The organism is Pseudolabrys sp. Root1462, assembly GCF_001426945.1.
Classification (GTDB): domain Bacteria; phylum Pseudomonadota; class Alphaproteobacteria; order Rhizobiales; family Xanthobacteraceae; genus Pseudolabrys.
The window spans coordinates 542,145-599,452 of record NZ_LMFS01000003.1 but is presented as its reverse complement, the minus strand read 5'-3'; the positions used below and the strand labels follow the sequence as shown (position 1 = coordinate 599,452).

At 63.6% G+C, this 57,308-nt stretch carries 51 protein-coding genes and 1 tRNA gene (2 of these 52 cut by a window edge); 24 read left to right on the top strand and 28 right to left on the bottom strand.

Features of this window, described 5'->3' with window-relative positions; translation table 11 throughout:
- The 6 genes from ASD45_RS19600 to ccoN form a co-directional block, all read right to left on the bottom strand.
- A protein-coding gene (locus ASD45_RS19600; RefSeq protein WP_056913344.1) for a FixH family protein crosses the window boundary here: on the bottom strand, nt 1-232 show its 5' end (the start). It extends 269 nt beyond the left edge of the window; the window shows 232 of its 501 coding nt (coding positions 1-232); its start codon is at nt 230-232; its stop codon lies off the left edge, out of view.
- A 2-nt stretch (nt 233-234) separates the two neighbouring features.
- Nucleotides 235-1,746, bottom strand: coding sequence for a cytochrome c oxidase accessory protein CcoG (gene ccoG / locus ASD45_RS19595; RefSeq protein ID WP_082541047.1), 1,512 nt, complete (start codon nt 1,744-1,746; stop codon nt 235-237).
- A gap of 218 nt (nt 1,747-1,964) precedes the next feature.
- Nucleotides 1,965-2,837, bottom strand: a complete 873-nt coding sequence (ccoP, locus tag ASD45_RS19590) for a cytochrome-c oxidase, cbb3-type subunit III (protein WP_056913343.1) — start codon at nt 2,835-2,837, stop codon at nt 1,965-1,967.
- Between the two features lie 3 nt (nt 2,838-2,840).
- A complete protein-coding gene (locus tag ASD45_RS19585) occupies nt 2,841-2,996 on the bottom strand; it encodes a cbb3-type cytochrome c oxidase subunit 3 (RefSeq protein WP_056913342.1) in 156 nt (51 codons plus the stop codon).
- A gap of 6 nt (nt 2,997-3,002) precedes the next feature.
- Nucleotides 3,003-3,737: a cytochrome-c oxidase, cbb3-type subunit II gene (gene ccoO, locus ASD45_RS19580; protein ID WP_056913341.1), complete on the bottom strand. Its 735-nt coding sequence runs from the start codon at nt 3,735-3,737 to the stop codon at nt 3,003-3,005.
- A 12-nt stretch (nt 3,738-3,749) separates the two neighbouring features.
- Nucleotides 3,750-5,369 carry a cytochrome-c oxidase, cbb3-type subunit I gene (gene ccoN, locus ASD45_RS19575; protein WP_244485548.1) on the bottom strand — a complete coding sequence of 540 codons (1,620 nt, stop codon included), beginning with the start codon at nt 5,367-5,369 and terminating at the stop codon, nt 3,750-3,752.
- A gap of 389 nt (nt 5,370-5,758) precedes the next feature.
- Between ccoN and ASD45_RS19570 the strand changes: the two genes are divergently transcribed.
- Complete coding sequence (locus tag ASD45_RS19570; RefSeq protein ID WP_056913339.1) at nt 5,759-6,463, top strand: OmpW family protein; 705 nt, start codon at nt 5,759-5,761, stop codon at nt 6,461-6,463.
- Between the two features lie 104 nt (nt 6,464-6,567).
- Here ASD45_RS19570 and ASD45_RS19565 read toward each other — a convergent pair whose 3' ends face one another.
- The 7 genes from ASD45_RS19565 to ASD45_RS19535 form a co-directional block, all read right to left on the bottom strand.
- Nucleotides 6,568-7,080 (bottom strand): Spy/CpxP family protein refolding chaperone, encoded by a 513-nt coding sequence (locus ASD45_RS19565; RefSeq protein ID WP_156380987.1) that lies wholly within the window; start codon nt 7,078-7,080, stop codon nt 6,568-6,570.
- A 60-nt stretch (nt 7,081-7,140) separates the two neighbouring features.
- Nucleotides 7,141-7,989: a 2-oxoacid:ferredoxin oxidoreductase subunit beta gene (locus ASD45_RS19560; RefSeq protein WP_056913337.1), complete on the bottom strand. Its 849-nt coding sequence runs from the start codon at nt 7,987-7,989 to the stop codon at nt 7,141-7,143.
- A gap of 13 nt (nt 7,990-8,002) precedes the next feature.
- A complete protein-coding gene (locus ASD45_RS19555) occupies nt 8,003-9,721 on the bottom strand; it encodes a 2-oxoacid:acceptor oxidoreductase subunit alpha (protein ID WP_056913336.1) in 1,719 nt (572 codons plus the stop codon).
- A gap of 14 nt (nt 9,722-9,735) precedes the next feature.
- On the bottom strand, nt 9,736-11,259 hold the full coding sequence (locus ASD45_RS19550) for a DASS family sodium-coupled anion symporter (protein ID WP_082541046.1): 1,524 nt from the start codon (nt 11,257-11,259) through the stop codon (nt 9,736-9,738).
- Nucleotides 11,260-11,453: 194 nt separating this feature from the next.
- Entirely contained in the window at nt 11,454-11,933 is a 480-nt protein-coding gene (locus ASD45_RS19545) for an Hsp20/alpha crystallin family protein (RefSeq protein WP_056913618.1), read from the bottom strand.
- 106 nt (nt 11,934-12,039) lie between these two features.
- Nucleotides 12,040-12,858, bottom strand: coding sequence for a CBS domain-containing protein (locus ASD45_RS19540; protein WP_244485546.1), 819 nt, complete (start codon nt 12,856-12,858; stop codon nt 12,040-12,042).
- A gap of 71 nt (nt 12,859-12,929) precedes the next feature.
- Nucleotides 12,930-13,610 (bottom strand): helix-turn-helix domain-containing protein, encoded by a 681-nt coding sequence (locus ASD45_RS19535; RefSeq protein ID WP_082541045.1) that lies wholly within the window; start codon nt 13,608-13,610, stop codon nt 12,930-12,932.
- Nucleotides 13,611-13,762: 152 nt separating this feature from the next.
- Between ASD45_RS19535 and ASD45_RS19530 the strand changes: the two genes are divergently transcribed.
- The 7 genes from ASD45_RS19530 to ASD45_RS19500 all read left to right on the top strand — a co-directional run bounded on the left by ASD45_RS19530 (nt 13,763) and on the right by ASD45_RS19500 (nt 22,350).
- The gene (locus ASD45_RS19530) at nt 13,763-15,253 is read left to right on the top strand and encodes a PAS domain S-box protein (RefSeq protein WP_056913335.1); all 1,491 of its coding nucleotides are present in this window, start codon (nt 13,763-13,765) and stop codon (nt 15,251-15,253) included.
- On the top strand, nt 15,246-15,875 hold the full coding sequence (gene fixJ, locus ASD45_RS19525) for a response regulator FixJ (protein WP_056913615.1): 630 nt from the start codon (nt 15,246-15,248) through the stop codon (nt 15,873-15,875). The genes ASD45_RS19530 and fixJ overlap by 8 nt, the downstream gene beginning before the upstream one ends.
- Before the next feature lie 274 nt (nt 15,876-16,149).
- Nucleotides 16,150-17,760, top strand: coding sequence for an ABC transporter substrate-binding protein (locus ASD45_RS19520; protein ID WP_056913334.1), 1,611 nt, complete (start codon nt 16,150-16,152; stop codon nt 17,758-17,760).
- Nucleotides 17,761-17,905: 145 nt separating this feature from the next.
- Entirely contained in the window at nt 17,906-18,919 is a 1,014-nt protein-coding gene (locus ASD45_RS19515) for an ABC transporter permease (protein WP_056913333.1), read from the top strand.
- Nucleotides 18,920-19,005: 86 nt separating this feature from the next.
- Nucleotides 19,006-19,842 (top strand): ABC transporter permease, encoded by an 837-nt coding sequence (locus tag ASD45_RS19510; protein ID WP_244485575.1) that lies wholly within the window; start codon nt 19,006-19,008, stop codon nt 19,840-19,842.
- 64 nt (nt 19,843-19,906) lie between these two features.
- A complete protein-coding gene (locus ASD45_RS19505; protein ID WP_056913332.1) occupies nt 19,907-21,634 on the top strand; it encodes an ABC transporter ATP-binding protein in 1,728 nt (575 codons plus the stop codon).
- Between the two features lie 17 nt (nt 21,635-21,651).
- Nucleotides 21,652-22,350, top strand: a complete 699-nt coding sequence (locus ASD45_RS19500; RefSeq protein WP_056913331.1) for a GntR family transcriptional regulator — start codon at nt 21,652-21,654, stop codon at nt 22,348-22,350.
- 3 nt (nt 22,351-22,353) lie between these two features.
- Here the strand turns inward: ASD45_RS19500 and atzF are convergent, their stop codons facing one another.
- The gene (gene atzF / locus ASD45_RS19495; RefSeq protein WP_056913330.1) at nt 22,354-24,159 is read right to left on the bottom strand and encodes an allophanate hydrolase; all 1,806 of its coding nucleotides are present in this window, start codon (nt 24,157-24,159) and stop codon (nt 22,354-22,356) included.
- Between the two features lie 361 nt (nt 24,160-24,520).
- Between atzF and ASD45_RS19490 the strand changes: the two genes are divergently transcribed.
- From ASD45_RS19490 to ASD45_RS19465, 6 genes are all read left to right on the top strand, one after another.
- Nucleotides 24,521-26,347 carry an IlvD/Edd family dehydratase gene (locus tag ASD45_RS19490; RefSeq protein ID WP_056913329.1) on the top strand — a complete coding sequence of 609 codons (1,827 nt, stop codon included), beginning with the start codon at nt 24,521-24,523 and terminating at the stop codon, nt 26,345-26,347.
- 42 nt (nt 26,348-26,389) lie between these two features.
- On the top strand, nt 26,390-27,148 hold the full coding sequence (locus tag ASD45_RS19485) for a glucose 1-dehydrogenase (RefSeq protein ID WP_056913328.1): 759 nt from the start codon (nt 26,390-26,392) through the stop codon (nt 27,146-27,148).
- A gap of 205 nt (nt 27,149-27,353) precedes the next feature.
- A complete protein-coding gene (ugpC, locus tag ASD45_RS19480; RefSeq protein WP_056913327.1) occupies nt 27,354-28,421 on the top strand; it encodes a sn-glycerol-3-phosphate ABC transporter ATP-binding protein UgpC in 1,068 nt (355 codons plus the stop codon).
- 41 nt (nt 28,422-28,462) lie between these two features.
- Nucleotides 28,463-29,776, top strand: coding sequence for an extracellular solute-binding protein (locus tag ASD45_RS19475; protein WP_056913326.1), 1,314 nt, complete (start codon nt 28,463-28,465; stop codon nt 29,774-29,776).
- Nucleotides 29,777-29,881: 105 nt separating this feature from the next.
- Entirely contained in the window at nt 29,882-30,799 is a 918-nt protein-coding gene (locus tag ASD45_RS19470; protein WP_200949758.1) for a sugar ABC transporter permease, read from the top strand.
- Nucleotides 30,800-30,866: 67 nt separating this feature from the next.
- Complete coding sequence (locus ASD45_RS19465; RefSeq protein WP_244485573.1) at nt 30,867-31,712, top strand: carbohydrate ABC transporter permease; 846 nt, start codon at nt 30,867-30,869, stop codon at nt 31,710-31,712.
- Nucleotides 31,713-31,738: 26 nt separating this feature from the next.
- Here the strand turns inward: ASD45_RS19465 and ASD45_RS19460 are convergent, their stop codons facing one another.
- Together ASD45_RS19460 and ASD45_RS19455 are read right to left on the bottom strand one after the other, a co-directional pair.
- Nucleotides 31,739-32,632 carry a 3-keto-5-aminohexanoate cleavage protein gene (locus tag ASD45_RS19460; protein ID WP_056913323.1) on the bottom strand — a complete coding sequence of 298 codons (894 nt, stop codon included), beginning with the start codon at nt 32,630-32,632 and terminating at the stop codon, nt 31,739-31,741.
- Between the two features lie 84 nt (nt 32,633-32,716).
- Nucleotides 32,717-33,682 carry a tripartite tricarboxylate transporter substrate binding protein gene (locus ASD45_RS19455; RefSeq protein WP_056913322.1) on the bottom strand — a complete coding sequence of 322 codons (966 nt, stop codon included), beginning with the start codon at nt 33,680-33,682 and terminating at the stop codon, nt 32,717-32,719.
- Nucleotides 33,683-33,812: 130 nt separating this feature from the next.
- Here ASD45_RS19455 and ASD45_RS19450 point away from each other — a divergent pair, with 130 nt between their 5' ends.
- On the top strand, nt 33,813-34,592 hold the full coding sequence (locus tag ASD45_RS19450) for a DNA-binding transcriptional regulator (RefSeq protein ID WP_056913321.1): 780 nt from the start codon (nt 33,813-33,815) through the stop codon (nt 34,590-34,592).
- A 17-nt stretch (nt 34,593-34,609) separates the two neighbouring features.
- Here the strand turns inward: ASD45_RS19450 and ASD45_RS19445 are convergent, their stop codons facing one another.
- From ASD45_RS19445 to ASD45_RS19435, 3 genes are all read right to left on the bottom strand, one after another.
- The gene (locus ASD45_RS19445; protein WP_056913320.1) at nt 34,610-35,488 is read right to left on the bottom strand and encodes an isocitrate lyase/PEP mutase family protein; all 879 of its coding nucleotides are present in this window, start codon (nt 35,486-35,488) and stop codon (nt 34,610-34,612) included.
- 40 nt (nt 35,489-35,528) lie between these two features.
- Complete coding sequence (locus ASD45_RS19440; RefSeq protein ID WP_082541042.1) at nt 35,529-37,484, bottom strand: TRAP transporter fused permease subunit; 1,956 nt, start codon at nt 37,482-37,484, stop codon at nt 35,529-35,531.
- Nucleotides 37,485-37,571: 87 nt separating this feature from the next.
- Nucleotides 37,572-38,600: a TAXI family TRAP transporter solute-binding subunit gene (locus tag ASD45_RS19435; protein WP_056913318.1), complete on the bottom strand. Its 1,029-nt coding sequence runs from the start codon at nt 38,598-38,600 to the stop codon at nt 37,572-37,574.
- A 186-nt stretch (nt 38,601-38,786) separates the two neighbouring features.
- Between ASD45_RS19435 and ASD45_RS19430 the strand changes: the two genes are divergently transcribed.
- Entirely contained in the window at nt 38,787-39,572 is a 786-nt protein-coding gene (locus tag ASD45_RS19430; protein ID WP_056913317.1) for an SDR family oxidoreductase, read from the top strand.
- A 20-nt stretch (nt 39,573-39,592) separates the two neighbouring features.
- On the opposite strand, the gene ASD45_RS19425 is transcribed toward ASD45_RS19430, so the two are convergent.
- A complete protein-coding gene (locus ASD45_RS19425) occupies nt 39,593-40,576 on the bottom strand; it encodes a DUF808 domain-containing protein (RefSeq protein WP_056913316.1) in 984 nt (327 codons plus the stop codon).
- Between the two features lie 96 nt (nt 40,577-40,672).
- A tRNA-Ser gene (locus ASD45_RS19420) sits at nt 40,673-40,762 on the bottom strand.
- Between the two features lie 231 nt (nt 40,763-40,993).
- On the opposite strand from ASD45_RS19420, the gene mobA reads away from it, so the two are divergent.
- On the top strand, nt 40,994-41,632 hold the full coding sequence (mobA, locus tag ASD45_RS19415; RefSeq protein WP_056913315.1) for a molybdenum cofactor guanylyltransferase MobA: 639 nt from the start codon (nt 40,994-40,996) through the stop codon (nt 41,630-41,632).
- On the opposite strand, the gene ASD45_RS19410 is transcribed toward mobA, so the two are convergent.
- From ASD45_RS19410 to ASD45_RS19395, 4 genes are read right to left on the bottom strand one after another with little or no spacing between them, the layout of a single operon-like run.
- Nucleotides 41,629-42,579 carry an MBL fold metallo-hydrolase gene (locus ASD45_RS19410; protein WP_056913314.1) on the bottom strand — a complete coding sequence of 317 codons (951 nt, stop codon included), beginning with the start codon at nt 42,577-42,579 and terminating at the stop codon, nt 41,629-41,631. The two genes, mobA and ASD45_RS19410, sit on opposite strands and share 4 nt — an antisense overlap.
- Nucleotides 42,576-43,865 carry a gephyrin-like molybdotransferase Glp gene (gene glp / locus ASD45_RS19405; RefSeq protein ID WP_056913313.1) on the bottom strand — a complete coding sequence of 430 codons (1,290 nt, stop codon included), beginning with the start codon at nt 43,863-43,865 and terminating at the stop codon, nt 42,576-42,578. The genes ASD45_RS19410 and glp overlap by 4 nt, the downstream gene beginning before the upstream one ends.
- Nucleotides 43,866-43,870: 5 nt before the next feature.
- Entirely contained in the window at nt 43,871-44,653 is a 783-nt protein-coding gene (gene mobB, locus ASD45_RS19400; RefSeq protein ID WP_082541041.1) for a molybdopterin-guanine dinucleotide biosynthesis protein B, read from the bottom strand.
- A 30-nt stretch (nt 44,654-44,683) separates the two neighbouring features.
- A complete protein-coding gene (locus ASD45_RS19395) occupies nt 44,684-45,781 on the bottom strand; it encodes a hypothetical protein (RefSeq protein ID WP_056913312.1) in 1,098 nt (365 codons plus the stop codon).
- Between the two features lie 102 nt (nt 45,782-45,883).
- Here ASD45_RS19395 and ASD45_RS19390 point away from each other — a divergent pair, with 102 nt between their 5' ends.
- A complete protein-coding gene (locus tag ASD45_RS19390) occupies nt 45,884-46,108 on the top strand; it encodes a sulfurtransferase TusA family protein (RefSeq protein WP_244485544.1) in 225 nt (74 codons plus the stop codon).
- A gap of 123 nt (nt 46,109-46,231) precedes the next feature.
- A complete protein-coding gene (locus ASD45_RS19385) occupies nt 46,232-48,049 on the top strand; it encodes an ATP-binding cassette domain-containing protein (RefSeq protein ID WP_056913310.1) in 1,818 nt (605 codons plus the stop codon).
- Nucleotides 48,050-48,086: 37 nt separating this feature from the next.
- On the opposite strand, the gene ASD45_RS19380 is transcribed toward ASD45_RS19385, so the two are convergent.
- On the bottom strand, nt 48,087-49,313 hold the full coding sequence (locus ASD45_RS19380) for an FAD-dependent oxidoreductase (protein ID WP_056913309.1): 1,227 nt from the start codon (nt 49,311-49,313) through the stop codon (nt 48,087-48,089).
- Nucleotides 49,314-49,439: 126 nt separating this feature from the next.
- On the opposite strand from ASD45_RS19380, the gene ASD45_RS19375 reads away from it, so the two are divergent.
- The 4 genes from ASD45_RS19375 (at nt 49,440) to ASD45_RS19360 (ending at nt 55,570) form a co-directional block, all read left to right on the top strand.
- On the top strand, nt 49,440-50,393 hold the full coding sequence (locus tag ASD45_RS19375) for a LysR family transcriptional regulator (RefSeq protein ID WP_056913308.1): 954 nt from the start codon (nt 49,440-49,442) through the stop codon (nt 50,391-50,393).
- Complete coding sequence (locus ASD45_RS19370) at nt 50,390-51,712, top strand: aspartate aminotransferase family protein (RefSeq protein WP_056913307.1); 1,323 nt, start codon at nt 50,390-50,392, stop codon at nt 51,710-51,712. The genes ASD45_RS19375 and ASD45_RS19370 overlap by 4 nt, the downstream gene beginning before the upstream one ends.
- 118 nt (nt 51,713-51,830) lie before the next feature.
- Nucleotides 51,831-52,793, top strand: a complete 963-nt coding sequence (locus ASD45_RS19365) for a TAXI family TRAP transporter solute-binding subunit (protein WP_280136412.1) — start codon at nt 51,831-51,833, stop codon at nt 52,791-52,793.
- 188 nt (nt 52,794-52,981) lie between these two features.
- On the top strand, nt 52,982-55,570 hold the full coding sequence (locus tag ASD45_RS19360; protein WP_056913305.1) for a TRAP transporter permease: 2,589 nt from the start codon (nt 52,982-52,984) through the stop codon (nt 55,568-55,570).
- Nucleotides 55,571-55,614: 44 nt separating this feature from the next.
- Here ASD45_RS19360 and ASD45_RS19355 read toward each other — a convergent pair whose 3' ends face one another.
- A complete protein-coding gene (locus ASD45_RS19355; RefSeq protein WP_056913304.1) occupies nt 55,615-55,959 on the bottom strand; it encodes a hypothetical protein in 345 nt (114 codons plus the stop codon).
- A 202-nt stretch (nt 55,960-56,161) separates the two neighbouring features.
- Between ASD45_RS19355 and ASD45_RS19350 the strand changes: the two genes are divergently transcribed.
- The gene (locus ASD45_RS19350; protein WP_156380986.1) at nt 56,162-56,500 is read left to right on the top strand and encodes a hypothetical protein; all 339 of its coding nucleotides are present in this window, start codon (nt 56,162-56,164) and stop codon (nt 56,498-56,500) included.
- 10 nt (nt 56,501-56,510) lie between these two features.
- On the opposite strand, the gene phnE is transcribed toward ASD45_RS19350, so the two are convergent.
- Nucleotides 56,511-57,308, bottom strand: partial view of a phosphonate ABC transporter, permease protein PhnE gene (gene phnE / locus ASD45_RS19345; protein ID WP_056913302.1) — the 3' portion only. The gene runs 27 nt beyond the window's last position; only the last 798 of its 825 coding nucleotides appear in the window; its start codon lies beyond the right edge, outside the window — the gene reads right to left on this strand; the stop codon is at nt 56,511-56,513.

Sequence of the window (57,308 nt, the reverse complement as noted above, 5' to 3'; positions counted from 1 at the left end):
TGCCGTCGACGCGCCAGTGCAGCTCGGCCTGCTTCTGGGCCGCTACTTCCGCCTGCTTGAACATCAGGCCGGCTTTGTATGAGCTCGCCGTTTCGACGCCGCCGAAGGTCGAGGTCGCGGCCTTCACCATCACCGCATTGACAGCGAACACAAAGCCGAAGAAGCCGACCAGCCACATCAGCACGGCAAAGCCCGTCAGTTCGCGCGGCTTTTTCGCGGACGATTGAGCCATGACTATCTCCTCTCGGAACCGAAGAAGTGATCGCGCACCTGCGCGACCGCGCCGCTGTCGGCGTCGATCAGGCTGAACAACACCGTGGTCGAGGCCGCCGGCGGCACGTCGCTGTAGTCGGTGACCAGGACGCGGACTTCCTTGGTCTGGTCTGGACCGACCGACACCAGTTGGCGGCCGTCGGCGCGCGGCGGCAAGCCGACGAAATCCACCAGCGACGACGGCAGGCCGTCCACCGCGACGATGAAGTCACGCGACTTGAGCTGCTTGTTGACGATGCGGATGGTGTAACCGTTGCGCAAGGAGCCGTCGGACAAGCGCACGAACATCGGATTGCGATCGTGGATGACGCTGATGCCTTCCGAGTCGCGCGTCGCCAGCGTGTACAGCATGACGCCGCCGGCGATGGCGATGATCGCCGCGTACAACAATGTGCGCGGGCGGATGAGATTGTAGGACGGCTGACGGCCTTCCTGACGCGCCTTGATGTTCAGATCGGTGTCGTAGGCGATCAGGTCGCGCGGCCGGCCGAGCTTGGCCATGATGTTGTTGCAGGCGTCGATGCACAGCCCACACTGGATGCAGCCGAGCTGCGAACCCTGGCGGATGTCGATGCCGGTCGGGCAGACATGCACGCATTGCAGGCAATCGACGCAATCGCCGACATGCTGGCCTTGCGCTTTGAGTTGTTCGGCCTTCTTCGCCGACATGCGCGGCTCGCCGCGGTCATAGCGGTAGGTGACGTTGAGGGCGTATTCGTCGGTGAGCGCCGCCTGGATACGCGGCCACGGACACATATAGAGGCAGACCTGCTCGCGCAGGTGACCGGCCAGCGCATAGGTGGTGACGGTGAGAATGCCGATCCACGCGTAGGCGACGAAGGGCGCTTCGCCGGTCGCGAGCTCCTTCACCAGGGTCGGCGCATCGGCGAAATACAGCACCCAGGCGCCGCCGGTCCACCACGCAACCATCAGCCACAGGAAGTGCTTGGCGCCTTTGCGGGCATAAGTCTCGAGCGTCCATTTGGCGGCTTCGCGCTTCATATGCTCGCGACGATCGCCCTCGGTGAAGCGCTCGATCGCCATATAGAGATCGGTCCACACCGTCTGCGGGCAGAGATAGCCGCACCAGACCCGGCCGGCGAGCGCGTTCATCAGGAACAGACCGATCGCCGCCAGCACCAGCAGCCCGGTGAGGTAATAGATTTCCTGCGGCCACAGCTCGATGAAGAAGAAATAGAAGCGCCGGTTCGGGAAGTCGATCAGCACCGCCTGCGACGGCGCGTTCGGGCCGCGATCCCAACGCACGAACGGCAGGAAATAGTAGATGCCGAGCGTGATCAGCAGCACCGCCCATTTGATGCGCCGGAAGGTGCCATGAACGCTTTGCGGATAGATCTTGCGCCGCGCGGCGTAGAGCGGAATGTCGTCGATGTCATCGTCCGGCGGTGGCGGCGATGGCGGCGTCGCCGGCTTCACCTCGGATTGCCGCACCAGTTCTTCAAGTTGGGTCATTGGATGTCCGCCGGAATTACCGGGGTAGTCTAGAGACGGGGAGATCCGGGGTATTGATCTGGCTCAAGGGATGAGCCGTGATCCCGAGGGGCGAGCCGCCATAAGCGCGTCCCCGCGCGTCCTCGGCGCACTTTGGCGGCAAGCCTCGAAGGACGAACGGCCCGCCATCCTTCGGTGGCCGCCGCCATGGACGGCCACCTGAGGATGACGGGACCGCGCTACTTTTCGCCGCCGCCGAAGCTGTAGACGTAGACGGCCAGCGACTTGATGACCGGCTCGCTGAGACGGCCGTCCCAGGTCGGCATGACGCCGCCATGGCCCTTCTCGATGCCGTCGACGATGGCCTCCTTGTCGGAACCGTAGAGCCAGATGCGGTCGGTCAGGTTGGCCGAGCCGAGCTCGCGGTTGCCCTTGGCGTTGTCGCCGTGACAGACGGCGCAGTTGTCGGCGAACACCTTCTTGCCGGCGGCCAGATCGGCCCCGGCCTCGGTCGACAATCCCGACAGCGACCGCACATAGTCGGCAACGTTCGAGATTTCCGCCGGCTTCAGGACGCCGGTGAACGGCGGCATGTTGCCCTGACGGCCCTGGTCGTTGCCGGCGCGGGCGCCGAAACGGATGGTCTGCTCGATGTCGGCGATCTTGCCACCCCACAGCCAGTCGTCGTCGTTGAGGTTGGGGTAGCCCTTGGTGCCGCCGCCGCCGGCGCCGTGGCACGGCGCACAGTTGTCGGCGAAGGCGACGCGGCCCTGCGCCCGGGCAAAGTCCAGAAGTTGCGGATCGGCGAGGATTTCGGCGGTGGTCGCGGAGCCGAGCTTGGCCATCATCGGACCGCGTTGCGCGTGCAGCGCATCGAGATCCTCGACCACGGCATCGCGCGAGTGATAGCCGAACAGGCCCTGCGTCGAATTGTGGATCAGCGGCCACGCCGGATAGACGATCCAGTAGCCGATCGCCCAGACGATGGTGAGGTAGAACAGCCAGAGCCACCAGCGCGGCAGCGGCGTATTGAGTTCGCGCAGGCCGTCCCACTCATGGCCGGTGGTCGCGGTGCCGGTGATGGGATCAATTTGTTTGTGTTCTTCAGCCACGACTTAGTCCTCCTGGAGCGGAATGCGCGCGGCTTCGTCGAACTGCTTCTGGCGCGACGGCCAAAGCGCGTAGACCAGAACCACCGCGAAAATCGCGACGAAGTAGATGAGTCCCCATCGCTGGGCGAACTCGGCAACGGCTTGATAGGTCGGATCCATGTCAAATCACCGGATATTGGCTTTGTCGTCGTACATCTTGAAGTCGACTTCGGTGCCGAGCATCTGCAGATAGGCGATCAGCGCATCGGCTTCCGTGACGCGGGCGGGGTTGCCGTCGAAATCACGCGCGATCGCTTTCGGATAGCGCTTGGTCAGGTCGGCGGCGTCGGGATTGTCGGTTGACGCCTGGACCTGAACGTCCTTGGCGGCATCCTCGATCATCTCGGGCGTGTACGGCGTGCCGAGCAGCGCCTGCACCTTCATGTCGGCAGCGATGTGCTTGTAGTCGAGATCCGTCTTGGCGAGGAAGCCGTAGTCCGGCATCACCGAACCCGGCACCACCGAGCGCGGATCGCGCAGGTGATCGCGGTGCCACGCGTCGGAATACTTGCCGCCGACGCGAGCGAGATCCGGACCGGTTCGCTTCGAGCCCCACTGGAACGGATGATCGTACATGCTCTCGGCCGCCAGCGAGTAGTGGCCGTAGCGTTCGACCTCGTCGCGCAGCGGACGAATCATCTGCGAGTGGCACAGGTAGCAGCCTTCGCGGACGTAGATATTGCGGCCGGCGAGCTCGAGCGGCGTATAGGGCCGCACGCCGTCGACCTTCTCGATCGTGTTCTTCAGGTAGAACAGCGGCACGATCTCGACCAGACCGCCGACGGCGATCACCAGCAGAATGCCGATCACGAGAATGATCGAATTCTTCTCAAGAATGGCGTGTTTTTGCCAGACAGACATTGTCGTCCTCGTTTATTCGGCGGGCTGGAGCTGGAGTTCGGCTTCGCCGGCGACGGCTTCCGAATTCACCGTCTTCCAGAGATTGAAGACCATGATCAGCGCGCCGCAGAGGAACAGGAAGCCACCGAGAGCGCGGATCACATAGAAGGGATGCATAGCCTCGACGGTTTCGACGAAGGAGTATTCGAGGAAGCCGAGCGAAGTGTAGGCGCGCCACATCAAGCCCTGCAGGATGCCCGACACCCACATCGCGGTGATGTAGAGCACGATGCCGATGGTCGAGATCCAGAAGTGCCAGTTGACGAGCTTGAGCGAGTACAGCCGGCGATTCCACAGCCACGGCACCAGGCAGTAGATGGCGCCGAAGGAGATGTATGCGACCCAGCCGAGCGCGCCGGAGTGGACGTGGCCGATGGTCCAGTCGGTGTAGTGCGACAGCGAGTTGACGATCTTCACCGACATCATCGGACCTTCGAAGGTCGACATGCCGTAGAACGCCACCGACACCACCATCATGCGCAGCACCGGATCGGTGCGCAGTTTGTCCCACGCGCCGGACAGCGTCATGATGCCGTTGATCATGCCGCCCCAGGACGGCATCCACAGCATGATCGAGAAGGTCATGCCGAGCGTCTGCGCCCAATCGGGCAACGCCGTGTAGTGCAGATGATGCGGACCGGCCCAGATGTAGAGGAAGATCAGCGCCCAGAAGTGGATGATCGACAGGCGATAGCTGTAGACCGGACGATCGGCCCGCTTCGGGATGAAGTAGTACATGATGGCGAGGAAGCCGGCGGTGAGGAAGAAGCCGACCGCGTTGTGGCCGTACCACCACTGCACCATGGCATCCTGCACGCCGGACCAGACGATGTAGGACTTCGGCGAGAAGATCGACACCGGCACCGTGGCGTTATTGCCGAGGTGCAGCACCGCGATGGTGACGATGAAGGCGAGATAGAACCAGTTGGCGACATAGATGTGCGGCTCGGTGCGCCGCATGATGGTTCCGAGGAAGACCAGGAAATAGGTGACCCACACGATGGTCAGCCACAGGTCGGAGTACCATTCCGGCTCGGCATATTCCTTCGACTGCGTGATGCCCAGCAGATAGCCGGTGCCGGCGATCAGGATGAAGAAGTTGTAGCCGAGCACGACGAACCACGGCGCCAGGTCACCGGCGAGGCGGGCGCGGCAGGTGCGCTGCACGACATAGAAGGATGTGGCGATCAGCACGTTGCCGCCGAAAGCGAAGATCACCGCCGACGTATGCAGCGGGCGCAGACGGCCGAAGTTGAACCACTGCGCGAAGTTGAGGCCCGGAAAAGCCAGCTCCAGCGCGATGTAAAGCCCGACGGCGAAACCGGCGATGCCCCAGAACACCGCCGCGATGGTCGCGAACTTGACCGGCCCCATATTGTAGTTGGGACGCCCGTCGGCGTTGACCAGCGCCGGCCGTTCCGCCGGCCGCTCGAAGTAGCGATTGATGACGGCGAAGACCGCGGCGATGCTCGCGGCGGCAAAGAGATAGGCGTGGAAGGCGTATTCGGGTGTGTAGGCCTTGGCGGCTATCACGATCGACAGGATCGCCAGGCCGACGAGCGCCAGCGACAGACCGCCTTCGCCGATTGTCATGTTTTTTTGAGGAGCAAGCGCGTTCGCCATGAGGGTGCTTCCGTTGAAGAAATCGCTGCGGGCAGAAAACCGCAGGGCAATATCTTCGAGCGGACGCTGAGCAACCTTGATTCAAGTCAAGCGAATGACCGCGGCCCACAACTGCGAGGCCGCAATGTCTTGCATTTTCTTGCGGTATCTCATGCGACTGGCGCTGAATAAAAACTATTCATTCGCATGACTGTGGATGCCCGGTAACTGGCTGCTGAAATCTGTGACATAACTGCAGCATGCGTGCGCGAAACTTTCACGCTTGATCTAAGTCAACTTTACACACCCACCCTGCCTGTTGAATTTCTTGCGATGCGTAGTTCCGCATCCGCAATTCAACGGGGTATCAGGGGATAATCATGAAGTTACGTAAAATCGCGCCGGCACTCGTCGCCGCGTTTGTCGGTCTGGCCGCCGCGCCGGCCGTCGCCGCCGATCTGCCGGCGAAGTCGGTGTACAAGGCGCCGGTCGTCGACATGTTCAATCCGTGGATGATTCGCCTGCGCGCGCTCGGCGTCATCACCCGCAATTCCGGTGTGGTCGATCAGGTGCCGGGCTCCGGCCTGACCACCAACGACGCTGTCGTGCCCGAGCTCGACATCACCTACTTCTTCACCCGCAACTTCGCCGCCGAACTCATCCTTGGCGTGACCAAGCATCACGTCACGGGCACCGGCGTTGCCGCCACCAACGGTCTCGACGTCGGCAAGGCCTGGCTGCTGCCGCCGACGCTGACCTTCCAGTATCACTTCACCGATTTCGGCGCCTTCAAGCCGTATGTCGGCGCCGGCGTGAACTACACCATGTTCTTCAGCCAGTCCGCCGGCAACACTGCCAACGGCGCCGGCGTGATCATCACCCGCAGCCATCTGCATAACGCGTGGGCCCCGGCCCTGCAGGTCGGCTTCGATTACATGATCGACCGCCACTGGGGCTTCAACGTCGACGTCAAGAAGCTGTGGCTGCGGCCGAGCTGGGATGGCGACAGCAATGTCGGTCCGCTGACCGGCAAGGTGAACCTCGACCCGTGGCTGATCGGCGCCGGCGTCACCTACAAGTTCTGATCGGCAAGTTCTGATCTGCAAACGATAAGGAATCGTGCGGGGGTTCCTCCCCACCCGATGCCAACTGAAGCCCCGGCAATCGCCGGGGCTTTTTTTGTTGGCGTTCAGTTGCGCCAGCCGTGCCAGCCCCAGCCGCGCGGGCCGGACGAATTGATGCGCGCCTTCTGCTCGTCGGTGAGCGTGGCGTAGAACGCATCGAAAGCCGGCCGCACCGTCTTCACGGCGGACAGCATGGCCTCCATACGCTTTTCCATCAGCTCGAGCCGTGCCTGCGCGCTCGCCGGAAATTCGCGCGGGCAGGCATCGGTGACGATCTGCGCCGCCTTGCTCGAAGCGGCTTGCAGATCGTCGAGCGCCTTGCGCTGCGTTTCGGTGGGCTTCACCAGCCGTTCGATGCGTTCCTTGCGCCATTCGGCGAGGCCGGCACTTTGCGGGCTGCACATCCAGCCCATGCCGCGACCGCCGCGGCCCATCATGCCAGGACCCATCATCATGCCGGGTCCCCAACCGGGACCCGCACCGGGACCGGCACCGCCGGGACCGGGCTGAGCTTGTGCGGATCCGGCGGCGAGGCTTGCGACCAGCAAGACAGCCGCTATCGCGAGACGTGATTTCATTTTGCTATCCTCCATTAGAGCGCGGCACGCCGCTGACCGCGACCGTCAGTAAGAGTCGAGCTACGGCGCAAATTCCCGCTCGACGTCGCCCGTGGTAATCTCGGGTATCAAGGCCGGCGCGATCGACGCGCGATCGCCGCGGTAAAGCACCCCGAGGCTGAAGCCGTCGTCGGCGAGGACGAGTGCGGTCGCCGCCGCGCGGTCCTGTTCGACGGACATGGCCGAGGGCCGCACCATCTTCTTCCATTCACGTTGTTCGGGCCGGAAGGTGACGCAGGGGCTGAGCACTTCGATGAAGGCGAAGCCCGGCCATTTGAGGCCATCGACGATGAGATCGGCGAGACCGCTCGGATCGCCGGAAAAGCCCCGCGCCACGTAATTGGCGCCGGACGCGATCGCAACCGCGAGCGGATTGAACGGCCGCAGACCGATGCCACCGGGCGCAATGTCGCTGTCCCAGTCCGGCTCCGTGGTCGGCGACGGCTGCCCCTTGGTCATGCCATAAACGCGGTTGTCCATGACGACATAGAGCATGTCGGGATTGCGCCGGCAGGCATGAATGAAATGATTGCCGCCGATCGAGTAGCCGTCGCCATCGCCGCCGACGACGATCACCTCGAGATCCGGCCGTGCGAGCTTGAGGCCGGAACCAGCGGCGAGCGCTCGGCCGTGCACGCCGTGGAAGCCATAAGTGCTCATGTAACCAGGCAGCCGCGACGAACAGCCGATGCCGGAGACCAGCACGACCTCATGCGGCGGCCGGCCATACTTGGCGAGCGCGCGCTCAAGCGCGGCGAGCACGCCGAAGTCGCCGCAGCCGGGGCACCAGACTGGATGCGCGCCGGAGGAGAAGTCCTTGGCGTCATAGACGCAGGACGGTGGAGCGGCGGCGGTCAGAGTGTCGGTCATGGCACGGTTCTCCTCACGCCACGTAGTTCACGATCTCGGACGGGCGAAACGGCAGCGGGCCCGGCCGCGCCACGCTCTCGGCGTCCACCGGCACGGCCTTGTGGCCGAGCAGGTGGCGATAGAGCTGGCCCGTGTCGTTCTGCTCGATGACGACAACACGACGCACGCCGGTCAGCGCCTGAGCGAGCTGCTTTGCCGGCAGCGGCGCCAGCAGCCGCAGCGCAATGACACGGACGTTGCGGCCGGCTTCGGCCAGACGCCGCGCCGCTTCACGCGCCGGACCGACGGTCGAGCCGAAAGCGAGAATCGCGGTATCGCCTTCGCCCGTCACTTCGCCCCAGCGGTCGCCGGCATCAAATTCGCGAATCTTGCGCGCCCGCTTGTGGATCTGTGCGGCATGCATCGCCGCGCCGCTTGCCGGCAGGCCGGCTTCGTTATGCGTCAGCCCTTCGGCAACCCATTCGCGGCCCGGCGTTCCGGGCAAGGGCATCGGCGTCACCGCATCGCCGCCGGTGGCGTATCGCTTGAACGGCTGGCCGGCGGCGGCACCGTTTGTCTTGCGCGACTGTGGCGGCGGGCGGTCCGACACCGGATCGATCACCGCGGTTGCCTGGCCGAGCATCTGGTCGGACAGCACGATGACCGGCACCTGCAAGGCTTCAGCGACATAAACGGCATATTCGGCAGTGCCGGCACAGTCGCCCACCGACAGTGGCGCCAGCACGACACGCGGCGCATCGCCATGGGCGCCATAGATCGCCAGATTGACGTCGCTCTGCTCGGTCTTCGAGGCGATGCCGGTGGACGGTCCGGCGCGCATCACGTCGATCACGACCAGCGGGATTTCCGCGGCGACTGCCAGCCCCAGACTCTCGACCATCAGCGAGAAGCCGGGACCCGACGTCACCGTCATCGCCGGCACGCCGCCATAGGAGGCGCCGAGCGCCAGATTGACCGAGGCGAGTTCGTCTTCGCCCAGCACGAGGCGGCCGCCGAGCTTGAGAAGATGCGGCGCCAGCCATTCGACCAAGTCGGTCGCCGGCGTGATCGGATAGCAGCCGACGAAACGTACGCCGCCGCGCAGCGCGCCGAGCGCGACCGCCTGATTGCCGCTGATCAGCCAACGCCGGTCATGGGTCGGTGGCGCCAGCTTCAGATCGAGGGCCAGCGCGGGGGCCGCCTGCACGCCGGCCAGCGCTCGCGCCCGGTTGGCGCCGACAACGTCGCCGCCTTTCTCGCCGAAAATCGATTCGACCGCGCCGCCGATGTCGTCGGCCGGCAAACCGCACAGCGCGGCCAGACATCCGGCCGCAAACATGTTGACGCGCTTGCCGTGCAGGGCGCGATCGATCTTGCTCTCGCCGGGATCGCTCATCGTCAACGCGACCACCCTGCCCTTCGATTTGGCGATGCCGGCCGGCACCGCACCGGCCGACGGGTCGGCGAAGATCAGGCTCGTCTCATCGAGCGGAATTTCGGCAGCGAACTGTTCGACCTTGTCCCAATCGAGCGCGACGAAGGCGTCGAAGCGGTCGGGCTGCGCCTCGATCGGTTCGACGCCGATCTGCACCAGCGCCGCCGACTCGCCGCCGCGCACCTGCGCGCCGAACAATTGCGTCATCATGCCGAAATAGCCGGCGCGCGCCGCCGCGCGCAGGAACACGGCGCCGGCCGACATTGCGCCGGAACCACCGCTTCCGGCAAACACGACGGCGATGGAATGGCGCGGCATCGTACGGCTCCTGTTCAGACGTAGCCGAGCCAGCGCCAGTAAGTGGCGCCGAGCAGCATCACCAGCCCCAGGGCGACGACCGTCAGCACCAGGCCGGTGCGAACGAAATCGCGCGCCGTGAACGTATCGGTGCCGTAGGCCACCATGTTCTGCGGCGCATTCACCACCAGGATGAAGCCGAACGAGACGACGAACTGCAGCAGCATCGTCATGCCGATGACGTTGATGCCGGGCGTCGCCACGCCCTTGAGAACGGCGATGACGATCGGGATCATGGCCGAGGCAAGCGCGGTGGCGCTGGCAAAGCCAAGGTGGATGATCACCAGGAACAGGCTCATGGTGCCGAGAATGAACAGCGCCGTGGCGTTCTTCAGGCCGAATTCAAGGACCACGATGTCGGCGAGCCAGGTCGCCGCCTTGGTCTGCAGCAGCGCCGTGCCGAGCGAGATGCCGACGCCGAATAGGATCACCGTGCCCCACGGAATCTTCGGCTGCGCCTCCTTCCAGGTCATGATGCCGATGCCGGGCATGAACATCAGGGCGACGGCCGTGATCGTCGTGGTGCTGGTATCGAATTTGTGCAGCACGCCTTCGGTCGCCCAGAAGGCGATCAAAGTCAGCGAAATGGCGAGCAGCTTCTTTTCCGAGGTCTTCATCGGCCCAAGATCGGCGAGCGATTTCTTGATGCCCTCCGCGCCGCCGGGGACGGAGGTGACTTCCGGCTTCATCATGCGTGTCATGACGAAATAGAGCGCGATCGACATGGCGATACCGAACGGCGCCGCCGCAATCAGCCATTCCAGCCAGGTGATCGTCTGATTGAAGGCTTTCTCGATGAAGCCGATGGCGATCATGTTCTGCGCGGCCGCGGTCTTGATGCCGACGTTCCAGATGCTGGCAGTCTGAACCGTCACCATCATCAGCATGGCGGCGAAGGTGCTGGTGCGGCTGACGCCGAAGGCGGCGATCATGCCGAGCGTGATCGGCACAAGGCAGGCGACGCGCGCGGTCGTTGAAGGGACCATGAAGGCAATGACGATGCCGACGAGGATGGTGCCGATAACGACGTTGCGGGTTTCGGTGCCGACGCGGGCGAGAATGTTCAGTGCGATGCGCTTGTCGAGCCCGGTCTGTGTCATCGCCGCGGCCAGGAACAGCGCCGCCGCGACCAGAACGAGACCCGTCGAGGTGAAGCCGCTGAAGGCGAGCGTCAGCGCCGCGCTGGTGCCCATCAGGACTTTTGGATTGGCGACACTCGGCGCCAGGCCGAGCAGGAATGCCATCAGCGCCGCGATGACAATCGCCGAGACGGCGTAGTCGATCGCCTCTGTCATCCAGATGATGACGGCGAAGGCGAGAATCGCGAGCATCCGATGCCCCGCGACAGGCAGGTTCGCCGGCGTCGGCAGCAGGAGCACGACAACCAGCGCAGCGATGGCGGCCAGAAGGCCCCAATTCGCCGCGAACCAAGTGCGTTCGGACTTCGATGAATTCGTCGCGGGCGTTGCGACCACTTGCAGAGCGGGCTGGGTCGACATGATATCCCTCTGGGTCAGGTTTCTTCCCGCCCTGAATATTCGGCCTAACGTCGGAACTAGCCATTGAGGAAAGTCAAAAGATGCCGCTTACTTCCACGGTTCTGCTGAGGCCCTTGCGCGGCATGTATCGGGCAAAAAAAGACGCGCCCGGAGCCTTCCGACTCCGCCGGCGCGCCTGTGTTGAGAACTCGAATTCAGCTCGCGACTTTAACCTCGACCTTCTTGGCCTGCGCGGGCGTCGGTTTGGGTACCGTCACCTTGAGCACGCCCTTGGACAGGCTGGCCTTGATGGCGTCGGCATCGACGCCGCTCGGCAATTCGAGCGTCCGCTCGAACGACCCGTAGCTGCGCTCGACCAGACGATAATTCTTGTCCTTCTGTTCCTTCTCGGCGCTCTTCTCGCCGCGGATGGTGAGGACGTTGTCGGCGACGTTGATTTGCACGTCCTTTTCCTCGAGGCCCGGCAGCTCGGCCGTGATCTCGATTTCCTTATCGGTTTCGCTGACATCGACGCTCGGCGTCAGGGAGCCGCCGTTGCCGCCGGTGAACGGGGCGAGCGTTGGGAAGCCACGCGTGAAATCCTCGAACAGGCGGTCGATTTCGCGCTGGAGCGAGACGAACGGATTGGCGACCGAACGATCGCGACTAACGGGGAGAAGCGAGCGAAGCGTCATGAATGCCTCCATCGGGTATGCGGGACCGTCGCAGATCGACGGTTTAATTATTCTCGATCACGACCTGCGCGGTGCATTGACGAGAATCAAAGCACCGCGGCCTTGCTCAATGACGGGCCGTCTCGCCCGCGGTGTCCGGCGCGTCGAACGTCATTCCGGTCGACGGATCGATCCAGGCCATGTGATCCTTCACCGACTTCACGCCGGCAACGTTCTCGCAGGCGACATGCAGGGCCTCGCGCTGGCGCTCGTCGGTGATGACGCCGAACAGTTCCACGACGCCATCGCGCACCACGACGTCCATCGCGGCGATCGGCGCCCAGTTCAGCTTCTCGAGGTCGGCGAGCAGTTGCGCGCGGATGGCGCCGTCGCTTTGCGGCGACTGCGGCGCAGGCGTGACCCGCGCCATACTCACCATGGCGCGCATCAGGTTGGAGCGCGTGACGATGCCGACCAGCGCCGAACCCGACATCACGGGCACGCGCTTGATCCGGAACTTCTCCATCATTTCGATGATGTCTTCGAGCGAAGCATTTTCATCGACGGTCTGGACGTCGACCGTCATCACTTCGCTGACGCGGCTGCCGTGGGTGTGGGCGTATTCTTCCGCGACCTTGCCCGGGCCCATGATGAATTCGAGCCAGCGCGAGCGGCGCTTTTCGGTCTGGGTTTCGCGGCGGCGCAGGAAGTCGCCTTCCGACACGACGCCGACCAGATTGTGATCCTTGTCGACCACCGGCAGACCGCTGATGCGGTGTTGCAGCATCAACCGCGCCGCCTGGAGAACCGTGGCCTCGGGTTCGATCGTGACCACGTCGCGGGTCATGACATCGCTGGCGTTCATCGCTGCCTCCTTCAGGTTGGTGCCGCATTCCAACACCGCGGTCGGCGTTGCATGTTGATCGAAGTCAATCGTAACGCTCAAAGAAAAGCCCCGGCGGAATGGCCGGGGCAGTACGGGGGAGGAAACGTAATCGGCTCGAAGCCGGGCTGACGTCAGCCGTTCAGCCGGTTGAGCGCAGCCTGGTTGCGCAGCACGATGCGGCGCGAGGTCGGCACCGCGATGGCGGCCGAGTTCTCGAGTTGCGTCAGAGTCCGCGACACGGTCTCGATGGTGAGTCCGAGATAGTCGGCGATGTCCTGGCGCGACATCGGCAATTCGACGGCGTCGCCGCAGCGCGCACGGTTGGCCATTTCGAGCAGGAAGCCGGCGACGCGCTCCTGTGCGGTCTTGATCAGCAGCATGGTGTGATCCTGGGCGCGCTGCAGTTCGGTTGCCGCCATGGTCCAGAGCTGACGGGAGACGTCGGGGCTGCGCGTCGCCAGCGACACCAGCGACGAGCGCTTGATCAGCATGACCTTGCAATCGGTGATCGCTTCTGCCGAGAACGAGTGCACGTCGCCGACTTCGAGGCCGAACACGTCGCCGGGCAGGCAGAAGGCGCCGATCTGGCGGCGGCCGTCATTGAGGACCCGGTAGGTGCGGACCGCGCCGCTGACGATCTTGTAGAGATATTCGGCCGGCTCGTTCTCGCCGTAGATTTCGGCGTTGCGCGCGAACGGCATCACAGCGCCCATGAATTCGATGGCTTCGCCGGTGCCGTGAGTGACGGACGGCGGAACGGGCGCGGCGGCCAGAGGCTGCGACTTCCGGACGCTCATTGTCTGGGTGTGCATGGCTTCAATCCTCGCTCAGGGGCACCATCGGCCCGGTTGAATGGTCATTGTGGTACCGCTGGCGCGCGCGCCCCGAAATTCAGATAATCTCCATAGGGGATTTACCGGAGGCGCCCGCCGCGCGGCCGGTGCGCTCCGTTCTGGTGACATAAGTGGTTGATATAAAAAGTCTTTATCGCGAGAAGCCGATCGGCCTGTGGCGCTATGGCGTCGCCCTGATCGCGGTTGTGCTGGCGCTGGCAGGACGCACGCTGCTCACGCCGGATTTGCACACCGAAGCGCTGTTTCTCTATTTCATTCCGCCGGTATTGGTGGCGTCCGCCTTTGGCGGGTTGGTACCGGGCCTGCTGGCGACGGTACTGAGCCTCGGCATTGCGATTGTTCTGCTCGAAGATGCGAGCGGTCTGTCGAGTTCAGACATCTTCAGCGCCCTGGCCTTCGCAGTGATCGGCGGAGCGACTGCCTGGGGCGGCGAATTGCTACGCCGCGGCCGCCGGCGCGCCAACGTCATGACCCGCGACGCGCTGGCGCGCGAAGCGCATCTGCAGTCGATCCTCGATACCGTGCCGGAAGCCATGATCGTCATCGACGAGCGCGGCGTCATGCAATCGTTTTCCAGCGCGGCCGAGCGGTTGTTCGGCTACCGCTCCGCGGAGGTGATCGGGAAAAACGTCAAGATCCTGATGCCCCAGCCCTATCGCGACAACCACGATTCATATCTGCACCGCTACCGCGACACGGGCGAGCGCCGCATCATCGGCATCGGCCGCGTCGTCGTCGGCCAGCGGGTGGACGGCTCGACCTTTCCGATGGAGTTGGCGGTCGGCGAAATGAAATCCGGCGATCGGCGTTTCTTCACCGGCTTCATCCGCGACCTGACCGAACGGCAGCAAACCGAGCAGCGACTGCAGGAGTTGCAATCCGAACTCGTCCACATCTCGCGCCTGACGGCGATGGGCGAGATGGCCTCGACGCTCGCGCACGAACTCAACCAGCCGCTCGCCGCCATTTCCAACTATCTCAAGGGCTCGCAGCGGTTGATCGAGAACGACGGCGCCGAAAAGCTGCCGATGCTGCGTGACGCCCTGGGCAAGGCGTCCGAGCAAGCGGACCGCGCCGGCAAGATCATTCGCCGCCTGCGCGATTTCGTGGCGCGCGGCGAGAGCGAACGGCGCGTGGAGAACATCACCAAGCTGGTTGAGGAGGCCAGCGCGCTGGCGCTGGTCGGCGTCAAGGACCGTGGCATTCGGGTGCAATTCAAGTTCGATCCGCAGGTCGATCTCGTGCTGGCCGACCGCGTGCAGGTCCAGCAAGTGCTGCTCAATCTGATTCGCAATGCCATGGACGCCATGGAAGACGCGCCGACGCGCGACCTGACGATTTCCATCACCGTCGACGGCCCCGCTCAGGTGCGCATCAGCGTCGCCGACACCGGTTCGGGTATCGCGCCGGAAATCGCGGAGCACCTGTTCCAGCCGTTCATGACGACCAAGCGGCAAGGCATGGGCGTCGGACTTTCCATCTCGCGGACCATCATCGAAGCCCATGGCGGCCGGATCTGGGCCGAGCCTAATCCGCGCGGGGGAACGGCTTTTCATTTCACGCTTGCGGCGATAGAGGAAGGCGATGTCGACGATGCCTGAACCCATCATCTATGTGGTCGATGACGACGACGCCGTGCGGCAGTCGCTGGAATTCCTGCTGTCCACCGCCGGGTTCAAAGCACGCGGATTCGACTCGGCGAAGGCCCTCTTCAGTGTCCTGCCGGAAATCGATTCCGGCTGCATCATCACCGACGTTCGCATGCCCGAGATCACCGGCATCGACCTGCTCAAGAAGGTCAAGGAGGTGAAGCCCGGCCTGCCCGTGATCGTCATCACCGGCCACGGCGATGTCGCGCTTGCGGTCGAGGCGATGAAGATCGGCGCCATCGACTTTCTCGAGAAGCCGTTCGACGACGACGGCCTGATCGCCGCGGTCAAGGCGGCGCTGAGCAACGCCGCCGACAGCGGCAAACGCCAGGCCGAATTGGACGCAATCAGGGAGAAGCTGGCGGCGCTGTCGAATCGCGAGCGTCAGGTCCTCAATGGTCTGGTCGCCGGCCAGCCCAACAAGACCATCGCCTTCGATCTCGGCATCTCACCGCGCACGGTCGAGATCTATCGCGCCAACCTCATGACCAAGATGGGCGCCAACAGCCTGTCGGATCTGGTGCGCATGGCGATGCTTGCCGACATCGTGCCGGACAACGGCAAGACCGGCTGAATCCGTTCGCCATTCACTAAACCCGGCATCTGCGGACCGCCCTCACGCGTGGGCGGTCGCCTGCCGGATTTCGCTGTCCGGGATGGCGCGCCTACTAATTAATCAGTTTTGGACCTATTGTATGCAATACGCGGAACGCGATACCGGGCGCCCACGAGGTGCGAGCGCGTTAAAAACCCAGTTACCCCAATACTTTAGCTAATTGTATGCAGGCCACCTGAATCTGGCACAGCCCTTGCGGAGAGGGTTCCAGTATCATTCGGGAGGCTGTCACATGAAGCGTCGTGAATTTTTGAAGTCGGCCACCGCCCTCGCGGCCGGCACTGCCATTTCCGCTCCGACGATTTTTTCCGCCGAAGCCCAGTCGCGCAAGGAAACGCTGCTCCTTGTCAGCGAAAACGGCCCCAACAATCTCGACATCCACGGCGTCGGCACCAACCGCCCCGGCTATGAAGCGTCGTGGAATTGCTACGATCGGCTGATTACCCACGCGACCAAGACGCTGCCGGACGGCTCGCTGTCTTACGATCGTGACAAGTTCGTGCCGGAGCTCGCCGAAGACATGAACGTCGGCGACATGTCCGTCACCTTCAAACTGAAGAAGGGCGCGAAATTCCAGGACGGCACGCCCGTCACCGCCAAAGACGTCAAGTGGTCGTTCGATCGCTCGGTCACAGTCGGCGGCTTCCCGGTGGTCCAGATGAAGGCCGGCTCGCTGGAAAAGCCGGAGCAATTCGTCGCCGTTGACGACACCACGTTCCGCGTCGATTTTCTGAAGAAGAACCGCCTCACCATTCCCGATCTCGCGGTCATCGTGCCGAGTATCTTCAACTCGGGCCTGCTCAAGGCGAAGGCCACCGAGAAGGATCCGTGGGCGCTCGAATACACCAAATCCAACACCGCAGGCTCCGGCGCCTACAAGGTGACGAGCTGGAAGCCCGGCGTCGAAGTCGTCTATGAGCGCAACGACGCCTGGATCGGCGGCAAGCTACCCGAACTCAAGAAGGTGATCTGGCGCACCATCCCATCAGGCGGCAATCGCCGCGCGCTGATGGAACGCGGCGACGCCGACATCTCGTTCGATCTGCCGGCCAAGGACTTCGTCGAGTTGAAGAAGGAAGGCAAGCTGAAGCTGGTCTCGAACCCGATCGGCAACGGCATGTACTCGCTCGAACTGAACGTGAAGAGCGCCCCGTTCGACAATGAGAAGGTTCGCCAGGCTATCGCCTACGCGCTGCCCTATCAGAAGATCATCGATGCGGCGATGTTCGGCCACGCCAAGCCGCTGTTCGGCGGCCCGTCGAACACCGTCAGCACGATCGATTGGCCGCAGGCGACCGGTTACAAGACCGATCTTGCCATGGCCAAGAAGCTGATGGCGGAATCGGGAGCCGGTCCGATTGAATCGACGGTTTCGTTCGATCTCGGCGACGCCGTGAACTGCGAGCCGATGGCCGTGCTGATCCAGGAGGCGCTTGGCGAAATCGGCATTAAGCTTGCCATCAATAAGGTGCCCGGGGCCAACTGGCGCAGCGAAATGGCGAAGAAGTCGATGCCGATGATGGTCAACTTCTTCTCGGGCTGGCTCGATTACCCGGAATACTTCTTCTGGTGCTACTCGAAGCTGAACGCCGTCTTCAACACGCCGAGCTATGTCGATCCCGCGATGGATGCGTTCATCGACGGCGCCTATGCCGCGGCTGCGGTGGGCGACAAAGAAAAGTACGCCACCGACGTCAAGGGCTTCATCTCGAAGGCCTACACGGACGTGCCGCGCGTACCGATCCTGCAGCCTTACCTGAACGTGGCGATGCAGAACAACATCAGCGGCTACCAGTACTGGTTCCACCGTCAGGTCGACTACCGCAAGCTGGTGAAGGGATAAGAGCAGCGGCTTTCCTCGGCTGCGGCGCAGCGCGTGAGCGCTATGCCGCAGCGGGGGGCATAACATTCCGACGTCGTAACGATCCCGGTTCAGCAGCGCCACGAAGACGTGCGGCGCTGCGCCCGGGAAAGGCAGAGTAACCATCATGCTCGCGACCCTCGGCAAAAGACTGCTCACGGTGATCCCGACTTTGATCGGCGTGATTATCGTCACCTTTCTCCTGACCCGCGTGCTGCCCGGCGATCCGGCGGTGTATTTCGCCGGCCCTGCGGCGACGCCCGACTCGATCGCCGAAATTCGCAAAGGCCTCGGCCTCGACAAGCCGCTTCCCGAACAGTTCGTTCGCTACGTCGGCGATCTGGCTCATGGCAACTTCGGCAATTCGCTCTCGACCGGGCGCCCGGTGGCGACCGAAATCGCCAGCCGCCTGCCCGCTTCCGCAGAACTGACGCTGCTCGGTCTGTTCGTCTCGCTCGTTATCGCCGTGCCGCTCGGCATTCTCGCCGCCGTCAAGCAGGGTTCGTGGATCGACCACACCTGCCGCGTGGTCGCAACCGCGGGCGTATCGCTGCCGGTGTTTTTCACCGGCCTGCTGCTGGTCTATGCGTTTTACTACCAGCTCGGCTGGGCGCCGGCACCGCTCGGCCGGCTCGACGCCTTTGCCAGCGCGCCGCCGCAGATCAACGGTTTCTACCTGATCGACAGCCTGGTGACCGGCAATTTCGAGGTCTTCCGCTCGGCCCTGTCGCAGCTCATTCTGCCCGTCGCAACGCTGGCAATCTTCTCGCTGGCGCCGATCGCGCGCATGACGCGCGCTTCGATGCTGGCGGTGCTGGCGTCGGAATTCGTTCGCACCGCGCGCGCTTCCGGCCTCGATACCCGCACCGTCATCATCACCTATGCCTTTCGCAATGCCATGCTGCCGGTCGTCACCACACTCGGCATGGTTTTCTCATTCCTGTTAGGGGCCAACGTGCTGGTCGAGAAGGTGTTCGCCTGGCCCGGCATCGGCTCCTACGCGGTCGAGGCGCTGCTGCAATCCGATTTCGCGCCGGTGCAGGGCTTCGTGCTGACCATGGCCGTGCTCTATGTCGTGCTCAATCTCGTCATCGACATTCTCTACGGCGTCATCGACCCGCGCGTGAGGCTTGAAGGATGACCGATACGCTCAACGCCATCCCGCCGGTTACCGAGAAGCCCGCCCTGTCCGCCACACCGGCGCAGCCGAAGCCGGAGCACAACTCCATGCTCCGCCACGCCCGCTATGTGATGTCGGAAAATCCGGTGACGGGGCTCGCCTTCTTCCTGTTCGCGCTGATCGCGGTTTGTGCGCTGATCGGCCCCTATATCGTGCCGCACGATCCGCTCGCCAGCGACACCGCCTCGGCGTTGCAGGCGCCGAGCTGGAAGCACTGGTTCGGCACCGACCAACTCGGTCGCGACATCCTGAGCCGCGTGGTCGTCGCCACCCGGCTCGATTTCATCATCGCCATCACCTCGGTGGCGCTGGTGTTCGCGATGGGCGGGCTGGCCGGCATCGCCGCTGGCTACTTCGGGGGCTGGACCGACCGCATCGTGTCCCGGCTGTCCGACACCATCATGGCGTTTCCGCTGTTCGTGCTGGCGATGGGCATCGTCGCCGCTCTGGGCAACACCGTGACCAACATCGTGATCGCCACGGCCATCATCAACTTCCCGCTCTATGTGCGCGTCGCCCGCGCCGAGGCCAATGTGCGGCGGGAGGCCGGCTTCGTGCAGGCGGCGCGGCTGTCCGGCAACGGCGATGCGCGCATCCTGCTCGGCCACATCCTGCCGAACATCATGCCGATCATGATGGTGCAGATTTCGCTGACCATGGGCTACGCCATTCTCAATGCCGCCGGCCTGTCCTTCATCGGCCTCGGCGTCAAACCGCCGACGCCGGAATGGGGCATCATGGTCGCCGAGGGCGCCGCCAACATCATCTCCGGCGAATGGTGGATCGCGCTGTTTCCCGGCGCGGCGCTGATGCTCGCCGTCTTCACCTTCAACCTGCTCGGTGACGGGCTGCGCGACCTCGTCGATCCGCAGCGGAGAACGTGACGCGCATGATCCAGAAAAGTGGGGACCGGTTTTCGGATCAGATCATGCGCAACGGAGAAAAAGCATGCTGAAAGCACCGACACCCGAAGTCGATACCGGCGAAGCACTGCCGCTGCTCGACGTGCGCGATCTCACCGTCGAATTCCAGACCCGGCGCGGCACCGTCCAGGCGGTCAAGCATGTCAATATCTCGCTCGCCAAGGGCGAGACGCTCGGCATCGTTGGGGAATCCGGCTCCGGCAAGTCGGTGACGTCCTATGCAGTGATGCGCATTCTCGATCGCGCCGGCCGCATCGCCGACGGCTCGGTGAGATTCTCCAATCTCGATCTGCGCCAGATCGACGAAAGCGAGATGCGCGACCTGCGCGGCCGCGAAATGTCGATGATCTTCCAGTCGCCGCGGCTGGCGCTCAATCCGATCCGCAAGATCGGCCACCAGATCGAGGACGTGCTGCTGCAGCACGCCCAAGCCGATGCCGCCGCCGCGGCCGACAAGGCGGTGGAGATGCTCGAGCAGGTGCGGATCGCGCGGCCGCGCGAGCGCTACCACGCCTATCCGTTCGAACTGTCGGGCGGCATGTGCCAACGCGTCGTCATTGCGCTGGCGCTGGCCTGCCGGCCGCAATTGCTCATCGCCGACGAGCCGACCACGGGCCTCGACGTCACCACGCAGAAGGCGGTGATGGATCTCGTCGTCGAGCTGACGCGCGAGCGCGGTATGTCCACCATTCTCATTACTCACGACCTTGGCCTCGCCGCCGCCTACTGCGACAAGGTCATCGTCATGGAAAAGGGCAACGTGGTCGAGACCGCGAAGGCCGAAACGATCTTTCGCAATCCGATGCATCCCTACACGCGCAAACTCATGCGCGCGACGCCGCGACCCGGCATAACCTTGCGCGAGCTGCTGCCGGATGAGGACGCGCTGCGCGCCGGTGCGATTGGCGCGGCGACCGCCAAAGCGGACGCGCCTCTCCTCAAGGTCGAGAAACTGGTGAAGGAATATCCGCGCCAGGGCGCGGCATCGTCACTGAGCCGGCTGTTCAAGTCCGGTCCGACACCGGAGGGCGAAGTCTTCCGTGCCGTTGACGGCATTTCGTTCGAGATCGCGCGCGGCGAAAGCGTCGGTCTGGTTGGCGAGTCGGGCTGCGGCAAATCGACGACGTCGATGATGCTGATGCGGCTGATCGACAAGACGTCGGGCACGATCAGCTTCGACGGCGAGGACATCGGCGCGATTCCGGCCAAGGACTTCGCGACGCTGCCGCAACGCCGGCGCATCCAGATGGTGTTCCAGGATCCGACCGACAGCCTCAACCCGCGCTTCACCGCAGCGCGCGCCATAGCCGACCCGTTGCTGCGGCTCAGCGACATCTCGCGCCATTCGCTGCGGGGGCGCGTCGAGGAGCTGGCGACCCAGGTCGGCCTGCCGCTCGACCTGCTCGATCGTTTTCCCCATCAATTGTCCGGCGGTCAGAAAGCCCGCGTCGGCATTGCTCGCGCCATCGCCCTCAAGCCTGATCTCGTCGTGCTCGACGAGCCAACCGCCGCGCTCGACGTGTCGGTTCAGGCCGTCGTCCTTAACCTGTTGCAGGACCTCAAAGATAAGCTGGGGATGAGCTATCTTTTCGTGTCCCACGACCTGAATGTGGTACGCTTGCTGTGCGACCGCGTGATCGTGATGAAGAGCGGGCAGATCGTCGAGCAGGGCCTGACCGCGCGCGTCATGGATGCGCCACAAGCTGAGTATACGCGCGATCTGCTGGCGGCGATCCCGCACCCGCCGATCTGAAGACACGTTGAGGCCGGATGAGTTTGACAGGGACGGATGCCGAGGCGCGACCAGCGGCAAGGGACGCAAGCTGGCCGCGCACGACCCGCGCCGAGGAATTGCGCCTGCAACTCGCCGACGAGATCGTCCGCGGCGTGCATGCGCCCGGCGCGCCGCTCGACGAAACGCGCATCGCCAACCGCTTCAACGTCTCGCGTACGCCGGTGCGCGAGGCGATCCGCCTGCTCGCGGCGAGTGGGCTGGTCGAAGTGCGGCCGCACCGCGCCGCGCTGGTGGCGCGACCGGACGCCGATCAGCTTGCGGGCATGTTCGAAGCCATGGCCGAACTGGAAGCGTTGTGCGCCGGCTTTGCCGCCGAGCGCATGACCATCGTCGAGCGCCGGGCCCTCGAGGACATTCATGAAGGACTGCGCGTGCTGATCCAGAGCGGCGACCCGCAACGCTATCACGAGATGAACGAGGCATTTCACAACGCCATCTATGACGGCGCACACAACACCTATCTCGCCGAGCTCGCGCTATCGACCCGCGCCCGCGTGCAGCCGTTCCGCCGCGCGCAATTCCGCAATCTGGGCCGTCTTGCCAAGTCGCATGTCGAGCATGATCGTGTCGTCGAGGCTATTCTGCGCGGCGAGAAGGCGGCCGCGGCGGCGGCGATGAACCAGCACATCATCCTCGTGCGCGAGGAGTATGAACATTATTCGGAGACGGTGTGACGGCTATTCCGCCGCCTTCTCCTGCGCCAAATAAGCCCGCCAGCCGCCGAAACCGGTGATGTCGCGCGCGCCGCCGATGCCCGCAGCTTCGACGAGAAAGCCTTTGACGCCGCGGCCGTCGGCCAGGACCACGGTGCCGATCGACAGCGGCGCGACGACGCCGCCGATGAACACTCCGAAGGCAGCCCTCGGCAAGGCCCAGACTTCAACGCCGATGCTTGATCCCTCGCCGGCGCCGACTCGCAGCAGACCGGGCTTGGCCGGCGCGGTGCCGTTGAGCGCATAGAGCTTGTAGTCCGGCGCGGTTTGCGTGGCTTCCAGCAGACGGCCGCCGAGCGATGTCAGCTCGCCGTTGAGTGGCAGACCGGACAGATGCGCGCCGACCACGGCGATGGCGATTTCGTCCTCCGCCGCTTCGGCCGGCAACGCCGGCAGCTTCGGCTGCGGCACCTTGAGCGCGCCGAGCGGCAACTGCGTGTCGGCATGGAAGACGCGGCCGATCTCGGCAAGCCGCGCGTCACCACCCCCGGGCCCAAGCAGCGTAACGCCGAACGGCAGACCCCTGCCCGTCAACGACGCCGGCAGCGCCAGACCGCACAGATCGAGCAGATTGACGAAGTTGGTGTAGGTGCCGAGCCGGCTGTTGAGCTCAATCGGATCCGCCAGCACCTGCTCGACGGTGTAAATCGTCGGCGCCGTCGGCAGCGCCAGCGCATCGATCTGATGCGCGAAGATGTAGTCAGACACGCGGCGCAGGCGCTCAAGCTTGTAGAATGCGGCGAAGGCATCCATCGCCGTCGGCCGCAGACCGCCGATGGTGATCTCGCGCGTCACCGGATGGATGGCGTCGGGATCGGAGGCCAGCAGCTTTTGCGCGGTGATGGCGCGCTCGGCGACCCACGGACCCTCGTACAGCAACCGCGCTGTTTCGTAGAACGGCTCAATGTCGATCTCGACGATGTCGCAGCCGAGCCTGGCGAGGCGCTGCAGCGCCGCGTCGTAACCGACTTCATATTCCTTGTCGCCGAAGAACAGCCGCTGGCCCGCGATCGGCACGCCGAGCTTCACATGCGGAGGCATCGAGCCGGGATGCCCGAGTGGCCGATTCCGCGAATAACTGTCAGCGGCATCGGGCGCGCCGGCAATACTGAGAGCGTGCCAGGCATCATCGACGGTGAGCGCGAAGATTGAAATGCAGTCGAGCGTGCGGCAGGCCGGCACCAGACCATGAGTCGAGATCAGGCCGAGGCTCGGCTTGAGGCCGACAATGTTATTGAAGCCGGCGGGCACGCGGCCGGAGCCGGCGGTGTCGGTGCCGAGCGAGAACGGCACCAGACCGGCGGCGACCGAAGTTGCCGAGCCCGACGAGGACCCCCCAGGCACCAGCTCGGGATCGAAGGTGTTGCGCGGCACACCATAAGGTGAGCGCACGCCGACGAGGCCGGTGGCGAACTGGTCGAGGTTCGTCTTGCCGATGACGATGGCGCCGGCGGCGCGCAGCCGCGCCACCGCGGTCGCATCGTGGCCCGGCTTGTAGCTGAACGCCGGACAGGCCGCCGTGGTCGGCAGGCCGGCGACGTCGATGTTGTCCTTGACCGCGAAGGGCACGCCATAGAGCGGTAAGTTCTTATTGCCCGACTTCTCGAGCGCCTTGGCTTCGGCGACCGCTTCGGCCTCGTCGCGCAAGGAGATGAAGATTGCCGGGTCGGCATGCGCCCGGATCCGGGCATAGCTGCGGGTGATCGTTTCGGACGGCGTCGCCGTCCCGGCCCGGTGCGTCGCGAGGATTTCGAGGACGGTTTCAGCCATGGCGTACGACACCCCGACGGCAGCGTCGAGAAATCCAAAAAAGAGGCAGAGAATTCATTGGGGACAAGATGTTAGCGGCCAGTCGTGTATTGCATACAATAGGCTCTTTTTGCGAAGCACACAAACGTCCCGTTGCCGAGACATTAGAATTGCGCTCAACTTGAGGTACTTCAACGTGAAGGCGGCGCACCCGCCGGAGGCCCTCATCGCCAGCGACCCGAAATCAAGCCGGACGGCGCCCCAGCGACGCGGCCCGACGGGTCGAGCAGAGCTTTCCAGACCACCACGCCTTTAGGGCTGACCGCCTCGGTCGGCCACCACAAGCAATGACGCGCTCAAGCGGCGCCAGGGAGAAACATTCATGAAACAGTCGAAGCGCGCCCATCAGTCGTCCGAGAAGAAGCCCAAGGGCAAGAGCCTGCGGTCGCAATTGTGGTTCGACAATCCGGAAAACCCGGGCATGACCGCGCTCTATCTCGAGCGCTACCTGAACTGGGGCCTGACTCGCGAAGAGCTGACCTCCGGCAAGCCGATCATCGGCATTGCCCAGACCGGCTCCGATCTCTCGCCCTGCAATCGTCATCACCTCGAACTGGCTTCGCGCGTGCGTGAAGGCATCCGCGCCGCCGGTGGCATCGCCTTCGAATTTCCGGTGCATCCGATCCAGGAAACCGGCAAGCGCCCTGGCGCCGCGCTCGACCGCAACCTGGCTTATCTCGGCCTCGTCGAAATCCTCTACGGCTATCCGCTCGACGGCGTCGTGCTGATGACCGGCTGCGACAAGACCACGCCGGCTTGCATCATGGCGGCGGCGACCGTGAATATTCCGTCGATCGTGCTGTCGGGCGGCCCGATGCTCAACGGCTGGGACGGCGAACGCCGCATCGGCTCGGGCATGGTGGTGTGGCAGGCGCGCGAGGATCACGCCGCCGGCAAGATCAGCTATCAGCAGTTCATCGATCTGGTCGCCAATTCGGCGCCGTCGATCGGCCACTGCAACACCATGGGCACCGCTTCAACCATGAATGCGCTGGCCGAAGCGCTCGGCATGTCGCTGCCCGGCTGCGCCGCGATCCCCGCGCCGTACCGTGAGCGCGGTCAGATTGCCTACGACACCGGCGTGCGCGCGGTCCAGATCGTGCACGAGGATCTCAAGCCTTCGGACATTCTGACCCGCAAAGCTTTCGAGAATACCATCATTGCCAACTCGGCGATCGGCGGCTCAACCAACGCGCCGATCCACATCAACGCGATCGCCAAACATATCGGCGTCAAGCTCGACATCACCGACTGGGAGAAGGTCGGCCTCGACATTCCGCTGCTGGTCAACATGCAGCCGGCGGGCTTCTATCTCGCCGAAGAGTATTATCGCGCCGGCGGCCTGCCGGCGGTGATGAACGAACTTCTCAAGGCGAAGAAGATTCACGCCGACGCCATCACCGTCAACGGCAAGACGATGGGTGACAACGTCAAGCGCGCCAAGATCATCAACGAAGACGTGATCCGGCCCTACAAGAAGCCGATGAAGGAAAGGGCCGGCTTCAAGGTGCTGCACGGCAACCTGTTCGACTCGGCCGTCATGAAGCTTTCGGTCATCTCCGATGAATTCCGGGACCGTTACCTCAGCAACCCCAAGGATCCGATGGCTTTCGAAGGCCGCGCCGTCGTGTTCGAAGGGCCGGAGGATTATCACCACCGCATCGACGATCCAAAGCTGAAGATCGACGAGAACACCATGCTGTTCATCCGCGGCACCGGGCCGATCGGCTATCCCGGCGCGGCGGAAGTCGTGAACATGCAGCCGCCGGACTATCTCATCAAGAATGGCATCCTGTCGCTGCCATGTATCGGTGACGGCCGTCAGTCCGGCACGTCGGCCTCGCCATCTATCCTCAACGCCTCGCCGGAAGCAGCAGCCGGCGGCGGCCTCGCCATTCTCAAGAGCGGCGATCGCGTGCGCATCGACCTCAACAAGGGCACCGCCGACATTCTCATTTCCAAAGCGGAGCTCGCCGAGCGTCGCGCAACACTGGAAAAGCAGGGCGGCTTCAAATATCCGGCGAGCCAGACGCCATGGCAGGAAATCCAGCGCGGCATGGTCGATCAGCTCGGCGAAGGCATGGTGCTCAAGCCGGCAGTGAAGTATCAGCGGGTCGCCCAGAAATACATTCCACGCGATAACCACTAAGCACAGTACCATAAAAAGAAGACAGGGCGGGAGGAACGACAAGTGGCTGGACGTTTGAAAGGCAAGGTTGCGTTCGTGACGGCGGCCGGACAGGGCATCGGCCGCGCCATCGCGGAAGCGTTCGTGGCCGAGGGCGCCAAGGTCATTGCGACAGATCTCGATGCCGGCAAACTCAAGGATCTCAAGAAAGCCAAGTCTTACGCGCTGGATGTCACGTCGACTGAAGCGGTGGACACGCTGGCGCAGAAGGTGATCAAGGAATTCGGCGCGCCCGATATCCTCGCCAACTGCGCAGGATTTGTGCATCAGGGCAGCATCCTCGACTGCAGCGAGGCGGATTGGGACCGGTCCTTCGATATCAACGTGAAATCGATGCACCGGACCTTGCGCGCTTTCGTCCCGGCGATGCTGAAACATAGCGGCGGCTCGGTCATCAATATCGCGTCGGTCGCTTCTTCGCTGCGCGGAATTCCGAACCGCTATGCCTATGGCAGCACCAAGGCCGCCGTGATCGGACTAACCAAGGCGATGGCCGCCGACTTCATCCGCCAGGGCTTGCGCGTTAACGCCATCTGCCCCGGCACCATTCAGTCGCCGTCCCTGAATGAGCGCATCGCCACCAACGCCAAAAAGTTCGCCAAGTCGGCAAAAGAAGTCCGTCAGGACTTTATCGATCGTCAGCCGATCGGCCGTCTTGGCACGCCGGAAGAAATCGCTGCCGGCGCGGTTTGGCTCGCTTCCGATGAATCGAGCTACTACACCGGACAAACTCTGCAAATCGACGGCGGTATGACGATGTAACCTGTTACGGCAGGCCTTCACGCCGTCGCGATATCGACCATCGCGACTGCGACCAACGGGGTATTGCCGCGGCCGGTGTCATATGATGATATCACCGCGAAATTTCGGCTGAATACAGCCGGCGGCCGCAAAAGGCCGACCGCGACGATGGGAACAACCCCACTCGCGGTGACGCTGAGAAAAGCGTCGACAGGGAGGGAAGACGATGGCTTCTGTCGCGATCCGCGACGTCCGGAAAGCGTTCGGCACGACCGCCGTGATCCACGGCGTAGACATTTCCATTCTCGACGGTGAATTCGTGGTGCTGGTCGGCCCCTCCGGCTGCGGCAAGTCCACGCTTTTGCGCATGATCGCGGGCCTGGAGAACATCACTGGAGGCGAGATCGCCATCGGCGATCGCGTCGTCAACAACGTGCCGCCGAAAGAGCGCGACATTGCGATGGTGTTCCAGAACTACGCGCTGTATCCGCACATGACCGTGTCGGACAACATGGCGTTCTCCATGAAGCTGCGCGGCGCGCCGAAGGAAGAGATCGACTCGCGCGTCAACCGCGCGGCCGGCATTCTCGGCCTGGAGAATCTGCTCGAGCGCTATCCGCGCCAGCTCTCCGGCGGCCAGCGCCAGCGCGTCGCCATGGGCCGCGCCATCGTCCGCGATCCCCAAGTGTTCCTGTTCGACGAGCCCTTGTCGAATCTCGATGCTAAGCTGCGCGTGCAGATGCGCACCGAGATCAAGGAGCTGCATCAGCGCCTCAAGACCACCACGGTCTACGTCACGCACGACCAGATCGAGGCCATGACCATGGCCGACAAGATCGTCGTCATGCATGACGGCATCGTCGAGCAGATCGGCGCACCGCTCGACCTCTACGACAAGCCGGCCAATGTTTTCGTCGCCGGCTTCATCGGTTCGCCGGCCATGAACTTCCTCAAGGGCAAGGTGCAGGTGAACGGCACTGGGACCTTCATCGGCCCGCAGGGCGTCAAGCTCCCGCTCGCTGACGTGCCGGCCAGCGCCAACGGCGTTGATGCCATTTACGGCATCCGGCCGGAGCACTTCACTTTGGCCGACGACGGCGCCGAAGCCGAGATCATCGTCATCGAGCCGACCGGCTCGGAGACACAGGTTTTCGCCAATCTGGGAGGCGAAGAGGTGGTCGCGGTGTTCCGCGAACGTCATCAGTTCAAGCCGGGCGAAAAGATCCGGCTGAAACCCGACCCGAAGCTCGTGCATCTGTTCGACGCTTCGACAGGCAAGCGCCTGAATTCCTGAAGACTGCTTTTAACAAAACAGAACTTAAAGGGAGAGAAACGATGACTGACTTGACACGCCGTAGTCTGGTCAAGGCCGGCACCGCGCTGGGCGCGGCGGCGGCACTGACCGGCCCCGCCTTGCTCGATTGGGCCAAGGTCTGGGCGCAGAACGCGCAGTGGAAGCCTGAGAAGGGCGCCAAGCTGTCGATGCTGCGCTGGAAATACTTCGTGAAGGAGGAAGACGACGCCTTCGTCAAGCTGATCGACGCCTATAGCAAGGCCACCGGCGTTCCGGTCGAGATCTCCCGCGAATCCTACGAAGACGTGCAGCCGAAGGCATCGGTTGCGGCCAACACCGGCACCGGGCCGGACCTGTTCTGGGGTCTGTACTCGCTGCCGCACCTGTTCCCGCAGAAGTGCCTCGACGTCACCGACGTCGCCGACTATCTCGGCAAGGCGCATGGCGGCTGGGTCGACAGCGCGATCAAGTACGGCAAGAACGGCAACAAGTGGATCGCTATCCCGATCTGCTATTCCGGCGCGCTGATGAACTACCGCCTCGAAGCCTCGAAGAAGGCCGGGTTCTCGAAATTCCCGACCAAGACCGACGAGTTCCTCGAATACGCCAAGGCGATGAAGGCGCAGGGCACGCCCGGCGGTTTCGCGCTCGGCCACGCGTCGGGCGACGGCAACACCTGGATCCACTGGTGCCTGTGGGCGCAGGGCGGCCAGGTCGTCGACAAGGACGACAAGGTCATCATCAACTCGCCGGAGACGGTCAAGGCGCTCGAATACGCCAAGACGCTCTACGGCTACATGATCCCAGGCACCGCGTCTTGGAACGATGCGTCCAACAACAAGGCTTTCCTCGCCAAGGAAATCTTCTGGACGAATAACGGCATCTCGATCTACGTCGCCGCGAAGAACAACGCCAAGGACATCGCGGAAGACATGGATCACGCCTACTTCCCGGTGGGCCCGGTCGGCAAGCCGACCGAACTTCACCTGATGTATCCAATCCTGGCGATGAAATACACGAAGTATCCGCAGGCCTGTAAGTCGCTGATGGCGTTCATGCTCGACGCCAAGAACTTCAACCCGTGGATCGAATCGGCCAAGGGTTATCTGACCCACTGCCTGAACGAGTACGACTCGAATCCGATCTGGACCGCCGATCCGAAGAACACCGTGTTCCGCGACGTCGCCAAGCGTTCGCTGACCGCGGGCGGCCTCGGCTCCGTCGGCGAGAAGGCGGCGACCGCGATCTCTGACTTCGTCGTGCTCGACATGTTCGCCAACTACTGCACCGGCCGCGAAGACGCCAAAGGCGCCATCGCGGGCGCCGAACGCCAGCTCAAGCGCATCTATCGCTAAGCGTCAACGACCGGCGGAGGCGACTTTCCTCCGCCGGTCTTCTTCTTAGTTGGGAGTCCGCCGACTGTGAGCATTGCAGCGCCAACAGCCAAGCCGGCCCGGGAGATCCGCGAGATCACCGCCTGGGACCGTCTCAAGGTCAACAAGAACTGGCTCGGAGCATGGTTCATGCTGCCGGCCGCGGCCTTCCTGATCCTGTTTCTCGCCTATCCGCTCGGCCTCGGCGTCTGGCTGTCCTTCACTGACGCACGGCTCGGCCGCGACGGCGTCTTCGTCGGCGTCGAGAACTACATCTATCTCTGGGAAGATTCCGTCTTCTGGCTCTCCGTGTTCAACACCATTCTCTATACGGGCGTCGCCAGCATCATCAAATTCGCCATCGGGCTTTATCTGGCGCTGCTGCTCAACGAGAATCTGCCGTTCAAGGCCATCATCCGCGCCATCGTGCTGATTCCCTTCATCGTTCCGACGGTGCTGTCGGCGATCGCCTTCTGGTGGCTGTTCGACCCTCAATTCTCGATCATTTCGTGGTCGCTGAAGCAGATGGGGCTCATCACCCAGAACATCGACTTCCTCGGTGACGTCTGGAACGCGCGCTGGTCTGTGATCTTCGCCAATATCTGGCGCGGCGTGCCGTTCGTCGCCATCACACTGCTGGCGGGCCTGCAGACCGTATCGCCGTCGCTCTACGAAGCCGCCACCATCGACGGCGCCTCGACCTGGCAGCGCTTCCGCTTCATCACCTATCCGCTTCTGACACCGATCATCGCGGTGGTCATGACCTTCTCGGTACTGTTCACCTTCACCGACTTCCAGCTCATCTGGGTCATGACGCGCGGCGGCCCGGTGAATGCCACGCATCTGATGGCGACCCTCTCCTATCAGCGCGCAATCATGAGCGGCTATCTCGGCGAAGGCGCCGCGATCTCGACGGCCATGATCCCGTTCCTGCTGGCTGCGATCATGGTGTCGTGGTTCGGGCTGCAGCGCCGCAAGTGGCAACAAGGTGGCGACAATGACTGACGCACTCGCTCAAAAAGCCGGCGATCCGCGCGGCACGCTGGCCGGGACGGCCGACCACAGCGAAGGCATGAGCTACCTGCATAGCCTGCCGCGCCGGCTGGTGACGCTCTATCTGCCGCTGGGGCTCATTCTGGTGGTGCTGCTGTTCCCGTTCTACTGGATGGCGCTGACCTCGGTGAAGCCGGACGCTCAGCTGCTCGACATGGATACCTACAGTCCGTTCTGGACATGGTCGCCGACTCTCAAGCACATCACCAAGCTGCTGTTCGAGACGGAGTATCCGGTCTGGCTGTGGAACACGATGCTGGTGGCGACCTGCGCGACCGCGTTGTCGATCTTCGCCAGCGTGCTCGCCGCCTATGCGCTGGTTCGTCTGCGCTTCAAGGGCTCGACGGTCGCCGGCGGCCTCATCTTTCTTGCCTACCTCGTGCCGCCGTCGATCCTGTTCATCCCGTTGTCGACCGTGGTCTTCCAGTACGGCCTGTTCGACACGCCCTTCGCGCTGATCCTGACCTACCCCACCATCCTCATTCCGTTCTCAACCTGGCTGCTGATGGGCTACTTCAAGACCATCCCGTTCGAGCTTGAGGAATGTGCGCTGATGGATGGCGCCAGCCGCTGGCAGATTCTGGTCAAGATCATCCTGCCGCTGGCGGTGCCGGGCCTGATCTCGGCCTTCATCTTCTGCTTCACCTTGTGCTGGAACGAGTTCATCTACGCGCTGACCTTCATCTCGACCACCAGCTACAAGACGGTGCCGGTGGCGATCGTCACGGCGCTGGTCGATGGCGACGTCTACCGCTGGGGTTCGTTGATGGCCGGCGCCATGATCGGCTCGCTGCCGCTGGTGGTCCTCTACGCCTTCTTCGTCGAGCACTACGTGTCGGCGATGACCGGCGCGGTCAAGGAATAGACCCGGAAACGACAATGGATGCGCGATCAGCGCGCGGCGTTGCTCGCCGGCAGCTTCAGCAAGGCCCGCACTTCCTGCGACGACGCGATGACGCCGCCGAGATCCTCGACGATGCGCCTGGCCTTGACGACCATCGCCGCATTCGAGGGCGCGAGTTCGCCCGCCGACAGATAGACCGCATCTTCGAGGCCGACACGCACGCTGCCGCCGGCGAGATACGACTGCGCCACCATCGGAAATGCCATGCGGCCCGTGCCGAAGCCGGTCCAGATCGCGCCTTCCGGCATCAGGCCGCGCGCATAGAACAACGTCTCCGGCACCGGCTTGAAACCGTATTTGATGCCCATGACGATCGAGCACAACGGCTTCGGCGCCAGCGTGCCTTCCTTGATCAAATCGTTGGCGAACTGGATGTCTCCAGAGTCGAACAGCTCCAGTTCCGGCAGCACGCCGGCCGCCGACATTGCCGCCGCCATCTTGCGCACGCTGTCCGGCGCATTGATGACGACCTCGCCGCCGAACACCATGGTGTTGAGGTCGAGCGTGGCGATGTCGGGTCGGATCGCTGTGATGTGCGCCACGCGTTTCTCGGCCGTGGTCAGCGTCGTCTTGGGTCCCGGCACCAGCGGGTCGTGCGCCGACGGCTGGTAGCGGCCGCCCGGTCCCGTCGTCAGATTGATGATCAGCGCCGGATTGGCGCGCCTGATCTGCGCAACCACGTCTTCATAATATTCCAGCTTCATCGACGGCATCGTGGTCTGCGGGTCGCGGACATGAATGTGCACGATGGCCGCGCCCGCTTCGGCGGCCGACAGCGCCGCTTCCGCGATTTCATTGGGCGTGACCGGCAGATTTGGGTTCTGCGCGCGCGTGGTGTGGTTGCCGGTGACGGCGCAGGTGATGAAGGTCGAGCTTGCCATGACGATGTCCAAAGCCTCTGCAAACAAAAGACGCGGCGGCGATTAACGCCGCCGCGCCAAGAGGAAGATAGCCGAGCTTACGACTTACAGTTCGATGTTGGCATCCTTGATGAGCGGTGCCCATTTCTTGAGTTCGTTGGCGATGAAGGCCTTGAGATCGTCCGGCGAGCCGCCGATGCCATCCATGCCGTTCTGCTGCAGGCTCTTCTTGCCCTGCTCGCTCTTGAGCCAGTCGTTGACGATCTTGTTGACCTTTTCAGTGGCGTCTTTCGGCGTCCCTTTGGGCCCGAGAATGGCGTACCAAGCCGACGCATCGAAGCCCGGCAGACCGACCGAGGTCGCCGTCGGCACGTCAGGCAACTGAAATGACGGCGTCGTCGTGGTCACGGCCAGCGCATTGAGCTTGCCCTCTTTGACCAGCGGCACATAGGTGGTCAGGAAGTCGATGGCGACATCGATGTGGCCGCCCAGCAGGTCGGTCATCAGCGGCGCGGTGCCGCGATAGGGCACGTCCGCGACCTTCACGTTACCGAGTTTCTGCAGGAACACCGTGGTGATGTGGCCGAGGGTGCCTTTGCCCGGATGGCCGATGTTCAGCTTCCCGGGATTGGCCTTGGCGAAATCGAGCAGCTCCTTGACCGTCTTGAAGCCGCCCTGCTTCGCCACGATGATGAGCGGCGACTTCGACACCAGCACCACCGGCGACAGATCTTCCGCCGGGTCGTACTGCATCGACTTGTACATGAGCTTGTTCAGCGCGGCCGGAGCCGGCGTCGAGAACAGGAAGGTGTAGCCGTCGGGTTTCGCCTTGGCGACGTAAGCGCCGCCGATATTGCCGCCGGCGCCGGACCGGTTCTCAACGATCACGGTCTGGCCGAGCTTTTCCTGGAGCGCCAGCGCAATTTCGCGCGCGATGATGTCGGCATTGCCGCCGGCCGGAAACGGCACGACCAGCGAGATGGTGCGGCTTGGCCAGTTGTCCTGCGCCCACGCCGAGCTGCACAACAAGCTCAGGCAGAGAACAGCGCATAGCTGCAAAAATTTCTTCATCGGCTCCTCCCGGGGAATTTTGCTGTTCCGCAGGGCGGAACAGCAGTTTTGTTTACGCTTATTGTTTGCAGCCGCACCGGCTTTTTGCCATAGGTAATCGACCGCATTCCGCACAGTGGAATTTTGGGGCATGCCGCTCAGGACGGATACAGTCGAGTCCGCAGCCCGCACCTTGCGCCTGCTCGAGGAGCTCAACCGCCATCGCGTGGCCTCGCTCGACCAGTTGCACAAGGCGACCTCCCTGCCGAAATCGACGCTGGTCCGCCTGCTCAAGTCGCTTTGCGCCCTGGGCTATGTCGTCAACGACCGCCGCCAGGGCGGCTATGCCGTTACGTCCCGGGTCAAATCGCTGAGTAACGGCTTCCGCGGCGATCCGCTCGTGGTCGAAGCGGCGCGGCCCTGGGCCATCGCCTTCACCCGCCAGCATCAATGGCCGGTGGCGATCGCCGTGCGCGACGGCCTTTCGGTGGCGATCCGCTTCAGCACCATTCCCGACAGCCCGGTCTCGCCGTTTCAGCAGGCGACGGTCAACACGCGATTGAGCCTGCTCGGCCGCGCGCTGGGCCGCGCCTATCTGGCGTTCTGTCCGTCGCGCGAGCGCGCCAGCCTGCTCGACATGCTGGCGCTGTCGCCCGAGCCGGAAGACGTGGCGGCGCGCGATCGCGCCCGCACGCTGGCGATGCTGTCGGGGATCCGCCGCCAGGGCCATGCCGAGCGCGATCCGCTGGTCGAACCGCGCTCGTCCAGCACCATCGCCGTGCCCATCATCGTCGATAACAAGGTGCTGGCGACGGCCGGCATGACGTATTTCAAATCGGCGATCAGGCCTGAGGAAATCGTCGAACGTTACGTGCCGTCGGTGAAGGCGCTCGGCCGCAGCATCGCGACCAGCGTTCAGTCGTTGCGCTGATCGGGCGAACGACTCTGTCAGGTGCCATAGCGACGATTTAGCTCGGCCATTTCACTGAGACCAATGAAATGATTAAATTCGTCGAAGGGTGTCAGCCCCTCTGCAATGGCGTCTGTCGTCTGATCAGCGAGAAAGCGTCGCATCATCTCGCTGACGGCCCGGTGTTCGGTCAGCATCGACTCAACCGGGCACAATGCAAAAACAAAACCCAGTTTCGCCGCCTCCTGCATAGTCAGCACCGGGCTCTTACCGGAGCGCACCATATTGAACAGAATGGGCAGCCCGAGATCACCCAGTCCGCTGCTCAAAGCCTTCATATGGTCGCGACTTTCCGGCGCATCGGCATAAAGCGCGTCGACGCCGGTCGCCGCGTAGGCGCGCAGCCTCTCGATCGCCTTGTCGATCCCTTCGACGGCGATCGCATCGGTGCGGGCGATGACGAAGAACCCGGGATCCCGCCGGGCGTCCAGCATTGCGTGGAGCTTTTGCACCATATCGGCGGTCGGGATCAGTCGCTTCCCAGCAAAGTGGCCGCATTTTTTCGGCGCCTCCTGGTCCTCCAAGTGTAGAGCCGCGGCGCCAGCTTCTTCCCAAAGCTCGATTGTGCGCCGTGCTTCTAGAGGGCCGCCATAACCGGTATCGGCGTCGGCAAATACAGGCAGCGACGTTACCCGACAGATGCGGCGAATAGCTTCGAACATCTCAGTCTGTGTAAGCACCCCGAAGTCTGGTGCGCCGGCGATCACCGCGGAAAGCGCAAAGCCGCTGACATAGAGCGCCTTAGCACCGGCCGCCTCGGCGATGCGTGCCGTCAGCGGGTCATGCGCGCCCATGCAGACGAACGGGCCTTGTTCGAACAATCGACGGAACCGGGCGCCGGGCGTATCGCTCCGCATCGTGGAAACCTCCTGAATTACCGTCAGCGCCTTGCGGGAATTACGCAGCCACGGTGTGGGCTGGGCGACGCATCCACTCCCACGCCAGCAGCAAGGCAAGGCAACCCATGCCGATCGCGCTCGCCGTTATCGACGGCAACAGCGTAACGAAGGCAACGACCAGATAAACCGCCGCGTAAGGCCGCGAAATGGTTCTGAAGAACGCGAACTGCTCGAAGCCGATCGCGAGTGCCACGATGCCCACTAGCACCGACGCGAGCAGGAACAGCCCTTCCAACGTTATGCCATGTACCATGAGGATGGCGGGGTCGTAGATGAAGATAAACGGTACCAGGAAGCCGACGATCGAAAAACGGAGGGCCTGCCACGCCGTCTTCATCGTGTCCGATTTCGCGATCGAAGCCGCGGCGAAAACGCCGACCATGACCGGCGGGCTGATGGCGCTCATCACCGCGAGATAGAAGATGAACATATGCGCGACGATTAATTCGACGCCGAGATGCACCATCAGGGGCACCACGGTCACCGCGACCAGGACATAGTCGCCAACCGTCACCATGCCAGTTCCAAGCAGTAGGCAGATCAGCGCCGTCATGACGATCATGATGTGCAAATTGTTCCCGGACACCATCTCGATCAAATAGGACAGCCGGTCACCAAGTCCCGTCATCGTCAGAACGCCGACGATCATCCCGGCGGTCGCCAGCGATCCGACAAGCGGAATGCAGGTTGCGGCACCTTCGCGGAGCCCGCGCATGGAATTGGCGAGGAAGTTGCGCCGCGTCTCCGGGAAGACCATGCACACGGCGAAGAAGAACAGGATCGATACCGATACCGCGTAACTCGTCGAGTACCGCATATAGAGAAGCACGACCAATGCGACGATCGGTATGAAGAACGGCAGCGCTTCAAACGTCGCGCGCCCGAGCGGCGGGATTTCCTTGGGATCGAGCGCGCCGATGTTCAGCTTGATCGAGGCCAGGTGCACCTGCATGAAAATGCAGAAGTAGAACAGGATGCAGGGGATCACGGTCAGCGCCATGATTTGGATCATGGGATAGCCGGTGATTTCACTCATAAGAAACGCCGTCGCTCCGAGAATTGGTGGCGTTATCTGGCTGCCAAGCGAAGCGGTCGCCTCGATGCCGGCGGCCATCTCCGGTTTGTAGCCAACGCGCTTCATCATCGGGATGGTAATGACACCCGTGGTGACAATATTGGTCACCGACGAGCCCGACATCATGCCCATCATCGCGCTGGCCAGGATCGCGATCTTTGCTGAGCCGCCGCGGAAGCGGCCGGCGATGGCAATCGTGAAGTTCATAAACTTTTGCGCGCCGCCGCTGGCTTCGAGGAAGGCGGCAAAGAACACGAAAAGGCCGATGAAAGTCGCACCGATCGACAGCGGCTCGCCGAATAGGCCATCCGTGGTAAACACTTGGCTCCACAGCAGCCGGTCAACCGTCATGCCAGCCTGGCCGAGAAGACTCGGCAAGTAATTGCCGAACAGCGCGTATACTATGGCGCCGATCGCCACATAGTTCATCGCGCTGGTCGGCGTCCGCCGGGTCATCTCCATCGCCGCAAGCAGCAGGACAACACAGCCGGTTTTCTCGAGCGGCGTCAGCGTGAAGACCAGCGCGAAACGCAGCCAATCATAAGCTACCCATGCCGCGGCAACGCACCCGGCGACGAGCAATAAATTTAAAGCCCACTCACCAGCCGACCCTGGCTTAAAAATTCCCGACGGCAACAGGAACGCCGTCAGAGCCATGACAATCAGCAGATAGGTGGACATGAACACGATCGCCGGCGGCCCGCCGAACAGCCCCGCGTAGATCGGGTAAACGAATAGCGCTAGAGATAGCGTGGCCGTTATCAAACGCCAAACCGGACCTCGCGTACTCGGATCTACCGTCGTCGGGCCAACATGAGGCACGACGCCTGCGATCTCATCATCGTGTTTCGTGCCGAGTTGCCCATCAATCGCCGACATTCCAGCCACCACAGTTTGTGAGTTTTCGCATGGCGCCAGACGCCGGTCCGTCAGTGTGGGCGGCGCCTCAACCGGTTCTTCAGTCGCCTATCCCTTAGGCAGGAGGCTCGCATACTTTTCCCAATTGGGGACATTCTGTTCCTTGTAATAGGCGAGCGCGCCGGGATGCGGCGGGATCGGTACGCGCTTCAGCGCGTCCTTTAAGTTGACGTGCTTATAGACGGCGCTGGATTCCTGAAGCACCGTGACATGCTCCCAGACGGCGCGCGTCATTGCGTACACCAAATCGTTGGGGAGCTTGCCGGAGAGGAACATAAACTCGGGGGAGACGAAGGCGAGCCCAGGCGCTGGTACGTTCATGTCCGGGTACTTGTCCTTGAGCGACCATTCGGCGGGCCCAGCCCATTCGATTTCCTGTTTGATCTTCGGCAGCGATTCTTCCGTCGGCTGAAGAAGTGTGACCTTCCTCGCGCCGGTCAGTTCAAGGATCGCGCCGGAATAATCGCGCACATATGACAGGGCGTCGATGTTGCCGTCCTGCAGCTGCTGGATAGCCTTCGACGTATCCATGTAGCGGACCTTCAGCGAGTTCATCGGAACGCCGTTTGCCTCGAAAACGATCTTCGAGAGGATGTAGTTTGATGTGCCTTCCGGGGCGAGCGCGACGGTCGCGCCTTTCAATTGCGAAATCTTCGTGAAGCCAGTCTCGCCGCGAGCGAAGAGGTTGAGCGGAATTTCGTTGTGCGAGAACCAGAACTTCAAATCGATCCCGCCTGCCGGAAACGGCGGCTTGCCGGCAATGGCGTTTTGGATGATGAGTGGCGTACCGACGCCGCCGATCATCGTGCCATCATGAACATGCATGGCACTTTCGGCGTCGTAGCCCGGCGAAACGCCGCCGCTTGCGCGAACGCCCTGGACGTTGTCCGTGATGACCTTGCCGACAGCGGAAGCGAAGATGCGCGAATTGCCGGTGGCCGAGCCGCCGCCTATCACAAGATCGTATTTCCAGGCCGGATTGCCGAGCTTGTTCTGGCCCCACGCGGGGACGCCGGAAGCGGCGAGAGCGAGCGAGGGCAGCGCAACGCCAAGAAACCTGCGTTTCGTGATGGTCATGTCTTCCTCCCTTGGAACGATTCCCGCCGCGATTCCGCTGTTCGGGATAAATTACGCATAAACCATAGGGCCGCCCTTTTCATCGGTCAATCCTACCGTCATACAATATGCAAGATGGCGGAGCCGCGCCGGGCGCATGGGTCAGCACTCGGCGTATAAAGTCAGCCAATAGAAAGGACGACGATCATGAACTACGGGTTGGCCGGCAAGTCGGCGATTGTGACCGGCGCAAGTCGCGGCCTCGGGGCAGCGATCGCGGAAGCCTTGGCGCGAGAAGGCATGCGGCTTTTCCTCGTCGCCCGCGACAAGACCAAGCTCGATCAGGTCGCCGCCGAGCTGTCCGGCCGCTACAAGGTCGAGGTCACTGTCCACGCCGCCGATCTGTCGTCCACCGAAGCGCTGGAAAAGGCCGCGCAGGCGGCGCTGGCGACGCTCGATACGATCGACGCTCTCGTCAATTGCGCCGGCGCGGCCAAGCGCGGCGACTTCTTCCAGCTTTCCGAGGACGACTGGGCGAGCGGCTTCGCGCTGAAGTTCTTCGGCACGGTGCGGCTCAGCAAGGCGATCTGGCCAGCGCTCAGGAAAAGCCACGGCTCGATCATCAACATTGCTGGTCTCGGCGCGCGCATGCCCGCCGCGGATTTCACGATCGGCGGTTCGATCAACTCGGCCTTGCTGAACTTCACCAAGGCACTGTCCGAAATCGGCGTCCGCGATGGCGTCAGGGTCAACGCGATCAATCCCGGTTACTTCATGACGGATCGCATCACGCAGTCATTGCGCTCGGAATCCGAGCGCACCGGCAAGCCAGCCGACGAGGCGGCGCAGGCGCTGCTGACCAGACTGGGCGTGACGCGGTTCGGTAAGCCGGAAGAAGTCGGCAATCTGGTTGCCTTCATGGTGTCGGAGCAGGCGAGCTATCTCAACGGCGCCGCCATCGAACTCGATAGTGGCGTGCGCCGCGACATTTGATAGCGGGTGATGCCGCAACTTCAGCGCGCCAGACGCTTGATCCGCTTCCAGGCCGGTGAAACGACAAACTCGACCACCGGCAGCAGGACACCGCCAATCGCAAGACCGATGACGCCGGAGATTGCTGCGATCGTCGTCCATTCCAGGACAGGACCGAGCGCCGGCACCAGACTTGCGACAGCCCGCGCCGCGCTTTCGACGGCATGTTGGATCTGCGACGGACCATAGACTTCGAGGCCGTGCAGCACGATGCCGCCGCCAACCCAGATCATTGCGGCGGTGCCGACGGCACTGAGCAACTTCAGCAGAATCGGCATCCCGAGCACGAGCGCACGTCCCAAGGCCCGGCTGATCCGGCCTGTCACCGAAGGCTGTTCGTTGCGTGCTAGCGCGAGGCCGACGTCATCGGCCTTCACGATCAACGCGACGACGCCATACACCGCGGCGGTGATGCCGATTGCCACCACCGCCAGCACCAGTGCCTGCGTCACAACGCTGCCAGCCGGAATGGCAGCCAGTGTGATCGCCATGATTTCCGCCGAGAGGATGAAGTCGGTCTTGATCGCGCTCGCGACCTTTTCGTCCTCGAACGTTTTCGGACTGAGGGCCACCGATTCAGTTCGCGCCTCATGCTCGTGCGCACGGTCCGGCAGCACAGCCTCGACGACCTTCTCAGTGCCCTCGTAACAAAGATACGCGCCGCCAAGCATCAGGATCGGCGTGATGATCCATGGCAGGAAATAGCTCAGCAGCAGTGCGGCCGGCAGGAGAATGAGGATCTTGTTGCGCAGCGACCCAACTGCAATCTTGCCGACGATGGGCAGTTCGCGCTTGGCGGCAAAACCGATGACGTAGCCAGGCGTCACCGCCGTGTCATCGATGACGACGCCGGCGGCCTTGACGCCGGCTTTGGCCGCCTGCCCCGCGACATCGTCGAGCGAGGCTGCGGCCACTTTGGCGAGCGCCGCAACATCGTCAAGCAGCGCGATCAATCCAATGCTCACGGCTTACCCTTTCTTCAAAGAGGTGTTCGCGCGGTCAGCGCCCGCAGCGTCGTGAGCAAGGCGTGAAGACAAAAGCTGTGGCGGACATCCGGCGGCTGGCGGAGAGAGAGGGATTCGAACCCTCGTTACGGTTTCCCGTAAACACGCTTTCCAAGCGTGCGCCTTCAGCCACTCGGCCACCTCTCCAAACCAGAACGTCCTGACGGGGCTCCTCGGCCTCGTCAAGCACGCCTTCGGCGCGCCGGTTCCTGACAGCCGCCGCAGCGCTTGGCAAGCGGCAAGACAGGCGTTCCGGCGCCCGCTAACCTGCATATTCCTGCTTTGATTGCAATGGCTTGTCGCGATAGAGAATCCCGCATCGTCCCGCGAGGCGAGATTCGCGCCTCGGACAGCGCAGCGGAATGATAGACAGCCTCCATGAGCGACTTCCCCCACCCCCCGACTTTCGGCCTGGTGCTCGCCGGCGGCCTCGCCCGCCGCATGGGCGGCGGCGACAAGGCCCTCATCAAGATCGGCCGTTCGACCATCCTCGACCGGGTGCTGGCAACCTTGTCCGGCCAGTGCATCGACATCGTCATCAATGCCAATGGCGATCCGGCGCGCTTCGCCGACACCGGCTGCGTGGTGGTTCCGGACAGCCTGCCGGATTTCCCGGGTCCGCTCGCCGGCATTCTCGCCGGGCTCGATTGGCTCGCGGCACAGGACAACGGCATCGAATGGCTGCTCAGTGCGCCGGGCGATTGTCCATTCCTTCCGGACGACCTGGTCGAGCGTCTGCATGAGGCGCGCCGCCGGATGGGTGCCGGCATGCCGCTGGCTTGCGCACGGTCCGGCGAGTGGCGGCACCCCGTCGTCGGCTTGTGGCCGCTGGCGCTGCGCGCGGATCTGCGCAAGGCGGTCACCGAAGAGGGTGTGCGCGGCGTCGAGGTCTTCACCGCGCGCCATGGCATCGCCATCGCCGATTGGCCCGATCAGCCGGTCGATCCGTTCTTCAACGTCAATACGTCCGACGATGTCGCCAAAGCCCAGGCCATCGCCGCCGCACACATGCTCTAGATGTGAACTGCATCGCCGAAGGCCGGCACGCGCACGTCGAGATCGCTGCCCGACAAGGCGGCGTTCAATGTCTCCAGCGGTTCGTGATAGCCATCGTCGGCGAGGTGAAACACTCCGTAATGGATTGGCAGCGTGACGCGCGATTGCAAAATGCTTGCCGCCTCGACGGCCTGATGCGCATCCATGTGCACGATGGACATGAACCAGCGCGGCAGATAGGCGCCGATCGGCAACAGCGACACGTCCGGCGAGCCGAAACGCTCGCGAATGGCGGCGAAATGTTCGCCGAATGCCGTGTCGCCGGCGAAATAGATGGTGCCTGCCGGCGTCTCGATGACGAAGCCGCCCCACAGACTCTTGTTCTGGTCGAACAGCCCGCGCGCCGAACCGTGCTCGGCCGGCACGTAGGTCGTGGTTACACCGCCGCCCAGCGCTTCGCTGTGCCACCAGTCGAGCTCGCGAACATTCCTGCATGGCGTGATGGCGCCGACATTGAGGCCGGTGATGAGCCGCGGCCCGTCGCGCTGCTCCAGCCAGGCTAGCGTCGCGCGGTCGAGATGGTCGTAATGACAATGGCTGAGCAGCACGACGTCGATCGGCGGCAGATCGTCGAGCGCCAGCGGCGGCGGGCAGCGGCGCTTCGCGCCGAGCCAACGCGTCGGGCCCGCGCGTTCCGACCACATCGGATCGGTCAAGATGTTCAAGCCCGCGGTCTGCAGCAGCACCGTCGCGTGTCCCATCGGCGTGATGCGGATGCCATCGGTGACGCGCGTCACCGGTTTCTCGGCCTGCCGGTGCGGAATTTGCTCGGGCCACGGCGCCGGATCATGCGTGCGCAGCAGGCGCCAGACATCGCCGCGCGTCACAGCCCTGCCGCTCTTGTTGACGAAGCGGCCGTCAATACGACGCGCGTGTGCGAAGGGGTGGTCGGGCGGCGAGACCTTCATCCCATCAGCGCCGCGAAAGAGAGAAAGCCGGCACGGTCGCCGGGCGCGACTGAGGCGACGTCTTCGGGAAATTCGAGCAAGCCGTCGGTCTCCGTCAATGATGTGAGAATACCAGTGCCGTCCTGGGGATGTTTCACAGCTTCGATCTCGCCGTCGGCCCCGCGCCGCAAGGCGACCCGGACATATTCGCGTCGGCCCTTCTTTTTCATATAGGTGAAGGCCGCGCGCACCGGGAGGGGCGTCAGGCTCTGCGGCCGTGCGCCGGAAAGGCGCAGCAGCAGCGGTTTGACCACGCGGACGAATGTCACGAACACCGCAACCGGATTACCAGGCAGTCCGCAAAACGCGGCGCCGGCATGGGCCGCGTAATCCTTGCGCGGCGCGGCGCGGATCACCCCCATCGCCACCGGCCGGCCGGGCTTGATGGCGACGCGCCAGAACACCAGACTGCCAATCTTCTCCACCGCCGCCCGGACGTGATCGGCTTCCCCGGCCGACACGCCACCCGACGTGATGACGAGATCGTGCCACGCGGCGGCTTTGGCCAGCGCCCGCGCCAGTTCGGACGGCTCGTCAGCCAGAATGCCGAGATCAGTGACGACCGTGCCGAGTTGCTCGAACAGCGCGGACAGCAAATAGCGATTGGAATCGAAGATCGTCGCGCCGGCGCGTTGCGTGCCGGGTTCGACGACTTCGTCGCCGGTCGAAAAGATAGCGACCTTCAGCCGACGCCGCACTTCGACCTCGGTGATGCCGAGCGCCGCCAGGAGCGCGATGTGCCGGGCCTCGAGCACGGTACCGGCGGGCAAAACAACGCGGCCGGCGGGTACATCCTCGCCGGCCAGCCGGCGGTTGGCGCCAGGCGCCAGCCCTTTCGGCACTGTCACCGCATCGCCCGCCAGCGTCACGTCTTCCTGCATGTAGACGGTGTCGGCACCGGCCGGCATCGCCGCACCGGTAAAGATGCGGATTGCCTGCTTCGGCCCCAGTGCGATGTCGGCGCGCGCGCCGGCGGTGAGCCGGCCGCTGACGGCGAGCGTGGTGTCGCCGTCCGCATCGAGATCGGCGTGGCGCACCGCATAGCCATCGACCGCCGAATTGTCGAACGGCGGCAGATCGAGCGGTGCCTTGATATCGCCGGTCGTGACGCGGCCGCGTGCACCTCGCAACGCCACGCGTTCGGTCTCAGGGACCGGCGCAACGCGTGTCGCAATCAGTTGCTCCATCTCGGCCAGCGTCAGCAGGGGCCCCGAGAACGCGAAACAGTCGTCGCTCAGTTGCGCCATCGGCCCTAACCAGCCATCGCCCGCGCGACCTCGCGGATCGTCGCGGCATGCCGGAGCAGCAGATCGGCGATCGCTTCGACATCGTTGAGATCGATGACCGGGACCTTGGCCTGCGGCAGAGCAACGTCCGCGGCCACAGCGACGATATAAGGATCGTCCGGCTGGATCAGCGGCTTGCCGTTTTCGGCGCGGTGGATTTCGATTTTCGGAAAGGCGTCGCGTTTGAAACCTTCGACCAGCACCAGGTCGACCGGCGACATTTTCTCGACCAGGTCGAGCAGATTCCATTCTTCTTCGTCACGCAGTTCATGAAGGATCGCCCAGCGGCTGGCCGAGGAAACGATGACCTCGGTCGCGCCGGCTTCGCGGTGCCGGAAGCTGTCCTTGCCTGGGCGGTCGAGGTCGAAGCCGTGATGGGCGTGCTTGAGGGTCGAGACGCGAAGGCCGCGCAACTTGAGGACAGGAACGAGTTTGGTGATCAGCGTCGTCTTGCCGGAGCCGCTCCACCCGGCAAGACCGATGATGCGCATGGTCGACTTGTCGGCCCACTCGGCGGCATCCTCCGCCGTCGCATCGCCGTGCTTGCTCGCGGCATCGCCGGCTGTGCCATAGAGGTCGGGCCGCAGGATCGATCGGTCGATACCGGTCGCCGCCTCGACCGCAACAACGCGGCCCGCCGGAATGCGCGTCCAGTTCGAAACCGACGGCTGCGAGATGCCGACGCGGCGTGCCAGTTCGGTGACGCCGCCGACGGCGCGGATTGCTTCCTGAAGACCCCGGTTGACCATTCCCGAATGTGCCCGGCTAAGCGTAAGCGTTCAAGGCCACGGCCGGACCTGCACGGTAGCGCCTTCGTCGTAGCCGTCGCATTCGGCCGGAATCAGGATCCAGCCGTCGGACCGCGTCAGCGCCGACAATGGCAGGTATTTCGACGCCAAAGGCTCGACCGAATTCTGGATGCGGCGCACGGGGACGATTTCGCAGAGCCCGACGGTGGATGACAGCTTTCGTGACAGCGTGAGCGGCTCGGACAATTGTCTCTCGCCGCCGGGAATACCGGCCAGCCGGTCCTGAATGCGGCGTCCCACCATCAACCACACGGCCAGCGCCGCATCGAGGCGGCCCGGCAGCAGCAGTAGCGGCCGCGAACCGGCAAAGCCGAGCGCCGCGGTTTCGCCGGGCGCAATCGCCATGCCGTGCACGGCGAGTTCGCTGTCCCTCGCCATCGTGTGCACGCAAGTGTCGTTGCGGCCCGAGCCGGTGCCGCCGATGACGACAATCGCATCGGCCGTTTCCGAGGCCAGCACGGTGCCGAGATCGCGCCCCGGCTCGTCGAGCTTGGCGGCGCCGCCGCGCCGTTCGACGTCTTGGGCCAGGAGCCGCGCCGCCGCGGCGATGATGGTCGAGCCGCGCAGCGGCAAAACGCGAATGCGCGGTTCGCGCACCGCGATGCGCGACACGCCGGCGGCGGCGAAGGCGGCCAGATCCATCATGCGCATGCGCTCGCCGGCGCGCCGCAACGGGATCAGTGGATCGCTGTCGCCGCCGGGCTGCAACACGCCGTCGCCGGGATTGATGGTGGCCAGCGCCTCGGCCAATCCGTTCGCGGACTTCACGGCATGAAAAGGCGCGACACTGTCGGCGTCGGGCGGCAAGGGCTGTCCGGCTTCGATGCGCTGCGGCGGATGAACGAGCGGCAGTGGATTATGAGCGGCTGCACCGAGCGTGGCGTCGGAGGCCAGCGCCCAGCCGTCGATCAGCGCCAGCGGCGCTGTCGGCCGTGGCGCGGCCATGGCATCGACGGCGAGCGCGCGGCCCGCCGCCGCCGCGACGTCCAGCGTGCGCGGCGTCACCGCCTTGACGCGCAGATCGACCATCGCGAGGACATCGGAAAGCGGCGTGAGCCGCGAAATCATCTGTATTGTCTCGGACGCCGCCGCCATAATCCGCCCTTGACCGCTTCAGGCCTGATGGGTTCTCAGTCTAGCGCAGCATTGTCGCCGACAGGAGCTTTGGCGTTGACGGAAAAGACCATGGACATGCGGGGCCTCAAATGCCCGTTGCCCACGCTCCTGGTAAAGAAGGCGCTGACCGCGCTGGCGCCCGGCGACCTGATCATCGCCGAATGCACCGACCCGATGGCGGCCATCGACATTCCCCATGCGGTCCGCGAGAGCGGGGACATCCTGGAAGCCAGAGATCTTGGCACCGACCTTCTCACCTTCCGGATTCGCAAGAAGTAGCCATTGCGGGCGAGGGAATCCGAAGCTCCTTAAGTAGCTGCAGATAAATGAGAAACAACCGCTGCCTTGCTGAAGACGCCGATGGTTTTGACCTTGGCGCTTTCCGCCTGTAGGCGAAGGGCCATGGCGCCACCTCCCCTGCTGCAACTCACCGGTATCAAATTGACTTTCGGCGGTACGCCGCTGCTGAGCGGGGCCGACCTGTCGGTTTCCACGGGCGAACGCGTGTCGCTGGTCGGGCGTAATGGCTCCGGCAAGTCGACCTTGCTCAAGATCGCCGCCGGCCTGGTCGAGCCCGATGCCGGCACGGTGTTCGTGCAGCCGGGCGCCTTGGTCCGCTACCTGTCGCAGGAACCGAATTTCGGCGGCCACGCCACCACGCTCTCTTATGTCGAAGCCGGACTGAAGCCGACCGACGACCACTACATTGCCCGTCAGTTGCTCGAAGAGCTCGGGATGACCGGCGAGGAAGACCCGTCGCACCTGTCCGGCGGCGAGGCGCGGCGCGTGTCGCTGGCGCATGCTCTCGCGGCGGATCCCGACATTCTGCTGCTCGACGAGCCGACCAACCATCTCGATCTCACCACCATTGAATGGCTGGAAAAGGATCTAGCGGCGCGGCGCACTGCGCTGGTCATCATCAGCCATGACCGTCGCTTCCTTTCCAACCTGACGCGCACCACGGTGTGGCTCGATCGCGGCACCACGCGCCGGCTCGACAAGGGCTTTGCCTTCTTCGAGGAATGGCGCGACCAAGTGCTGGCGGAGGAGGAGCGCGACCAGCACAAGCTCGATCGCAAGATCGTCGCGGAAGAGCACTGGATGCGATACGGCGTCACCGCCCGGCGCAAGCGCAACATGCGCCGGGTCGGCGAACTCGCGGCCCTGCGCGAGCAGCGCCGCAGCTATCGAGGTGCGGCGGGCGCCGCCGCCATCACCGCAGGCGCGGCGCAGCAATCCGGCGCGCTGGTAATCGAAGCCAAGAACATCTTCAAAAGCTATGGCGATCGCCCCATCGTCAGCGACTTCTCGCTGCGCGTCGCCCGCGGCGACCGCATTGGCATCGTCGGGCCCAATGGCACCGGCAAGACCACGCTGATCAATTTGCTGATCGGCGCCGACCAGCCCGATTCCGGGACGGTGAAGCTTGGCGCCAATCTCGCAGTCGCCACGCTCAATCAGCACCGCGACAGTCTCAATGCCGAGACCACCGTCGCTGATGCGCTGACCGGCGGCGCCGGCGAGACGGTGATGGTCAACGGTCAAGCCAAGCACGTTATCAGCTACATGAAGGACTTTCTGTTTTCGCCTGAGCAGGCGCGAACTCCGCTCGGCAAACTATCGGGCGGCGAGCGCGGCCGGCTGATGCTGGCGCAGGCGCTGGCCAAGCCGTCGAACCTGCTGGTGCTCGACGAGCCGACCAACGATCTCGACATGGAAACGCTCGACGTGCTCGAGGAAACGATCAGCGAATATCCGGGCACGGTGCTGCTGATCAGCCATGACCGCGATTTTCTCGATCGTCTCGTTTCCGGTGTGATCGTGCCGGAAGGCGATGGCCGCTGGACTGAATATGCCGGCGGCTACTCCGACATGCTCAAGCAGCGCGGTGAGGATCTGTCGCGCGCCGCGGCAAGGGAAGTGCCGAAAGCCGAGACGGCCAAGACCGCGAAGCCGGTCGCCGAAAAGCCCGCGCCGAAGCAGAAGCTGACCTTCAAGCACAAGCACGCGCTCGAGACCTTGCCCAAGACCATTGAAGGCCTGCAGGCCAAGGCGGCCGAACTCCAGGACAAGCTCAACGATCCGCAACTCTATGTCCGCGACCGCGCGGCCTTCGACAAGATCAGCAAGGATCTCGGCGAAACCCAGCGCAAACTCGCGGCCGCGGAAGATCAGTGGCTCGAGCTCGAAATGATGCGCGAGGAACTGGCCGGCGAGTGAGTTGCTTCGCTCTCCCCTGGAGGGGAGAGGGCACAGGTTAAAGGAATCGCCTCACATCAAACGGCGCGGGCGGACAGGACGGCGGTTTGCGGTCGATGAGATCGACGGTCAGTCGCGCGCTGCCGCAGGCCAGCGTCCAGCCGAGCATGCCCTGGCCGGTGTTGAGAAAGAGCCCGTCGAGCGGTGACGGTCCGATGATCGGCCGGCTGTCCGGCGTCATCGGCCGCAAACCAGCCCACGGTTCGACATCCCCAGACGCCTGAAGTCCGAAGATGGCTGCCGCCGCGCTCTTCAACTGCGCGATGCGTGCCGCAACTGGCATCGTGTCGTAACCCTGGAAATCGGCAAAGCCGGCGACCCGCGTGGCGCCGCCGAGCGGCGCATAGACGATCTTGTGGCTGTAATCGGTGACGCTGTGCGTCAACGCCGAGGCGCCCTCGTCGGCGATCGTGATCGAATGGCCCTTCACCGGATAGATCGGCAAATCGAAGCCGCACGATCTGGCGAAAGCGCGCGCGCCGGAACCGAGCGACAGCACGAACAGGTCAGCCTCGACAATGCCGTTGTCGGTTTCGATGCCAGTCACCCGGCGGTCCTTCACCACCGGCCGGCCGATCGCGGTGTTCATGCGCAGTTCGACGCGATTGGATTGCCCAAGCCGCGCAAACAACTGGTCGCAAAACGCGCCGCAATCGCCAACCTGTTCCGACGCCGTATAAATGCCCCCGGCAAATTCATCGGGCCTGAGCACCAGTGCCGGTTCCAACGCCAGGCACTGCTGCGGCGTCAGCACTTGCACCGGTCCGTCGTCCTCGGGCCTTGCAGCATCGAGATCGGATTGTTTGCGGAACAGCACCAGCTTGCCCGCGGTGCGCAGCCCGAAATCGAGCGGCACCTGGCCGAGCAGGCGTTCCAGTTCCAGCCGGCTGAGTTCGGCGAGGGCCAGTTGCGCCGCCGTGGTGCGCGTCACTTCGGCGCTCGTGCAGGCCTTGAGGAAGCGCAGGCCCCAACCAATCAACTCGCGATCGAGCGAGACCTTGATCGCGTTCTCGCCGGGGAACAGCAGCCCGGGCAGCTGCGCCAGCATCTTCGGCGAGGCCATCGGCGCGACGTAACGATAGGACAACTGGGCACCGTTGGCGCGGCTCGCCGCCGCGGCCGGCCCGGCGGCGCGGTCGATCAGTACGACCTCGTGGCCCGCCTCCGCCAGCCACCATGCCGAGGTCAGGCCGACCACCCCCGCGCCCAGAACGCCGATTTTCATCGCAAACACAGCCCTTCGTTGCCCGCACCTTACGCCGCAGCGTCTTTCCGCCTCATGCAAAATTTGCATGATAAGATGAAGCGCGGGCGACTATCGTGAGCAGGCAAAGGGGTAACGCGTCACGCCATGGATTTCCGGTGGCTGCAGGATTTTTTGAGTCTGGCCGAGGTGAGCAACTTCACCGAGGCAGCGGCCACCCGTCACTCATCGCAGCCGGCCTTCAGCCGCCGCATCCAGCAACTTGAATCCTGGCTCGGCGTCGAACTGATCGACCGCTCCTGCTATCCGACCAAGCTGACGCCGGCTGGCGAACGCTTCCGCCGCACCGCCGCCGACATCATCCAGCAGATGGTCGACGCCCGCGCCGTCGTTCACGGCGAACCGGCGCTCGGCCATGAAGTCATCACCTTCGCGCTGCCGCACTCACTCGCCATCTCGCGCTTTCCCGAATGGTGGAAGACTTGGCACGACGTGACCGGCGCCTCCGGCTGCCGGCTGCTCGCCAGCAACGTGCATGACGCGGTGACGGCGCACGTCGCCGGCGCCGCCGACGTGCTGTTGGTGTTCCACCACGCACAGCAGCCGATCTTCCTCGATCCCGATCATTACGAGCGTGTCGCTATCGCCAGCGAATGGTTCCGCCCCTATGTCGCGGTCAAGCGCGGCGAGCCGGCCTTCAAACTGCCGGGTACGGCGAAACATCCGTTTCCGCTGATCAACTACTCGCCCAACACTTTCATGGGCCGCATGGTCGATCTGATCATGCAGTCGGCCCCTCACCCGGTGCATGCCTTCAAGGCCTGCGAGTCCGATCTTGCCAGCGCCATCCATAATCTCATCGTGGCAGGTCACGGCATCGGCTGGCTGCCGGAATCGGCCGCCGCCGAAGCGGTGGCGGACGGCAAGATCAAGCCGGCTGGCGATAATCGCTGGTCGGTGCCGTTCACGATCTTCGCCTTCTGCGACCGCTCGCGCAGCGGCCCGGCCGTGCAGCGCCTGATGGCGCACTTGCGCAAATCACCCGTTGTTTTCATTGCCGACAAGAAACCGGCGGCGCTCGCCTCAGGATCGCGATCATGACCCATCTAATGCACCGCCAGATCGGCAAGGATTATCCGATCGCCGTGCGCGGTGAAGGCGTCCACATCTACGACTCGACCGGCAAGCAGTATATCGACGCCTCCGGCGGCGCCGCTGTGTCCTGTCTCGGTCACGGCCACAAGGACGTCATCGACGCCATGAAGGCGCAGCTCGACAAACTCGAGTTCGCGCACACTAGCTTCTTCACGACCCCGGCGCTCGAGGACCTTGCCGATGACCTCGCCGCCCATGCGCCGCCCGGCCTGACCCATACATTCTTCGTCAGCGGGGGTTCAGAAGCCATCGAAGCCGCCATCAAGATGGCGCGGCAGGTGGCCGTCGAGCGCGGCGAGCCGCAGCGCCGGCATTTAATATCGCGGCGACAGAGCTATCACGGCATCACTTTCGGCGCGCTGGCGATCGGCGGGCGGGCGTCGGCGCGGCGCGACTTCTCGCCGCTGCTGATCGAAACGCATCACGTTTCACCCGTCTACGAATATCGCGATCGCCGCGCCAACGAGACGCCGGAAGCCTATGGCGAAAGGCTGGCGCAGGAACTGGAAGCCAAGATCGACGAACTCGGCGGCGACAATGTGCTTGCCTTCATTGCCGAGACCGTGGTCGGCGCCACGCTCGGCGCGGTACCGGCGGTGCCGGGCTATTTCAAACGCGTGCGCCAGATCTGCGACAAGCATGGCGTGCTGCTCATCCTCGACGAGGTGATGTGCGGCATGGGCCGCACCGGCACGCTGCACGCCTGCGAGCAGGAAGGCATCGCGCCGGACCTGATGGCGATTGCCAAGGGTCTCGGCGGCGGCTTCATGCCGATCGGCGCGCTGATGATGAGCGGAAAGATCTTCGACACCATCGCCAGAGGTTCGGGAGCCTTCCAGCACAGCCATACCTACACCGGCCACCCGCTGGCCTGCGCCGCGGCGCTGGCGGTGCAGCGCATTATCAGGCGCGACAATTTGCTCGCCAATGTACAGGCCCAGGGGGCGTATCTTTCGAGGCGGCTGCAGGAGCGCTTCGGCAACCATCCTTTTGTCGGAGACGTCCGCGGGCGCGGCATGTTCCAAGGCATCGAGATCGTCGCCGATCGCGGCACCAAGGAACCGTTCGACCCGGCACGCAAGCTGCATGCGAAGATCAAGCAGGAAGCGATGGCCCGCGGCCTCATGGTTTATCCGATGGGCGGGACCATGGACGGCAAGCGCGGCGATCACGTGCTGATGGCACCGCCATTCATCAGCGATAGCGATACGATCGATCAAATCGTCGAAAGATTGGGCGAAGCGGTCGACGCCGCGATCGGCTGATGACATCGAAAAGAGAATTACGCATTGCGGTCGACGACCGTATTGCGTGACAATGCGGGCTCAATGCGCGCACAGGTAAAACTGAACCAGGTTGGAGGGATTTATTATGACAAAGAAGATGTTGACCGGCGGCCTTGCGGCGGCCGGCTTGATCGCGCTGATGACAGGCGGAACGCCTGCTGTCGCGCAGCAGAAATTCGTTACCATTGGCACCGGCGGTGTTACCGGCGTCTATTACGCGGTCGGCGGCGCGGTGTGCCGCCTGATGAACAAGGATCGTGCGACCACCGGAATCCGCTGCTCGGTGGAATCGACCGGTGGCTCGGTGTTCAACGTCAACGCCATCAAGACCGGTGAGCTCGACTTCGGACTGACGCAGTCGGACGTACAGTTCAACGCCACCAAGGGTGAAGCCCAGTTCAAGGACAAGGCCGATCCGGATTTGCGCGCCGTGTTTTCGGTGCACCCGGAGCCGTTCACGGTCCTGTCGCGCAAGGAAGCAAACATTTCCAAGTTCGAAGACTTCAAGGGCAAGCGCTTCAACGTCGGCAATCCGGGTTCGGGCACCCGGGCCTCGATGGAAGAACTGCTGACCAAGATGGGCTGGAAGCTGTCCGACTTCTCGCTCGCCGCCGAACTAAAGGCCGACGAGCAGGGCACCGCGCTTTGCGACAACAAGATCGACGGCTTCTATTACGGCGTCGGCCATCCGTCGGCCGCGATCCAGGATCCGACCACGTCGTGCGGCGCCAAGCTGGTGTCGCTCACCGGCCCGGCGGTCGATGCGCTGATCAAGGAGCATCCGTACTACGCCAAGGCGACCATCCCGGCTGGCATGTATGCCAACAATCCGAACCCGACCGAGACCTATGGCGTGCTCGCGACCGTGGTCACGTCGGCCAAGGTTCCGGAAGCGACGGTTTACGCCATGACCAAGGCCGTGTTCGACAACTTCGACGAGTTCAAGAAGCTGCATCCGGCTTTCGCCAACCTTGACCCCAAGAACATGGTCAAGGACGGGCTGTCGGCCCCGCTGCATCCGGGCGCCATCAAGTACTTCAAGGAGAAGGGCTGGATGTAACGCCAGCCAGGGGGCGGCCCGATGGCCGCCCCCTATCCTTTCGAGCACGATCGCGAAAGGCGGACACCGCCTTTCGCAATCCTGCTCATCAGACAGGACGGCGCGATAGCGTCACTGAAATCTCACGACAGACGGCGGTAACGCCGCGCATTTGCAAGGGCGCTATTACGCGCCTGAGGGGACCTGCGATGACCGACGTGAATGAGAAAGCCGCGACGCGCGAAGAACTCGAGGCCATGGTCGCGGAAGCCGACACCGGTGGACGCAAGACGACGGGCTTCAACAAGAATTTTATCTTCGGCGTCGCGCTGGCCTGGGCGCTGTTCCAGCTCTGGTATGCCTCGCCACTGCCGTATCTGTTCAATGTCGGCGTGGTCAACGATGGCCAGGCGCGCATCGTCCACCTCGCCTTCGCCTTCCTCCTGGTATTCACGACCTTCCCCGCTTTCAAGGCTTCGTCGCGAGCGCATATCCCGATCGGCGACTGGATACTGGCGCTGCTCAGCGTCGGCGCCACCCTCTATCTCCTGGTATTCTACGATGCGATCGCGCAGCGTCCCGGCCTGCCGACGACGCTGGACATCGTTGTCGCGCTGATCGGCATACTCAGCCTGCTCGAAGCGGCGCGCCGTGCCGTCGGGCCGGCGCTCGCCGCCATTGCCTCGATCATGGTGCTGTACATCTTTGCCGGTCCGTGGTTGCCCGGACTGCTGGCGCACAAGGGCGCTTCGCTGTCGCGCGTCGCCTCGCAGATGTGGCTAACGTCGGAAGGGATCTTCGGCGTCGCGCTCGGCGTTTCGACCAGCGTCGTCTATCTGTTCGTCTTGTTCGGCAGCCTTCTGGAGCGCGCTGGCGCCGGTAACTATTTCATCCAGATGGCCTTTGCCATGCTTGGCACCTATCGCGGCGGCCCGGCCAAGGCCGGTGTCGTCGCCTCGGGTCTGACCGGCATGATCTCTGGCTCGTCAATCGCCAACACGGTGACGACTGGCACCTTCACCATTCCGCTGATGAAGCGCGTCGGCTATTCCGCCGTAAAGGCGGGCGCGATCGAAAGCGCCGCCGGCGTCAATGGCCAGCTCATGCCGCCGGTGATGGGCGCCGCCGCCTTCCTGATCGCCGAATATGTCGGCATCACCTACTCCGAGGTCGTTAAGCACGCCTTCCTGCCGGCGTTCCTCACCTACGGGGCGCTGTTCTACATCGTCGACATCGAAGCCGCGAAGTTGCACATGCGCGGCCTGCCGCGTGCTTCCACCGCGCCGATCCACCACTCGCTGCTGCGCGCGCTGATGACGATCTGCGGCATCATCGTCCTTAGCGGTATCGTTTACTACGGCATCGGCTGGACCAAGATCGTGTTCGGCGAAGCCGCGACCTGGGTGCTGAGCGTCTTGCTGATTGCCGCTTATGTGTTTCTGATACGCCACAAGGCCAAGCGGGCCGATCTGCCGGTCGACGACCTCACCAAGGCGATCGTTAAGGTCCCCGATTTCTACAGCACTGCCAATACCGGTCTGCACTATCTGTTGCCGGTCGTCGTATTGATCTGGTGCCTGATGGTCGAAGAGTTGTCGCCGGGCCTTTCGGCTTTCTGGGGCACCGCGCTGTTGATCTTCATCATGCTGACGCAGCGGCCGCTCATCGCCTTTTTCCGCAATGAACACCAATACGTCGCGCGGCTGCGCGACGGTGTCGACGACCTGATCGCCTCGTTCCAGGGGGCGTCGCGTAACATGACGTCGGTCGGCATTGCCACGGCGACGGCCGGCATCATCGTCGGCACCGTGTCGCTCACCGGCATCGGCCTGGTGATGACGGAGATCGTCGAGGCGGTCTCGGGCGGCAACCTGATCATCATGCTGCTGCTTACAGCCGTGATCTGCCTCATCCTCGGCATGGGCATGCCGACGACGGCGAGCTACGTCGTGGTGGCAACGCTGATGGCGCCGGTCCTGGTCGAACTCGCGGCGCAGAACGATCTCGCGGTGCCGCTGGTCGCGGTGCATATGTTCGTCTTCTATTTCGGTCTGATGGCCGACGTGACGCCGCCGGTCGGATTGGCGGCTTACGCCGCTGCGGCCATATCGGGCGCCGATCCGGTAAAAACCGGTGTGCAGGCGTTCCGCTATGAAATCCGCACGGCGTTATTGCCGTTCATCTTCATCTTCAATACCCAGCTCCTGCTCATCGATGTCGGAAGCTGGTTTGAACTCGCCATGGTGATCGTGTTGTCCGGCATCGCCATGGGCTGCTTCGTCGCGGCGACGCAGGGCTGGCTGCTGACGCGCAGCCGCTGGTACGAAAGCGCGTTACTGCTGTTGGTCTGTTTCACGCTGTTCCGGCCGGGCTTCTGGCTCGACCAGATCGCCGAACCGTTCCTCGCCCGCCCGGCAAGCGACATGGTCAAAACCGCCGGCGAACTGCCGCAAGGCGCGACGTTGCGCTTCCGCGTCAAGAGCCAGACGCGGGCCGGCGATGAAGTGGAGAAAGTCGTGCGCCTCACTTTACGCGACGGCGCCACAGGGGTCGACCGTCTGCGCTCTGCGGGTCTCAACGTCATGTCTCTCGGCGATCGCACCCAGATCGGCAGCGTGCGCTTCGGTAGCCAGGCGACGAAGTATGGGCTGGCGGGCGGCGACGAAATCACTGCGGTGCTTGTCGCGGCGGATCGTCCCAACAGGTACTGGTTTGCGCTCCCGGGGCTGGCGGTACTGGCCGGCATTGTCTTGCTGCAGCGCCGCCGACAACAGCCGCAACTCGCGACGGCGCGTTAAATCAAGCGGGGCTCGCGCCGCCGAGAGACCGTCAAAGAATTCGTTCAGCCCGTGGCGACGCGGGCTGAAGGCGGGACAGCGGCGGCTTCCTTGGCAACGACCTTGACCGGCTCGGACCTGACCAGGCTCGGCGTTGACGGCGTTGTCATGCTCTCGGGCGCCGGCCTCTTGCCGTTGTCCTTCTTGCCGGCCTTACGTTTGCCCTTGGGCGCGGACTTCGCGCTCTTCTTGTCCTTCTTCTTGACGTCCTTCTTCTTGGCGTCCTTGGCTTTCGCGCCGCGGCTGTCTTTGTCGGCCGTCTTTTTCAACGCCGCGATCTCGTCTTGAAGCTTTTTCAGCTTCTTGAGTTTCTTCTTCAACGCTTTGCTGGTGTCGTCTTTCTTCGACATACTCGCACCCACCGTTGCCATTGTGCACTGTTGAAGCAAATTGTGCATTGTTGAGCCAAGCGGCGCGCACGCAGCTCGGCGACGAGGACAGGAACCGCGCGCGGAACGCAAGCAGCGTAGCGGGAACGGCAATACCGTCAACGAAAACTGAACGGCTTTTTGTAACGCGCTGATCGGCTTCGAATATTTCCCGGACGCCAGAGTGCCCGGTGGCGAAGCCGTGGCGGTAATTGAAAAGTTATATGACAGTTTTGTGACAATGCTCGCAGAGCACGGCCTTCATTTTGACGTTGCGCGGAGTTTTCTTTTTGCAAGCGGTCTGATTAGCTTTGCGTTAGCGACGACGTCACCGACCAAAGTGATTGCGTTCATGACGACACCACCAACCGACGACGACGACAGCGAAGCGCTTCATTGGCTGACCATGGCGCGACGGATTTTATCCGGCGAAATCGCACCGCAGGATGCGCGCTGCCTGCTCAACGATGCCTTGATCGCGAAGCCGCGCGCCGAGGCGACCGAATTGCACCGATCGCTCTGATCGGTGCACCTCAGACCAGCGCTTTGCGGATGCGTGCGCTGACCAGATCGAGCAGCATGACCGTCAGAACGACGATGATGATCTGCGCCGCGGTCTGACCGTACTGGAAGCTGCGAATGCTCTCGTACAAGGTTTGGCCGATGCCGCCGGCGCCGACGATGCCGAGCGTCGTGGCCGAGCGCACATTCGTCTCGAGGCGATAAAGCGTCAGCGAACTCCAGAGCGGCGTGACCTGCGGGATGACGCCGAACACGACCTCCTGCACCTTCAGCGCGCCTGTGACGCGAATGCCTTCGACAGGGCGAGGATCGACGGCCTCGACCGCTTCCGAGAACAGCTTGGCAAAAACGCCGAGGTTATGAACGAACAACGCCATGACGCCGGCGAACGGGCCGAGACCGACGGCGACGACGAACAGCAGCGCAAACACGATTTCGTTGATGGCGCGGCAGGCGTCCATGAGGCGCCGCACCGGCTGCACGATCCATTGCGGCGCCACGTTTGACGAACACAGGATCGACAGCGGAATGCCGAACAGCACCGCAAGCGCGGTGCCCCACACCGCGATCTGGATGGTCACCACCATATCGGCGAGGTAATGGTCCCAGTCATGGAAATTCGGATTGAGAAATGCCTTGCCGAATTCCGCCATGTTGCGCCAGTCGGTGACCAGCGACGTGGCGCGGAACATCTCCGAGGGACCCCAACTCCACACCAGGACGGCGGCGACGATGGCCCAGCCCAGCCAGCCCTTGGCCCGCTTGGTCAGCGGATGGCGCGGCACCGCAGTCCCGCTGTCGGGGGCGGC

What these genes read in the sequence shown, in the direction of transcription:
- ccoG (WP_082541047.1), bottom strand. Translation starts at nt 1,746, where the DNA reads ATGACCCAACTTGAAGAACTGGTGCGGCAATCCGAGGTGAAGCCGGCG.
- ASD45_RS19585 (WP_056913342.1), bottom strand. Translation starts at nt 2,996, where the DNA reads ATGGATCCGACCTATCAAGCCGTTGCCGAGTTCGCCCAGCGATGGGGA.
- ccoO (WP_056913341.1), bottom strand. Translation starts at nt 3,737, where the DNA reads ATGTCTGTCTGGCAAAAACACGCCATTCTTGAGAAGAATTCGATCATT.
- ccoN (WP_244485548.1), bottom strand. Translation starts at nt 5,369, where the DNA reads ATGACAATCGGCGAAGGCGGTCTGTCGCTGGCGCTCGTCGGCCTGGCG.
- ASD45_RS19570 (WP_056913339.1), top strand. Translation starts at nt 5,759, where the DNA reads ATGAAGTTACGTAAAATCGCGCCGGCACTCGTCGCCGCGTTTGTCGGT.
- ASD45_RS19565 (WP_156380987.1), bottom strand. Translation starts at nt 7,080, where the DNA reads ATGAAATCACGTCTCGCGATAGCGGCTGTCTTGCTGGTCGCAAGCCTC.
- ASD45_RS19560 (WP_056913337.1), bottom strand. Translation starts at nt 7,989, where the DNA reads ATGACCGACACTCTGACCGCCGCCGCTCCACCGTCCTGCGTCTATGAC.
- ASD45_RS19555 (WP_056913336.1), bottom strand. Translation starts at nt 9,721, where the DNA reads ATGCCGCGCCATTCCATCGCCGTCGTGTTTGCCGGAAGCGGTGGTTCC.
- ASD45_RS19550 (WP_082541046.1), bottom strand. Translation starts at nt 11,259, where the DNA reads ATGTCGACCCAGCCCGCTCTGCAAGTGGTCGCAACGCCCGCGACGAAT.
- ASD45_RS19545 (WP_056913618.1), bottom strand. Translation starts at nt 11,933, where the DNA reads ATGACGCTTCGCTCGCTTCTCCCCGTTAGTCGCGATCGTTCGGTCGCC.
- ASD45_RS19535 (WP_082541045.1), bottom strand. Translation starts at nt 13,610, where the DNA reads ATGCACACCCAGACAATGAGCGTCCGGAAGTCGCAGCCTCTGGCCGCC.
- fixJ (WP_056913615.1), top strand. Translation starts at nt 15,246, where the DNA reads ATGCCTGAACCCATCATCTATGTGGTCGATGACGACGACGCCGTGCGG.
- ASD45_RS19520 (WP_056913334.1), top strand. Translation starts at nt 16,150, where the DNA reads ATGAAGCGTCGTGAATTTTTGAAGTCGGCCACCGCCCTCGCGGCCGGC.
- ASD45_RS19515 (WP_056913333.1), top strand. Translation starts at nt 17,906, where the DNA reads ATGCTCGCGACCCTCGGCAAAAGACTGCTCACGGTGATCCCGACTTTG.
- ASD45_RS19510 (WP_244485575.1), top strand. Translation starts at nt 19,006, where the DNA reads ATGCTCCGCCACGCCCGCTATGTGATGTCGGAAAATCCGGTGACGGGG.
- ASD45_RS19505 (WP_056913332.1), top strand. Translation starts at nt 19,907, where the DNA reads ATGCTGAAAGCACCGACACCCGAAGTCGATACCGGCGAAGCACTGCCG.
- ASD45_RS19500 (WP_056913331.1), top strand. Translation starts at nt 21,652, where the DNA reads ATGAGTTTGACAGGGACGGATGCCGAGGCGCGACCAGCGGCAAGGGAC.
- atzF (WP_056913330.1), bottom strand. Translation starts at nt 24,159, where the DNA reads ATGGCTGAAACCGTCCTCGAAATCCTCGCGACGCACCGGGCCGGGACG.
- ASD45_RS19490 (WP_056913329.1), top strand. Translation starts at nt 24,521, where the DNA reads ATGAAACAGTCGAAGCGCGCCCATCAGTCGTCCGAGAAGAAGCCCAAG.
- ugpC (WP_056913327.1), top strand. Translation starts at nt 27,354, where the DNA reads ATGGCTTCTGTCGCGATCCGCGACGTCCGGAAAGCGTTCGGCACGACC.
- ASD45_RS19475 (WP_056913326.1), top strand. Translation starts at nt 28,463, where the DNA reads ATGACTGACTTGACACGCCGTAGTCTGGTCAAGGCCGGCACCGCGCTG.
- ASD45_RS19465 (WP_244485573.1), top strand. Translation starts at nt 30,867, where the DNA reads ATGAGCTACCTGCATAGCCTGCCGCGCCGGCTGGTGACGCTCTATCTG.
- ASD45_RS19460 (WP_056913323.1), bottom strand. Translation starts at nt 32,632, where the DNA reads ATGGCAAGCTCGACCTTCATCACCTGCGCCGTCACCGGCAACCACACC.
- ASD45_RS19455 (WP_056913322.1), bottom strand. Translation starts at nt 33,682, where the DNA reads ATGAAGAAATTTTTGCAGCTATGCGCTGTTCTCTGCCTGAGCTTGTTG.
- ASD45_RS19450 (WP_056913321.1), top strand. Translation starts at nt 33,813, where the DNA reads ATGCCGCTCAGGACGGATACAGTCGAGTCCGCAGCCCGCACCTTGCGC.
- ASD45_RS19445 (WP_056913320.1), bottom strand. Translation starts at nt 35,488, where the DNA reads ATGCGGAGCGATACGCCCGGCGCCCGGTTCCGTCGATTGTTCGAACAA.
- ASD45_RS19440 (WP_082541042.1), bottom strand. Translation starts at nt 37,484, where the DNA reads ATGTCGGCGATTGATGGGCAACTCGGCACGAAACACGATGATGAGATC.
- ASD45_RS19435 (WP_056913318.1), bottom strand. Translation starts at nt 38,600, where the DNA reads ATGACCATCACGAAACGCAGGTTTCTTGGCGTTGCGCTGCCCTCGCTC.
- ASD45_RS19430 (WP_056913317.1), top strand. Translation starts at nt 38,787, where the DNA reads ATGAACTACGGGTTGGCCGGCAAGTCGGCGATTGTGACCGGCGCAAGT.
- mobA (WP_056913315.1), top strand. Translation starts at nt 40,994, where the DNA reads ATGAGCGACTTCCCCCACCCCCCGACTTTCGGCCTGGTGCTCGCCGGC.
- ASD45_RS19410 (WP_056913314.1), bottom strand. Translation starts at nt 42,579, where the DNA reads ATGAAGGTCTCGCCGCCCGACCACCCCTTCGCACACGCGCGTCGTATT.
- glp (WP_056913313.1), bottom strand. Translation starts at nt 43,865, where the DNA reads ATGGCGCAACTGAGCGACGACTGTTTCGCGTTCTCGGGGCCCCTGCTG.
- mobB (WP_082541041.1), bottom strand. Translation starts at nt 44,653, where the DNA reads ATGGTCAACCGGGGTCTTCAGGAAGCAATCCGCGCCGTCGGCGGCGTC.
- ASD45_RS19395 (WP_056913312.1), bottom strand. Translation starts at nt 45,781, where the DNA reads ATGATTTCGCGGCTCACGCCGCTTTCCGATGTCCTCGCGATGGTCGAT.
- ASD45_RS19385 (WP_056913310.1), top strand. Translation starts at nt 46,232, where the DNA reads ATGGCGCCACCTCCCCTGCTGCAACTCACCGGTATCAAATTGACTTTC.
- ASD45_RS19380 (WP_056913309.1), bottom strand. Translation starts at nt 49,313, where the DNA reads ATGAAAATCGGCGTTCTGGGCGCGGGGGTGGTCGGCCTGACCTCGGCA.
- ASD45_RS19375 (WP_056913308.1), top strand. Translation starts at nt 49,440, where the DNA reads ATGGATTTCCGGTGGCTGCAGGATTTTTTGAGTCTGGCCGAGGTGAGC.
- ASD45_RS19370 (WP_056913307.1), top strand. Translation starts at nt 50,390, where the DNA reads ATGACCCATCTAATGCACCGCCAGATCGGCAAGGATTATCCGATCGCC.
- ASD45_RS19365 (WP_280136412.1), top strand. Translation starts at nt 51,831, where the DNA reads ATGTTGACCGGCGGCCTTGCGGCGGCCGGCTTGATCGCGCTGATGACA.
- ASD45_RS19360 (WP_056913305.1), top strand. Translation starts at nt 52,982, where the DNA reads ATGACCGACGTGAATGAGAAAGCCGCGACGCGCGAAGAACTCGAGGCC.
- ASD45_RS19355 (WP_056913304.1), bottom strand. Translation starts at nt 55,959, where the DNA reads ATGTCGAAGAAAGACGACACCAGCAAAGCGTTGAAGAAGAAACTCAAG.